This window comes from Candidatus Limimorpha sp., from assembly GCF_056203535.1.
Genome location: NZ_JBADWU010000025.1, coordinates 1 through 54900, shown reverse-complemented (window position 1 = coordinate 54900; position 54900 = coordinate 1). Strand labels below are relative to the sequence as shown.

Sequence of the window (54900 nt, the reverse complement as noted above, 5' to 3'; positions counted from 1 at the left end):
ATGAAGAGATTGCTTCTTGGAATACCGAGAGGAACGCCGCTCAAAAGAGCGTCAATTGGCAGTTTAAGACTGTCGATGCCCGAATCAAACTGAAACATCTCTACCCTATATTGAACTTTTAAGTGTTACAAAATACTAGTGTCGGACTTTTTTCTCGAGAAGTGGAAAATTGGTCCGGCAGGAGGAGCTTTTTTATCGAGAGGCCCAAAAAAAAGAAGAATAAGTCAAAAGTGACAGCTTGGACGGTGGGGCTTTTGGAATGCATAATCGTAGAAGACGACACCGAAACAGGCTTTCTGAATGTCGTTCCGCTTTGGGAATTTGGCCTACTGTATTGAAAAAACCTGCTTTTGCTTCATAATTTTACTATTTTTGCAAATGAATTCAGTAGAAACAAATACATTTCTTCTGAAAAAAAGAAAACTACTAACGACAAACTGATAAGCATACTGTAACAAAATAACGACATAATAACATAACGCATTAGCTATTATTCACATTCAAACAAAAAGCGTCGGAAACTGATTGTTCTGAATAATCGGATAAAGCAAATTCACGGAAGCTGAGACTGACCGTTACTCACATAAATTGTTAATGCTCGCGCGATAAGGCGTGGGCTAATCTATGTGAGTAATTGGGGTTCATCCGACGCTCCCCGTGAATGTGAGTAGAGAGGTTCGCGCCTTTCTTGTTGTCCGATTGAAATGATTGATAGTTGTGCGGAAAACTATCAATCGAAATGAATTTTTACACAGAAAAAAGTATTGAACTGGCAAATCAACGGAATTACCTTGATTTACTTTTTAAAGTTTATCCATTGTGTCCTGACACTTTTAGAGAAATTGACGGAACAAATTGGGATTCAGTAGAAAAACACTACAAAAAAGGAGACAACATTGAATTATTCAAAAGTTTACTGAAATTACCATTATTTCCAGTAAAAGATGGTTATGTCCCTTACTTTAAGCATGATTTAAGTGCAATTGAACGCAATCCGGATACTGTTGACAGAATCTGCGGCAGAGTGAGAGAATTAGGATTGGATAAATTATGGGAAAAATGCACCCAACCCAAAGAGACCAACCGTCAAATGGGTCCTCTGTTCCAAAATTGGTTGAACAAAGGTGTTCTTGGTTCTTATCCTGTTAACGAAAATGAGTTCTTGCTAAAAGACAAAGGTCTTGCCATATTAAATGGAAGAGATTCTGCTTTAGCCGATTTCGCGAATCGTCATTTAGGATATACGAGAAACAAAGGATTGGATTTTATCGCGAGGAAAGGAAACCTCTTCATTATTGGAGAGGCAAAGTTCATTTCCGATGAAGGCGGTCATCAGAATGACCAATTCCTTGATGCAATTACAACTTTAGAAACAGAAACAAATAGGAATGTTTTAAAAGTGGCTGTGCTAGATGGTATACTTTACATCAAAAGTAAAAAGAAAATGTACCAGACAATCACTTCGAAAAATGTTCCCGTTATGAGTGCACTTTTATTAAGAGACTATTTATACTCGCTATGAAAAACATTCTAATTAAAGGAGACAATCTCGTTGGCCTAAATTGGTTGATTGAAAACGGGTATGAAGGAAAAGTTGATTTGGTGTATATAGACCCTCCTTTTGCAACTGGAGGCACTTTCTCCGTTGATGACAATGGTCGTGTTGCAACGATAAGCAAGTCTGAAAAATCCAAAGTTGCCTACGAAGACACTTTGCAAGGTCCTGAATTTATTGATTTTTTACGACAGCGAGCCTTGCTAATTCACGAACTATTGTCAGAACAAGGATCTTTGTATTTGCACATAGACTATAAGATAGGTCATTATGTGAAAGTGATGTTGGACGAAGTTTTTGGGATAGAAAACTTCAGGAATGACATAACACGAATTAAATGTAATCCCAAAAACTTTTCGCGAGTAGGCTATGGTAACATTAAAGATATGATATTGTTCTATACTAAGGGGAAAAATCCTATTTGGAACGAGCCAAGGATTAAACATACAGAAGAAGATCTGAAAAGACTCTACACTAAAATAGATAAAAACGGTCGAAGATATACCACTGTACCAATCCACGCACCAGGAGAAACAAAAGATGGAAAAACAGCACAAGCATTCAAAGGTATATATCCACCTAAAGGAAGACATTGGCGGTGTTCTATTGAAGAGCTCGAAGAACTTGACAGAAAAGGATTGATTGAATGGTCAGAAAAAGGGAATCCGAGAAAAATCAATTATGCGGATGAAATGGCAGGGAAAAAAGTGCAAGATATTTGGGACTTTAAAGATTCAATGTATCCCGATTATCCAACACAAAAAAATCCTGAAATGTTGAATCTAATCGTATCAGCTTCTTCCAATGAAAATTCAATAGTTATGGATTGCTTTTGCGGTTCTGGAGCAACTTTGAAAGCTGCACAAAATTTGGGACGTCATTGGATTGGAATTGATCAATCTGATATTGCAATAGAAACAACAAAGAAATCCATTTCACAAGATTTATCTTTGTTTTTACCAAGTGATAGTTTTGATTATTTAGAATTATAGAAATCAGTCAAATGCTTTGTCGCGAATGTAACCGCCGCAAGTCTTCAAAATGATAGATTTTTGCTACCTTTGCAGCGTCATTCCATTTTGCGGATGACACTAAAAGGTAAAAAAGCGTGGCTAATTTATCGAGAAAATTTTACAACGACGATTCCCGCATAAAAACGCTCATCAATGATTTGCGTGACGGGAATCATTTGCTATGTTCGAATCTCACCGGCTCCTCAAAGGCTTTCATCGTTGAAGAAGTGTTCCGTCAGAAAGGCGGGCAGCACCTTGTCATTTGCTCCGACCGCGAGACGGCGGCCTATTTTTACAACGACTTGGAAAGTGCTTTCGGCGAGCGCGAAATGGATTACAGCAAGAAGCAAATCCTCTTCTACCCCACTTCCTACAAGCGTCCTTACGAGCCTGAGAAAGCCGACAACACTTACATTCTGTCGCGTACCGAAGTGCTACAGCGCGTCAACACATCCGAGCGGCGCACGGTCATTGTCAGCTATCCCGAAGCCCTCAGCGAGAAGGTTTTCACACGCAAACTGCTGGCTAAGAACTCCTTCAAGATAAAAGTTGGCGACAACATCAATCTTGACGACCTGATTGAAAAACTCTATGAGTTCAATTTCGAAAATGTCGATTTCGTTGTCGAGCCTGGTCAGTTTGCCATCCGTGGCGGCCTGATTGACGTGTTTTCGTTTGCCAACGACAATCCTTACCGCATCGAGTTTTTCGGCGATGAAGTCGACTCCATCCGCAGTTTCGACATTGCCAACCAGCTTTCCATCGAGAAACTGAACAACATCGTTTTGGTGCCGAACATGCAGGAAAAGGCTTTCATCGAGGAACGAGAGTCGATTCTGCAATACCTGCCTAACACCACGGCTATCTGGTTGGAAAACATGTCGTTTTTCGCTTCGCAAATCGACCGCGAATACGACCGTGCCGTTGAGAGTTTCCAGAAATTGGACGAAAACCAGAAGCCGATGACGCCCGAACAGCTTTTCTGCAAATCAGAAGAGTTGATAGATAACCTGCTGAAACGCAATACGGTGGAATTTGGTCCAAGCAGCAAACTCAAAGCATCGGAAACCATCGAATTTCACACCCAGCCGCAACCTGTCTTCAACAAGAATTTCAGTCTTTTGATTGAAGACCTTGAAGCGCACAAGCAGGATGGTTACAAAATCATCCTGTTTTCGGAGAGCAACAAGCAACTTGACAGAATCCAAAACATCCTGAACGACATCAACCAGCAGGACGAACTCCACAGCGATTTCCAACGCGAGAACCGCGCCATTCACGCCGGATTCATCGATAACGACTTGAAAATCTGCTGCTATACCGATCACCAAATTTTTGAACGCTACCACCGTTTCCATTTGCGCGACAATTTCGCCTCGAAACAAGCCATCACCCTCAAAGACCTTTACGACCTGAAGCCCGGCGATTATGTCACCCACATCGACTACGGCATCGGACAGTTCGACGGCTTGGAAACCATCGACAACAACGGCAAGACGCAGGAAGCTATCCGTATCATTTATAATAAAGGCGACCTGCTGTATATCAGCATCCATTCCCTGCATTGCATTGCGAAATATTGCAGCAAGGACGGCACCGAACCTACATTAAGCACCTTAGGCTCAAACACTTGGAACAGACTGAAATCGAAGACCAAGAGCAAGGTCAAGGACATTGCACGCGAACTCATCAAACTTTACGCCGAGCGCAAGCAAAGCAAAGGCTTTCAGTTTGCCCCCGACAACTACCTGCAAAACGAACTTGAGGCATCCTTCATTTACGAAGACACGCCCGACCAGCTGAAAGCCACCAATGATGTGAAACGCGACATGGAATCGGAGAACCCGATGGACCGTCTGGTTTGCGGCGATGTCGGTTTCGGCAAGACAGAAGTCGCCATGCGTGCCGCTTTCAAGGCCTGCTGCGACTCAAAGCAAGTGGCCGTTTTGGTGCCTACCACCGTGCTCGCCTTGCAACATTACCACACTTTCAAGGAACGCCTCAACGGATTCCCTGTCAATATCGAATACCTCAACCGCTTCAAGTCAGCCAAAGAGCAAAAAGAGACGCTGAAACAGTTGGAAAGCGGACAAATAGACATCATCATAGGCACACACCGATTGACAGGAAAAGATGTCAAATTCAAGGATTTAGGATTGCTCATCATCGATGAGGAACAGAAATTCGGCGTTGCCGTGAAGGAGAAACTGAAAGAGATGAAGGCCAATGTTGACACTTTAACCCTGACCGCCACGCCTATCCCCCGCACCTTGCAGTTCTCGATGATGGGCGCCCGCGACCTAAGCGTCATCAGTACGCCGCCACCGAACCGCTATCCCGTTCAGACTGAACTACATACTTTCGATGGCGAACTCATCCGCGATGCCATTCAGTTTGAGATGGCCCGCGACGGGCAGGTGTTTTTCATCCACAACCGCATTCAGAACATCGAAGAAGTCAAGAATGTCATCTTGCGCTATGTGCCAGGTGCCAGAGTCGCCGTCGCGCACGGGCAAATGGATGGCGAGAAACTTGAAAAAATCATGCTCGGCTTCATCAACGGCGATTACGATGTGCTGCTTTGTACCACCATTGTGGAATCAGGTCTCGATATTCCGAATGCTAACACCATCATTATCAACGATGCACACCGATACGGCTTGAGCGACTTGCACCAATTGCGCGGTCGCGTAGGCCGTTCCAACAAGAAAGCATTCTGCTACCTGTTGACACCGCCTTACAACACCTTGACCCAAGATGCCCAAAAACGTCTGCGTGCCTTGGAGGAGTTTTCCGATTTGGGCGGCGGCATCAACATTGCCATGCGCGACCTCGACATTCGCGGTGCGGGCAACCTTTTGGGTGCCGAGCAAAGCGGTTTCATCAACGACATCGGTTTTGAGACCTATCATAAAATCCTCGACGAAGCCATCCGCGAACTCAAGACCACCGAGTTCCAAGACCTCTTTGAGCAAGAAGAAGAACAGCAATTTGTCAGCGAATGTGGCATTGAAACCGACATGGAAGTATGTTTCCCAGGCGATTACATTGGTTCCACATCCGAGCGAATCAGTCTCTACACCGAACTTGACCACATAAAAAGCGAAGAAGGCCTGATGAAATTCACCGAGCGGCTCATCGACCGTTTCGGCCCGATTCCGAAGCAAGTCAACGACCTGCTCAACACCGTGCGGCTGCGCTGGCTGGCCCGCGACTGCGGCTTTGAGAAAATCGTCTTGCGCAACAATATCATGACGGCTTATTTCATTAGCAACCAAGCGTCAAAATATTATGAAACAGGAGTTTATAAGGACATCATGCAATACATCATCACGCACCCGAAACGCACGAGCGTAAAGGAAGTGAAGGAAAAACTGCTGCTGCAAATCAAGGAAGTCACGACTGTAACGCAAGCCTTGCTGCTGCTGAGAGAAATGAGTAAAAATGAATAGCGGCTGGCCTTTGGCTGTTGGCTTTTAGCTTCTGGCCGTTAGCTTTTAGCCATTAGCCATTAACTGTTAGAACTGAAATATCATATAAATGAATCAATATACTGAAAACTGATAACTGATAACCGATAACCACTTAACACAGAAAACATGAACGCTGAAAAATACATCGAAAAACTAGGCCTTGAACCGCATCCCGAAGGTGGCTATTTCAAGCAAGTCTATGGCAATGACGAAGGTGGCGAAAAAACTCTTTCAACCATTTATTATTTACTGAAAGACAACGATTTCTCGGCTTTTCACAAGTTGCACGACATGGTCGAAATCTGGTATTATCATGCCGGAGAAAGGCTGAATATTTATGTCATCGACCAGAACGGCGAACTGAAAGTACACCATCTTTTTGCCAACAACGAAATGCAAGTCGTCATTGAACCTGAACAATGGTTTGCCGCCGAAATTTCGACCAAAAACGGGTTCACCCTTGTCGGTTGCGCCGTCGCTCCCGCTTTTCGTTTCGAGAATTTTGAATTAGGGAAAAGAGAAAATTTGCTCAAAGCCTACCCGCAGCACAGCGAAGTGATTGAGCGGCTGACAGTAAGCGATTCCTGATTTTTGAAAAGATTGTATTCTTTACGCATAAAATTCGCGGCGGAAATCAATAATACTCAATCTTGCGTTTGTTCACCCAGCATAATTTGCCATCAAGATAATACGCCTCTGTGATGCAATTCCCCATTTCATCATATTCGTACTCAAAATGGTCGTGGCGATTTCCGTATGAAGATTCCCATATTTTATCAATAACATTATTATGTTCGTCATAAACATAGTCGATAACGCAATATCCGTCACGTTGCTTTTGTCCATTTGGGCTGAAAACGCTGTCCACATCCATCATCTTGACAAGTTCGCCACGTTCTCCATAGATACGATCGGTGACTGACTTATTCCTGACATTCCGTCTTTTCGGACAATCATAATAATCATTGGTCTGTCTCATCAAAATGAGACTGTCTTTTGCTCCATAAATATATTCAGTCAAACTCTCATCGTGAAAGCGCATTCCATAATCGAAAGTCTTTCTAATTGTTAGGTCTTTTATTTCGCGGTTCTTTTCATCATAATCAATATAACTATGGACTCTATTCCAATATAATCTCTTTAAGTTTTTCTCAAAACGATGACTTTCAACCATCCTGTCATTTTTGTCATAGATTTGCTTTTTCGTAACCTTATTATTCATTTCATCAGTATATCGGCCTTTAAAAACCGTTTTGTTTTTATTCCAACTATATTTCCGATGTAATGTAAGCATGCAAATACCTGCATCAGACCTAAATGTATCACGAATCTTTGAACCAAGGCTGTCAAACTCAATAAAATTAGAATAAATTGTAGATGCCAAATCATAAAGGTTCACAGTTCGCCAATCGCAGATTGTATCATGAAAATAAAATGTGATGGAAATGTCACTTTTTACCCTTCCTTTCAGGCCGTGGCTTTCCCAATCAGTCTTTTGGGCAATGGCGTTTGTCGCAATCAAGGACAAAATCAAAAATGCAAATGATGACTTTTTCATAGCAATGAGATTTTTTCGCTACAAATATAAATCATTTTCGGTCTCGTGCTGCAACCAAACGACAATTTTCATAATATTGCAGACGGAAAGAAATGGAAAGTGTAGAAGTGTTAAAGTGGAAAAACTTTCCCATGCGAAAATATCGTAAGGGTTAGGAGATTTCCGCCTTCGCGGAAATGACGCTTTGTTGTTGAGGGAGTCTTGCTGTCCATTCGTTTAAAAGTCTAATTGTCAAATAGTCTAAAGTCAATCTTAAATTTTGAATCTTTAAATTCCTGAATATTAAATCTTTAAATCAATACACATACATGGAAAACGAAAATTTCAAACTGCCCGAGAACGCGCATCGCGAACTGAAACCGGGCGAAGAGTACGAACCCATCTTGTCGAAAGACAAGAAGTATCAGGAAGTTACCGTTTGGTCAGTAGTCATCGGATTACTGATGACCATCCTGTTTTCGGCTGCTGCCGCTTACCTTGGCCTGAAAGTCGGCCAGGTGTTTGAAGCCGCCATCCCGATTGCCATCATCGCCATAGGCTTGTCGGGCGTGGCCAAGAAAAACGACGCACTTTCGCAAAACGTCATCATTCAATCCATCGGCGGCTGCTCGGGCGGCGTAGTGGCTGGTGCCATCTTCACGCTTCCGGCACTTTACATTCTGCAAGGCAAGGGCTACGCCATCGAAATCAATTTCTGGCAGGTGTTCATCAGCTCGCTGCTGGGCGGCATTTTGGGCATCCTGTTCCTCATTCCTTTCCGCAAATATTTCGTCAAGGAACAACACGGCAAATTCCCGTTCCCTGAAGCCACGGCTACAACGCAGGTCTTAGTCAGCGGACAGAAAAAAGGCAAGGATTCCTTATTGCTGGTTGTCAGCGGTTTAATTGGCGGTCTTTACGATTTCATCGTCGCCACTTTCGGCTGGTGGTCGGAGACCATCACCACACGCATGATGGGTTGGGGCGCTGCCTTGGCCGACAAAGCCAAACTGATGTTCAAGGTGAACACAGGCGCTGCCGTGCTCGGTTTGGGTTATATCATCGGACTGAAATATGCCTTCATCATCTGCTGCGGTTCATTGCTGGTCTGGTTCATCATCATTCCTGGTATGAACCTCATTTGGGGCGACCAAATCATCGATCTGATGAATGCTGGCATTACCTCAACCATCGGGCAGATGGCACCTGAAGAAATCTTCAAGAACTACGCCCGTCACATCGGCATCGGCGGCATTGCCATGGCCGGTGTCATCAGCATCATCAAATCGTGGGGCGTCATTAAGTCGTCGGTCGGACTGGCAGCCAACGAATTCAAAGGCAAGAAAGCCAGCAACGAACCCGTCGACCGCACCCAAAGCGACCTTTCCATGAAGACTATCATCATTGGGATCGTGGCCGTGTTGCTCATCACCTTCCTGTTCTTCTGGTTTGGTGTTGTGCATAACGTTGGCCATGCTGCCATCGGCATTTTGGTCGTCGCCGTCATTGCATTTTTGTTCACCACTGTGGCCGCCAACGCCATTGCCATCGTAGGTTCCAATCCTGTCAGCGGCATGACCCTGATGACCTTGATTTTGGCATCCTTGGTTATGGTAGCCGCCGGTTTGAGCGGTGCCGAAGGCATGACTGCCGCATTAATAATAGGTGGCGTGGTCTGCACGGCTTTGGCTGTGGCAGGTGCTTTCATCACCGACCTGAAGGTTGGTTACTGGATTGGCACCACGCCTAAGAAACAAGAGATTTGGAAATTCGTCGGTGTGGCTGTGGCCTCCGCAACCGTGGCTGGCGTCATCATGGTGCTGAACAAAGCCTACGGTTTTGTCGGCGACGGCGCTTTGGTTGCACCTCAAGCCAACGCCATGTCGGCTGTCATCGAACCTATGATGTCGGGCGGCAGCGCACCTTGGCTGCTTTACGGCATTGGTGCTGCCATCGCCTTGATTCTCAATTTCATTAAAGTTCCGGCATTGCCATTTGCCTTGGGCATGTTCATCCCGATTGACCTCAATGTGCCTTTGCTCATTGGCGGCGCCGTGTCGTGGTTTGTCAGCACACGCAGCAAAGACCAGAAACTCAACGATGCACGCTACAACCGCGGCACCCTCATTGCCTCAGGTTTCATTGCCGGCGGTGCCTTGATGGGTGTGGTCAGTGCCATCCTCAAGTTCTGCAATGTCGATGCAGTGGCCAGAACCGCCGATGGCGGATTGTTCAACGAACTCCCGATTGCAGGCCTTATCGCATTAGTCATGTATATTGCCATCATCATTTACATGATTTGGGACAGCAAACGCGCAAAGGTGGAAGAAGAATAATTTTATGATTTGTAAATCAGTAATTTGATATGATCAGATTGGAAATTTGTGCCAACGGCATCAAGTCGTTGAGAAATGCAATGGACGGCTGCGCTCAGTGTGTCGAGCTGTGCGAAGCCTTGAAAGTTGGTGGCGTTACGCCTTCGTTTGGAACTTTGGCGAAAGCCGCCGAAATATCGTTTATCCCGATTCGTGTCTTGATTCGTCCGCGCCCGGGAAATTACATTTATGATGAGGAAGAAACCGAAATCATGAAGACCGACATCATGCTCTGCAAGAAACTTGGTTTCGAGGGCGTTGTAATCGGTGCCCTGAACGATGAAGGCAAACTGGATGTGCCGACCGTCAAGGCCCTGATGGAGGCTGGCGAAGGCCTGAAATTCACTTTCCATCGCGCCATCGATGCTTGCGTCAATCCGTTTGAGGCTATGGAACAGTTGATAGATTTGGGCTTCGACAAGGTGCTGACTTCGGGTGGCAAACCGAAAGCCGAAGAAGGCATCCCGATGATTGCAGAAATGCAGTTGCGCTATGGCGATAAAATCGGCATCATGCCTGGCGGCGGCATCAATCTGGGCAATGTCCAGGATATTGTCAACATGACAGGTGTCAAGCACTGCCATGCTTCGCTGTCGCATTGGGTGCCGCGTTTCAACGAAAAACTTTATCCAAACCAAGTTGACAATACAGGTGCGCAAATGGTTTGGACCGAAGCCAATTATGATCTGATTTACGAAATGGAAAAGATGCTCAATCCGATGTAATCAAGGATTATTTTATGTCAAGAATTAGTGAAATCGAAGATTCGACGTAGTCAATTTAGAGAAATGGACAACATGCTGCTGAAGTTCTGTGCGCAAGCGCACGTTTTGAATTTTAGAATATGTTGATTCTCTTTTTCTTGCGCGAAGCGCATTATTCCCATCGTAGGCGGAAATTCAAGTAGGACTGTGTCCGAAAAAAATTCTCTAATTCTCTAATTCTTGAAAAAGAAACAAATATAAATCGTGATGAAAACAAAACTGATACTTTTTGCAATCTTGATTTTGGCGCTTGCCTCATGTCAGGAAGAGACGAATCCCGTCAAGGAACAAATGCTTTCCGAAGGCTGGACTTTAACCGGCGACACGCTTGGTATCAATCTGAATGTCAGCGTGCCATCTGTGGTGCAGACCGATTTGTTTGATGCAGGAATCATTCCCGACCCATATCTCGGTCAAGTGGAGAACGATTTACTTTGGGTCTCCGACCATCCTTGGAAATACACGCTGCATTTCAATGTCAACAAGGAAATGCTGCAAAGCGAGTTCATCGACTTGATTTTTGAGGGCATCGACACATACGCCGATGTGGTCTTGAACGGGCAGAAACTGTTTCGTGCCGACAATATGTTCCGCTGCTGGTCGGTGCCGTTGCGTACGGTGAAAGGTTCGACCATCGAAGCTGTACGCGATTCCTTCCAAGAGGTTTATCCGCTTCGCGAGATTGACAATGTGCTGGAAATCAGTTTTCCGCGTTATGACAGTACGCTGTTTGCGCTTTACGATAAGGCCATGCCGCGTTTCCCCGAAAAATATGCCATGAGCCGCAAGGCCGCCTATCAGCACGGCTGGGACTGGGCGCCGAAATACAAGAATGTAGGCATCTGGAAACCTGTCAAATTGGTGGGTTATTCGGGTGCGCGTATCGCTACGGCAAATGTGGTCACGAAAAATGTTGTCGATACGAAAGCCGAAATGAAGCTCATGGTTGACTTGCAGTCGCGGTTGAATCATAAAGACAGTCACAAGCAACATTCCGTGACCTTGCAACTGTTTCATCAAGGTGTGCTTTTGCAGGAAAAGAATTTCAGTCTGACTGAAAACAGAAGCGTTGAAATGCCGTTTGTCATTGATTATCCGAAACTTTGGTGGCCTAACGAAATGGGTGCTCAGCCGCTTTACGATTTTGAGGTCTGCCTGAATTACGACGGCAAGATTACCGACAGAAAAATGATTCGCACCGGCATCAAGACCTTCGAGATGATTCAAGAACCCGATGCGAAAGGTTCATCGTTCTATTTCAAGGTGAACGGACAGCCGATGTATGCCAAAGGCGCCAATTACATTCCTCAGGACAATTTCACTTCGTGGATGAATCCGGCTGTCGATTTGGATTTGTTGCAGAAGTCTAAGGAAGCGCATTTCAACATGTTGCGTGTTTGGGGCGGTGGCATTTATCCGTATGATTATTTCTTCGACATCTGTGATTCGTTGGGCATTCTGGTCTGGGAGGATTTCATGTATGCCGGTTCAATGTATCCGTATGATGCTGATTTTCTGAATAATGTCACTATCGAAGCTGAACAGCAGGTGAAACGTTTGGCGTCGCATCCGTCGCTTGCGCTATGGTGTGGCGGCAACGAAATCTCGGAAGGCTATTACAATTGGGGTTGGCAGCAATCCTTGAATTGGTCGGAGGACGATGACAAGGCCATGAAAGCGGGTTACGACACTTTGTTTGAGCAGATTTTGCCTCGCGTGGTGGCTGAGTGCGATGGCACGCGCCCGTATTGGCCGAGTTCGCCATCAAAAGGCTGGGGAAGGCCCGAAAGCCTGACCGAAGGCGATGTGCATTACTGGGGCGTTTGGTGGGGCGAACAGCCTTACGAAATCTACCGCGAGAAGGTAGGCCGCTTCAACAGCGAATATGGCTATCAGTCGTATCCAGACATTACGACTTTGCAGAAATTAGATGCAACCGCCGAATTGTCAGTGGGTTGTGATTTGATAGAAGCGCATCAAAAGCATGGCCGTGGCACCAAATTGATAGATGATTTCATCAGGAAATATTATCCATTGCCAGATGATTTTGCCGATTATGTCTATATGAGTCAGCTTTCGCAGGCTTACGGTATGGAGATTGCGATTGAGGCGCACCGCAAGGCAAAGCCTTACAATATGGGTACTTTGTATTGGCAACTGAACGATTCCTGGCCTGTGGTTTCGTGGTCATCCATCGACCATTACGGCAACAAGAAAGCGTTTCAATATAAGTTGAATTCCTTGTATGCGCCTGTGCTTTTGTCGCTGAATGTGAGCAAGAAAGATTGTTCGGTTTCAGTCACATCCGATTTGCACACGCCGATTTCCGGCAATCTGAAGACTCAGGTTGTGGATTTCAAGGGCAATGTGCTGTTTGAGAAGGAAATGGAAGTGATAATTGCCGATTTTCAGAATGTGAATTACCAAGTCGAAGGACTTCAGAAATTTATGAAGAAAGTTAAGTCGAAAGATGTTTATGTGAAACTTGAACTGGCTGATAATGACAAACTTATTGCGGAGCGTTTTTGCTATTTGGTTTATCCGAAGGATTTGAATCTGCCCAAGGCAAACGTAAAATATGATGTCAAGGAAGAGAATGGCGAGACGATCGTTGAATTGACGACGGATGTCTTTGCCAAGGATGTGCAGATTTACACGCTTTCAGGACAAGGCTCATTCTCCGATAATTTCTTTGATTTGGGCGCTGGCGAAACGAAACGCATTTTCTACAAGACGGATAAGCCGGCTACAGATTTTGCGGTTCGCTGCCTGAATGACTTTTAGCGCGGAAATATCGGATTGATATAAGCGAACACGGATGACACGGATTTAACGGATTGATGTTTTGTAACAAAACAATTCCGTGATAGTCCGTGTTATTTGTGTCTAGTTTAAAATCCTCAAATTACTGAACGAAAAATCCTCAAATTACTGAATAGAATTGCCTCAAATTACTGAATGAAATCGCCTCAAATTACTGAAAAGTTTTTGGAGAATGTTGATTATATGTAATTTATGATAAATTCTATATTGAGTAAGAATATCGACACAACGCGTATGAAAGCCCCGTCATTTTTGATGGTTTTGACTGGCCTTGATGGTTTTGCCTATCAGCGTGAAGATGGTGTTTATGTCGTTCCGATTGGGTGCCTAAGGAATTGAAACGCTGTAGAAATGTAGCGCGCTATATTTCTACTCTTTCCGCTCAAAGCGTTCTTCCCAGCGGTTTTTGGCTTCGTCGAAACTTTCGTCTGCTTTGATGTAAACGGCAACAAGCGCTTGTTCAGACAATTCGATGACTTCGCGCTTGGCGATATGTATTCCGTCGCTGATGATTTCGCCAATGCTTCCATAGCGGCCTTTGCTCAGCCAGCTGATACCTTTGCCAATCAGCGAGGGACGATGATGGTCGTAATATTCGTAATCATCATTTTCGTTCCATTCCTGATTTTGGGCGAGGTAAAAATCGTTCATTGGAAGGAAGAAGACCCTTTCGGGTAGCAAATTGTACTCAATGGCAAAAGTTTTGCTGACTTCAATTTCGGTTGCATTCTTTGGCGTCAAAGAAGCCAATAATTCATGTTCTATGCCAATTTGTTCAGGTCTAATCTCCTGAATTTCTTCCGTTTCGTTCTCGGCGAGAAATTCCGTAGAGACGTTGCGTGTAACGTCTTCATTGTGTGATGCAATTTGTTTTTCCGAAGAGATGTTGCGCACAACGTCTTCATTTGATTGTTGTTGTTTGTCGTCAGAGTCGTAGTGCGCTACGTCTCTACCTTCCTCATCTTGTGAAATAACGCTCTCTTTTCCAGATGGATTTAAGACATTTTCAGATGGTTCAGGTGTCAATTCAACCAACACGGGCTGCTGGTGTGCGTTGTCATCTTCATTTTTGGGCAGCCAGAACAAACCGAATAACACGGCGATGACCGCCGCCACCGCTGCAATTTTTGCGTAAAGTGGAAGAATGACGGCTTTTTTCTTCAAGTTGTCTTTATCCTTGAAGACGATGGTCGTGTCAGGCTCTAATCTGCAATTGCCGTAGGTTCGTAAATCCTTGAGCAAGAATGGATTGTTGTCTGCAAATTCTTCAACTTCGCGTTCTTCTTCGTCGTCAAGAAGCAATTCCTGATAGGCGATGAAACGTTCTTCGTAATTATCTTCGTTGATGTTGCCAAATGGAACGATTTTGTTTTTGAACAGGTATTCCTTTTCATAGAAGGTGTTGTCGGTGCTTTCCAAAACGGGCAAATCTTCGGTGAGTTCCTCGAAATCGATGTGGTTTTGGACGCAGAATGCTTTCAACTGCTGGATTTCAGCGTTGTTCAAGCGGCCATCCATGTAGTCGACGAGATATGCTTCGTAATTGTCTATGCTGATTTTCATGGTTCTACGTCGATTAGGTTGTCAATGCTTTTGAGTTGTTTTTTGAGTGCGGTGCGGCCACGGAAAATGTAGACTTTCACTTGTGATTCGCTCAGTCCCGTAATTTCGCCGATTTCCTGATAGCTGTAGCCTTCGTAGTCGCGGAGCAGAATGACGTTGCGTTGCACTTCGGGCAATGTTGCCAATGCGCTGTGAAGCACTTCCTGAATGTCGCTGTAGCTGTTGCTGATGCTTTCCTGAATGTAGGTCGCATCAAGCGGCTCAGTCTTTTGACAACGTCTGATTTCGTCAATCATAATGTGGTGAGCTGCCGTGAAAAGATAGGGTTTTGCCCGTTCAAATTCCACAGTGTCAACGTGTTCCCAAATGCGGGCGAAGGTTTCCTGCACGACATCCTTTGCCTTGTCTTCGTCGCGGAGACTCGACAAAGCGAAGCGGAAAACCCTGTCGGCATACTGCTCAACACACTTATTGTACTGACTTCTGTTCATACGTTCTTTTGTACTACGAAAATAAGTCAAAAAAGTTACATGTTGGGTGAAAAAAAATGACAATTATGATTCGTTGGTCAAAATGTTGCTTTTGGCTATTGGCCTTTAGCTTTTGGCTCATAAAAATCATCAAAAAAAAGAAGAATAACTTTTGTTTAAAGAGCCATTATGCCAGAAGCTAATAGCCAAAAGCCAGCAGCAAATCTCTTTCTGTTTGGTTTCAAAATAACAATTATTTATGAAATCGGGATTTCTTTTCAGCGGAAAAAGACTAATTTTGCCCCAAAATTGAATTATTATGATTTTAAATTACATCACTTGGAATGCTGACCCTGTGCTGTTTTCCATTGGCAGTTTGCAGGTGCGTTGGTATGGCCTTTTGTGGGCATTGGGTTTCCTTTTCGGTTACATGATCATGAAAAGAATCTATAAGCGTGAAAAAATGACCGATGATTCTTTGGACAAATTGTTGGTTTACATGCTTGTATCGACAATCCTCGGTGCGCGCTTGGGACATTGTCTTTTCTATGAACCCGATTATTATCTGTCGCATCCCATTGAGATTCTGAAGATTTGGGAAGGTGGTCTTGCCAGTCACGGCGGCGCCATTGGCATTTTGATTGGTTTGTTCATTTATTCCCGAAAGGTGGTCAAAAAGCCATACATTTGGATTCTTGACCGAATTGTCATCGTGGTTTGTCTTGTCGGCGCCATGATTCGCGTTGGCAACGTGATGAACCACGAAATCTATGGCACGCCTACATCTTTGCCTTGGGGCTTTGTTTTCATGCGCGGTCAGGAACAATTCTGTGGCTCTTTTGATAATTATTATCCTTGTACGGCAGGCAATTGCTGCTCGCCCGATCAATGGTTGCCTTGTCATCCGACGGGTTTGTACGAGGCTTTCTTCTGCCTTGTGGCCATGGGCATTTTGCTTTGGATGTACTACAAACGCGACCTCGGCAACCGTCAGCCTGGCGTGATGTTCAGCGTCTTTCTGATTATCATTTTCGGTTCGCGCATCTGCATTGAATTCCTGAAGAACGTGCAGGTCGATTTCGAACAGAACATGACTTGGGACATGGGCCAATGGCTAAGCGTCCCGTTTGTCGTGGCGGGTATCGTGATTTGGATACTGAGTGCGGTGAAGAAACGCAAGCAGGTGCAATGAAAAACGAAAAGCGGAAGCCGTAAGACTTCCGCTTTTTTATTGTCAAGTGATGGATTATCATTCAACGACGATGCGCTTCATAGCGATGCCGTTTGCCGTTTCAACCTTCAGCATGTAAATGCCTTTTGTGAATTGCGACATGTTGATGATGCAGTTGTCGTTGTCAACATTGACATTCATGATTTCCTGACCAAAGAGGTTGAAAACGCGGATGTTTTCAATGTTTTCAGCCTTGATGTTGAGAATGTCGTTAGTCGGGTTCGGGAAGATCGAAACATTATCATTATTTTCCTGAATGTCAGTGATGAAAATCTCTATGACATTGCCATCCGATTCAAGCGTTTCGTCCTCTCTTTCATAAACGGCCTTGATGATGTAGGAAACCGAACCAGAGTGAACCGGGTTGAAATATTCATATTCCTCTTGACCTTCAATGGCCGGAACGTTGGCAACCAAGACAAATTCTTTCTCGATTTCTTCTTCACGGTAAATGTTGAAACCGGTCATTTCCCAGCAGTTTACGGGTTCTTCTGGCGTGTTCCATGTAAGATTGGCACCATAGTCATTTTCCATATTCCAGACATATTCGCCCGCAGCATTTCTGACGGGGAAGAGGAAGAGTTCCATGGCATCGCAGGCTTCTTCCGATTGAGCTATGGCCTGGTTGTGAACCGTGGCAACACTGTAGCAGTATTCTTCTTCAGGGCAAGGAACGACATCGGTATCAGTGTAGCTCATGCCTGTTATGTTGCTGGCAATCAGTTCTTCACCGCGATACACATTGAAACTCGTGAAAGGCTGAATGGCTGCCCAATTGATGGTCGGGTGTTCGCCAAAGGTAATGTGGACATTGGTCGGAGCCTTGACCACGGTAACGGTTGCGCTTGCCGTGACGGTCTCGCTGCCGCTGGTAATCGTAACGGTGTAGGTCGTGGTTTGTGTTGGCGTGGCGGTTGGGTCCTGAATGTTGGCATTGTTCAGCGAAGCGGCTGGCGACCAGCTGTAAGTGTAAGTGCCGGTTCCGCCTTGCGGATAAGCTATCAGGGTTGAACTTTCGCCCTCTGCAATCGTTGCCGGACGTGCTGATGCAGTGGCTTGTAAAGGAGCGTTAATGGTAGCCGTTGCCGTGTTCGACTTTGGCGATTCTATTCCGTTGTAAACCGTGGCAACCTGATAGTTGTAAGTGCCTGCACTGAGATTTTGGTCGGTGTAAGTGTTGGCTGTGATGTTTTGGGCAATCATGGTGTTGTTGCGGTAAATCTTATAGCTTTGGGCAGGGTTGGCTGCGGTCCAGTTCAGATTTACGTTGCTGTTGCTGACCACGGTGGCTGTCAGGTTGGCAGGCGGGCAAACCACGGTAATAGTGACTGTGCCTGTGGCTGTCTCTCCACCTGAGGTTACGGTGCAAGTGTAGGTCGTGGTTTGTGTTGGGGCTGCCGTAGGTGATTGAATGTTAGCATTGTTCAAGCCAGTGGCAGGTGTCCAGTGATAAGTGAAACTGCCGTCGCCGCCTGTCGCCATGGCGTTCAGTGTGGCACTGCCGCCGCGGGCTATGATGCTTGGGCTGGCGGAGCAGGTCACGCTGATTGGGTCAGGAGCACCGCCTTGTGTAATGTCAATCGTAGCAATATAGGTTATTTTGTTGTAGCCGAAAACGGTTAATGTGGCGGTGCCAGTCTGACCAGGCGCATTGAAGGTAATGTGGCAACTGCCGTTATTGATGATAGCCGAGCCCATGATTTCGTTGTTACGTGTCAAGGTGGCGCGGGCGCCGTTGCCATTGCTGGCGTTCACGGTGAATGAGGTAGAACCAGTTCCGATGCTGCTGCCGTGGGTCACATTCATGTTCTCAGGTACGGCATTGCGCAGGGTGAGGGTCGGGTCGCCGTAAAGAATCCAAGCCATGTAGGTGCCGAGGCCTTGTCCGCCGCCTTGCCCGTATTGGTCGAGGATTTTCATGTTACCGTTCATCGAAGTGCCGGCAAGGGTGCGCTTTATGTTGTTGCTATAGCTTTCAACAAGGATGTCGACCATTTCGTCCTGACCGTACATTGGAGGAACCCAAGGCTGTGAAATGTAGGAGAACATTCCGCCAATGGCACCTGTAGGTTGCTCTGGGCTGCCGTTGTTGGCGCGGAGCCAAGTCTCGGCAAAGCATGGCTGACTGTAGTCATATTGGCCGTTCAGACAGGCAACCGACCAAATGATGGGCAGCATGTTGACATTGGTCAAGGCATTGACGTATGAGTTGGAATAATAAGGACTGTGAGATTGCCATGCTGTTTGGTTGCCGTGGTTGCAATAGTTGATGATACTCACGCCACTGTTCACCCTGTTGCTGATTTGCTGTGTGGTAGATGAGTAACCGGGTGTGGCATAATATTCCTGATAGACCGTTTCGTAATGATAATTCATCAAATCTGTGCGGATGTTGTTGATGTGCTGCCAGTCGTCTTCGCCGAAGTGACCGCCGCCGCCAGCGGAAGCAGCAACGCCTAAACCGTTGATGAGCCAGGTGTCGGAAGCGTTGATGTCTCTTTCGTAATGGATGACCTTGTTGACCTGATTGGTGACATGGTCGGTATTTTCAGCGGAAAAACGGCCAATGAAAATGTCGTTATAATAGTCGCTGCCAACGATTTGACCATACCAGTTGTCGGACTTGCCGCCGTAGCCAGGAGTGGAAAAACTGTGGCCTGGAATTTGGGTAACATCGCCGACGAGAAGGACATACATAAGGTTGGGGTTGGCATTGTATTGGGCTTCAATGTAACTGTGAATGGCTTGGTCGGTGGTACCGGCGGTGCTGGTGCCAACCATGGTTGTCGGGCGACCAATCTGTTTTTTCCAGTTGACGAATGGCGTCATGGCATCCATGAAAGCATCGTGGCAGATGATGAGCAGGTCGCCTTCTTCATCGATGACGGTGTATTTGGCAGTCGATTCGTTGTAGTTGATGAACTGATTGGCATACAGGGCTTTCATTTCGGAATCCATTTTGATGCTGCTTGACTTGCGGGTCAGTTGGTTCTCGCCGCCCATGCCTTCGCTAAACATTTCGACGGTCAGGTCGTAATAGACGCGCAAAGTTTGTGTGGCAGGGTTGAAGGCAAAAGGATAGATGACCATGTTCTGCCCACGGAAATCGCGCAAAATGTAAGGCTCATACAAACCAATCTGTTGGGCAGGGAAAAAAGCATCCTGATTGTAGGCTTCACCGTAGGTGTAAGGCACATCATCGGGATTGATGCTGCGTGGAAAATCGCCTTTTGAAGGAGCCACGTTTATTTCAAAATCAGCATATTGTGCATTGATGATGCGGATGCCGTAACGTTGTGCATCACCGATGATGGCGGGAATGGCAATCATGGGTAGGTTGGGTTCGCCTGCGCCAAAGGTGCTGACGGTTTTCGGAACCGAAATTACATTGGCTTCGCCGCGTGGTGTCGTGACCGTATTGGCATAAAAGCCAGGAACTTGCACATTGACCTTAATGCTGCTTTCCGATGAGGAAATCAGTTGTGCCTTGATGGTTGATGGATTGCTGCTCATGATGCCTGTCCATTGCTGCGCAAAAACGGCAGCCGACATGATGGCGAGCAGGAGTGTGAAAAATGCTTTTTTCATAGTTGTTGAATTGTGATTATTGCTGCAAAAATAGTGTTTTTTCGATAATTATAACTCGCAACATTGCAACCTGTTGATATTTTGTAAGATGTGTGCATTCAACAGGAAAACAACGGCTAATGTTTAGATGTGTTACAACTTATTTTTTTAGCATTACTTAATCAGAAAATGATGTTTTTTAGGAATTCTTCATCGGGAATTTTGCTAGACAGGACTGCATCTCGCATGGCTTCCTCCACCAAATCGGCGGCGAGGGTGCCCGCTACGTTCACGTTGGCAGCGACTTTGTCCTTGCCAACCGAAACGGCATAAATGGTGTCGCCATCTGCCATGGTGAAGACGGGGCGGATGGCTCTGGCAAAACCAGCAGAACTCATGTTGGCGATTTTCTTGAGCGCAGCCGTGTCGAAATCGCCATTGGTAAAAACGGCTACAAGCGAAGTGTTGCCTGTGAATAAATTGTGCGGTTGCGTTGCGAACAAGGCATCGGCAACATCTTGAAATTCAAAACGTTCATTATCGGTCATGCCAGCGATTTTTTCTCCATGATAATAAATGTCACCGTAAGCATTGACCACGGCAGCCACGCCTACCATCAAATCGCCGATTTGTGCCGCAGCATAGCCGATGCCGCTTTTCTGCGATTGCTTCATGCCTTCGGCTTTGCCAACGGTTGCGCCGGTACCAACGCCGACATTGCCGCTTTCGGCATGGCTTGCCCTCAATGCGTTTTCGCAGGCTTCGTAACCCATAGCCATGTCGGGACGCACATTGGCTTTGCCATACGACAAATCGTAAATATCGCTTTGACAGACAATTGGAACCAATGCAAAACCCGTATCAAAACCTATTCCTGCTTCTTCAAGACATTTCATCACGCCGTGCGAAGCCTCCAAACCAAAAGCAGATCCTCCGCCAAAAACCAAAGCATTGATAGGTGTGTTGCTGCGTTCGGAATCCAACAAGGGCGTTTCGCGCGAAGCAGGACCTCCGCCCAAAACTTTGACGGCGGCGCATGCCGTATAAGGAAAATAGAAAACCGTGACGCCAGTCTTGGCCTCGTTGTTTTGGGCGTTGCCGACGCTGATGCCTTTCAAATCGGAAAATGGAATGTGCTTTACGGCGGATCGGGAGTTGGATGATGAAACCATTATGAAAAACAGATGATTAGAATTGATATACGGATTGAATGTGAATTTATTTATCGAACACGGATTTTACGGATTATTCGGTCAAACTTTTCTGTGTCAATCCGTGAAACCCGTGTTCGTTTTAAATCTTTGTTTTATTCAACAACAACTTTCTTAGTGACGACTTTACCGCCAATCAGGTTGACGAAGTACAGGCCTGCCGGCAGATCGCTCATGTCGATGGTGGCGGATTCCTTCATGTTGAAACCTTTCACTTCAACACCTTGAGCATTCAAGATATGCACGCTGATGCGGCCCATGGTGTAGTCTGTCAAGATAGTCATGTTGCCCTTCACCGGGTTAGGCGTAATGCTGACCGTGAATGGGTCTTCATCAACATCTGGGTGAGATGGAACACTTAACACGATGTCGCTGTTGTTGCTGTAGGTCACGAACTTGCCCGAAACTCTGAGAATCGGGTTGTCGGAATCCTGGCAATTCTGGCAGTTGTTCTGTCCGGTTACGCAGTCAGGGAAGTTCGGGTGACATTCGTCGATGTAGGTCGGGTCGAATTCATACACCAAATCGCATGAGCCGTTGGTGATGTAATCGTCGAGGCTGAAATCCCAAACCATGCCGAAACTGCCTGGGCACCAGCCGCTTCTGTTATATGTCCAAGTGCCGTTTTGAGGCTGGCAGCCTGCCGGATTCGGATTGCAGGTTCTCCACAGATGTTGCGTGTAGACCGTTGCACCATTAATATTAATATTATGCGTGGCTTCGTAGAACTCAGCGGCATTGCCCGTGTTGTAGTTTCCGTTGGTGCCGCTGCTCCAATTATGACCGGTGGTCGTCAGTTTCAGACTGGCTTTCTGAACGCCTGGTGCAAATTCGACGGTGCGTGCTGGTACTGGGCAACGGTTTTCGTAGTCGCCGAAATCGTAGCCGCCAAACCAAAGTTCATTGATGTCGACGTATGGATATTCGGGAGCGCCTTTGGTGTATTCGAAGGTGGCGACAGGATTGTAGCCATCGCCGGTCCAAGTCTGACAATACAATTCAAATTCAACGAGACCTTGCAACAAGGTGGTGAAATCAGTCACGTCCAAATCATCCTGACATTCCACGCCGAATGGGGTGATGTAACGGTACAGTTCAACCCAATCACCACGGTAGTTCTTCACACGGCAGTAACCCACACGGTCGTAAGGGTCGCAGTTGCCGTTCACGCAATGATGGTCATAGTGCAAGTTGATGGCATTGAAAGCGTTGACGTGGGTTGGGAAGACATATTCGCCAAAGCTGTTCTGCACGCCAGGCTTAACAATCAAATCGCCATTGAAAGCGGTCACGTTCATGTCTTCATAATCGGTCGTCACTTCAAAAGTGTTGGAAACGGTCGTAACCTTGCCGCCCGACTGCTTGATGCTGGCAGTCATATTATAAGTACCTGCTGCCGTCGGCTGCCAGGTCGTGTACCAGTAGCCGTTGGATGGTTTGTCGGGATAGTCAGTCTTCAAAATGAAGTCTTCGCCATCGATGGTGCATTTCACTTCTTCAAACTTGATGGCATCGCCATGATCGATGTAGGCACTCAAAACCAGCATCACAGGATGATTGAAATCAGGCATGTAGACCTTCGTGCCCTCGTAAGGACGGCGAATGGTGATTTCAGGAGCATAGTTTTCAGGGTCAACCACATAGAATGACTGCGTCACGGCTGGAGCGGCTTGCCATTGCGTGCCGTCGCCGTTTTGGCTGGCGCGGACTTTCACAAGGCCTTCTTCGCCGGTCAAAGTGAGGATGTTGCCATCCAAGGTTGCAGGACCTTCCACAATTTCAAATGTCACAGGCAGACCTGATGAAGCCGTGGCTTGAAGAGTGATTGGATCGTTGTAAACCAACTGGTCAGAAATAGCGGCAAAGTCGATGAACTGGGCAGCCAGACCTCCAGGAGTGTGACGGACGGTGAAGTTGTCGAACCCACCGTAACCGCTATTCAGCATGAAAATGCCGTTCCATGCAGCTGGGTCGAATTTGTCGCCGCTGCCTGGGGTGAGACCGATAGGCAGACCTTGGCAACCTGGAACAGGTTCGAACTCGCCATTCGGCACCTCACGCATCATGAATAAGGTGACGGCGCCTGCGCCATCATTGGCATCCAAGTCGATGGAAATCTTCCAGCGGTACCATTTCTGATGAGGTTCGAAATCGAAATCGAAAGCCATCGTGTTGTTCGGCAGGATGATGCCGTTCATGAAACCGTCAGGGTTTTCTTCGTTGATGCCGGTGGTCAGCATGTAAATGCCGCCATCGGGACTTGTGCCGTTTGGATTCGGGCGGATAGGCTCGTAGTTGCCGAGGATAGGAGGCAGCACCACACCGTCGCCATCGCCATCGAAACCGATGCCAAAGAAGTCGCCCCACCATTCGCGCCACATGTCACATTCAACCTCGATGACACCGCCGGTTGAAAAATCGAAGCCGTAATCACTGAGGCTGTGCGTGGCAATGTCGCCATAACTTGTGCCGGAGCAGACCGAGAAAACGCCAATGGTCTCGTCGGGCGTCATCATGCCGCGAGGTCCTAAGAAGCCGGTGTAAAGCGGCTTGCCGCCATTACCTGCGCTGTGCGGACGTGCCACCCAGCCTTGCTGGCCGTTGATGTTGGCATCTTCGGTGAAATCGTTGAAATCGATGTGTATTGTAGTCTGACCGAACGACCAAACCACTGACAACATCAGCATTAGAATTAGAGATAATCTTTTCATAGGTATAGATATTTAATGTGTTTGTGTTCAGTTGTGCAAAATTATGAAATTATGAAACAACTTATTTCCGATTTTTATGTTATTTTTGCCGAATCAACAAAAACAATAAACATAACTTTATGGAAATTTAGACAGATGCAAATTCCCGATACGTTTATTATGAACAATTTGTGAGGGTTTGCGTTTGAAAAAAGGAGGAAAGAAATTATGGAAATTTTATCATTATCGGAAAATGCAAAGGCTGAATATTGCGCTTCGGTCGTGAGAATCGGCGAACTGAAACCTGTTGAAAACTCTGATTTCCTGTGCCAGACCATTGTCGACGGCTACTCGATGGTTGTGCGCAAGGACGAAGTGAAGGAAGGCGACCTGATGGTTTACTGCTGCAACGAGACGCAGCTGAACAAGGAGTTTCTTTCGGTCAACAATCTGTTTGAACTGTCGAGCCGCGAACTCAATGCCAATTATCAGGAAGTTGAGGCTCTGTTGGCCGAAGGCAAAGAGGACGAAGCCAAACGCAAGGTGGGTTTCTTCAACAAGCACGGGCGTGTCAAGATGATTCGCCTGAGAGGTTGCCCTTCGATGGGTTTTCTGGTCAGCCAGAAGGCCATCGCACGTTGGAAGCCTGAATTTGCAACGCTGAATCTTGAGGATTGTGTCGGCAAGGATTTCGACACCATCTGCGGCGATTTGTTCATCAAGGTTTATGTGCCATTCGTCCAGCCGAAACGCGAGCAGCGCAGCCCTCGTTGGGATAAGCGTCTGAAACGTTACGACAGAATGATTGAGGGCGAATTTCATTTCCATTACGAAACCGATCCGCTGAACAAGAATATCGGCCTTTTCAAGCCAAACGACATTGTTACAATCACTTGCAAACAACATGGCACTTCTTTTGTCATTGCAAACGTGCTGGTGAAATATCCTAAGACGCTGAAAACGAACATCAAATGGCTGAAAAACATTTTCGACAAACTATATGCAAAACTGCCCGAGAAATGGCAGAAGTATACCATTGATTATGGCAATGTCTATTCGTCGCGCACCGTCATCAAGAATCAATTCCTCAGCTTTGGTGTTGATTCACAGAGCTTTTACGACATTGACATTTGGGGCGAATACAATACTTTACTTGAAGATTATGTCGAAAAAGGCATGAGCATCTATGGCGAGATTTGCGGTTATCTGACGGGCGTGCAGCAGATGATTCAGAAGGAATATGATTACGGCTGTCAGGAAGGCGAAAATTTCGTCATGATTTACCGCATCACCTCGAAAGACGAAAATGGTCGCGTCCGCGAGTGGAACGTGTTGGATGTGAAGCAGTGGACGGAAAACCTCGTTGCGGCTCATCCAGAACTGACCAAGCGCGTCAAGCCTATCAACGTGCTGTATCACGGTGCTTTGAAGGATTTGTATCCCGATTTGATCATTGATGACCATTGGCACGAGAATCTTTTGGAGCGCATGAAAACCGACACGGCAAATTTCGGCATGGAACAGAACGATCCGCTTTGCAGAAAGAAAGTGCCACGCGAAGGCATCTGTATCCGCATCGACGATGACAGCATTTCGGAATGTTTCAAACTGAAATGTGTGAAATTCCTTGAAAAAGAGCGTTCGCTGATTGACAAGGGCGAAGTCGACATTGAAACGGCCTCCGCTTACGGCGATGTGAATTGATGACGCCATTTCCATTGCTTTTTGAACTTGAAAAACAGTCTTTCCTTCAAAAATTTCATGTTTTGAAAGCATGAATTTTGAAAAAAAATGACAAGCACCGTTAATGGAAAGATAAAATCCCTATCTTTGTTCCTTATTTCAGGCTATGAGAAAAGTAGTGACAATATCTGACATTAAGAGCGCACTCGGAATGAAAGGCTTCTTCGGGTCTTGTGTCGCTAGTGCTGCCTATGGTGTCTGCGGGTTGGGAAAAATCAATAAGGTTTTTGATTCAGCCGCTGATTATCAGGGTCGTGAGTTCGCTGAACAAGTCCTCAAGACATTGAATATTACTTGCAACATTGAACAAAGCCAATTGGATTGTATTCCAAAGGTGGGTGGTTTTGTAGTGGTGAGCAATCATCCTTTTGGAGCTATCGAGGGCGTGATGTTGTATGCTGCCATTGCAAAAGTGCGTCCCGATTTCAAGGTGATGGCCAATTTCCTGTTGTCCCGTATTCCAAATTTGAAAGATGCATTTTTCTCAGTCAATCCTTTCACTGAAAATCCTGAGTGGAAAAGCAGCGTTGGCGGTGTAAAAGGAGCTATCAACCATTTGGCAGAAGGAAAAGGCTTGGGTGTGTTTCCCGCAGGTGAAGTTTCTCGCTATCATGGCCATGACTATCCGGAGGATTTGCCTTGGAGTAAGTCTATCGCTCGGATTATCAAGAATGCGGGTGTGCCGGTCATTCCGGTTTTCTGGGAAGGCCAAAACTCGCGTGTGTTCTATTTCCTTGATAGAATCAACGAAATGTTGGGCACGGCCCGACTCCCACGAGAGCTTCTGAACAAGCACGATAAGCATATTACGCTCCAGATAGGTAAACCTGTCACTGTGGCCGAAATCGCTGATTTTGACGGTAATGCAGAGTTGGCGGCTTATTTGCGTTGCCGCTGCTACGCCCTCGAAGCCAACATCATCAAAGAACCGAAGAAATGCCTTTTCCAAAAGCCGAAGGCAGTTTCCAAGCCAAAGGATAATTCAGTTCTAATTCAGGAATTGGAGAAAATCCGCGAAAAGTCATACTTATTCTCTGCCTCGACGTATGATTGCTATTTTGCTGATTATGATGATATTCCAAACTTTATGTTTGAAATTGCGCGTCAACGCGAACTGGCTTTCCGCGCCATTGGTGAGGGAACAGGCAATAGCATCGACACTGATGAATTCGACAAACATTACAAGCATCTGATTCTTTGGGATAATGCCAAACAGCAGCTGGCTGGCAGTTACCGTTTTGGCTTTGGCAACGAAATCATGGAACGTTACGGACAGAAAGGATTCTATATCAGTACTTTATTTAATATTGATTCCTCTTTTGATAATGTTTTGAGAAAGACAATCGAATTAGGCCGATCTTTCGTTTCCGTTGATTATCAGAAGGAAATGCTGCCCCTTATGTTACTCCTGAAAGGTCTTTCAGTTGTCGTGATTCGGAATAAGGACATGGATTATTTCATAGGACCGGTGAGCATTAGTTCTTGGTATCCGAAATTCTATCAGAGTATGATTGTGCATTATGTCACTGAAAAACATCGTGCTGCTGATAATATGGCCAATGCCATTACATCAAAGACACCTTTCGTTCCTGATTTCTTGAAAGTTGATAAGAATGTGCTGTTTGCGCAAGGCATGGACTCAGTTGAGAAATTCGACAAATACATGTTCCGTCTCAGCAATGGCAATTTCCGAATGCCAACCTTGTTTAAAAAGTATTTGAAGCTGAATTCCAAATTGTTGTGCTTCAATGTCGACCCTGATTTCAATGATACTTTGGACGGGTTGTTGTTATTGACTTTCAAGGAGTTCCCCGAAGAAGAAATCCTGCCATTTTTCAAGGATAGTACCGAGGAAGAAAGACAAGAGGCTATTGATAGATTTGGCTATCGTTAATCAATCTTCATCTTCCGTTTCTTCGATGGTTTGTGCAAAGAAAGTGAAATTCACTTTTCCGTAATGCCTTTGTTCCATGAAGTGTGGATGTTCCTCGAAATTGATGCGTTTGCTGTGTTCCAGCACGAACATGCCGTTTTCTCTCAACAGGTTGTTTTCAAAAATCGCCTCCACAAGTTGCTCGTAGTCAACGTTATCGTAAGGCGGGTCGGCGAAAATCAAGTCGTATTGCGCCTTGTTGCTGGCAACGAAACGATACACGTCGGAGCGTACTGCAAGCAGTTCTTTCATCTCAAGTTTGCTGGCGGTTTCACGAATGAACTTCACGCAACCAGGGTCGATGTCGACGGAGACCACCTTCGGGCAGCCTCGGGAAACGAGTTCGTAGGAAATGTTGCCTGTGCCGGCAAACAGGTCTAAGGCCTCAATTTCCTCAAAATCATAATAGTTCTCTAAAATATTGAACAGGCTTTCCTTGGCCATGTCGGTCGTCGGACGCACCGGCAGGTTGGTCGGCGCAACGATTTGTCTTCTCTGGTATTTTCCTCTTATGATTCGCATTGCAAAACTTGGTATGGAATGTAATAGTATTGGCTTGGTATCTCTTTCAATGCCTCGCTCACTTTGATTGTATCGCCATTTTTGATGAAACGTATGTCCTTAATGTATCTTTCGCAGAGTTTCATAATTTCCGAACTGCCTAAAATCATGCCAGAAACGCAGACAGAAGTTTCATCGGCTGACATTTTCTGTTGCTCAATGGCAAACATTAGGAAATACAGGAAATCATCTTTCGTGTTGAATTTGAAGCTGTTAAAGAATGAAAGATTCCCGTTTTTGAAAACGGCCATATCGAAACTGCGGTTCTTGACGTATAAATAGATGCGTGTTATGGCATTGAATTTGGCTACGTTGGAAACCTGTCTGAGAAAAACGCTGCTTTCATGGACGATTTTTGCATCGGGCCAAATCCCTTTGATTTTTTCAATCAGATAATTCGGAACCGAATAAATGCCATGACATTCATTTTCAGACAGATTGTCGTTCAAGATGAGGGTATTTTGTGGAATCGTATGAAGAAATCCCAAATACTTGGATGATTCTTTTTCGTCAAACAGTTCGTTTGGAATCAAGGCGTAGTTTCGGTTTCCGATAATACAAGTTACGGATTGGAACTTTTTGCCGTTTAACTTGTTGAGGGCGAGTGCTTTTTCAAATGTGCTGAAAATGTCTTTTTCGTCCGTCAAGTCATCCGACAAATAGGATTCCATGGCTATGATGGCTTTTGTGCCGGCATCCATAATGAGATACGAAAAGCCACCCAATGTGAATTGGATGGCTATTCTGTATTCTTGTGTCTTGCCGACATCAAAACCCTCATCAAACTTGCTGATATAAGGATGTAATGACGTCGTCATTCAAACCATCATTAGAGTTGGTCCCAGTTGCCTTCCGTTGAGGCTTCTTCCAATGAACCGACCTTCATGCCGGCATATCTGTTGATGGCTTCCTTTTCGGCCTTTGCGTTGCGGACTCTCTGTTCGTCAAGACCTTTCAGATAGACTTCGTAAGGAGTCTGGGCTTGGAACACAGGGACGTTGATTCCGCTGCGCTGGATGGTTGTAGCTTCAAGTTCAAATTCTTGGGTAGGTTCGCTGAATGGAACAGTGCGAATTTCGGCAATATTGAAGCCGTTGCGCTTTCCAAAGAGTGAGTCGATGACTTTCACGAAACCTAAGGTATCGTTAATGGTCTTGGTGAAAGTGGTGTCTTCAGGGTCAGGAATAATGTTCACAATCGGAATTTCAGCGGTTTGGCAGAATCTGATTAACGTGTCAAAACTTCCTGTGTAGCAGTTGTTTGTCTGCTTGTACTGGACTTCAAGGTCACGGATGTCTTTCAAACGTTGAATGACTTGCTCTTCACGGGCTTTCTGTGCCTTACCGAATTTGATAGGAGCCTGAATGCTCTGGACGACCTTAATGGCTAAAAAGACTACAACAGCGAAAAGAACGATGTTGATGAGTACGTTTGTTCCTTTTTTCATATTACAATTATTTGATATTTGCTTTATACAATAAGTGGCTGCAAATTTATTGATTTTTCGTTTATGTTGGTCAAAAAAATGCGCTTTGTTTTAAAAATGAATTTTATGGTAATCTAAATATTTGTCGTCTAAATACTTACGTATTTTATCGGCAATGATAATGAAAATGCCAAGTTCCTTTTTTTGGAACCAATCGAGTGCATCTTCGTAATTATTTATGGCGCGTGACAACAAAAGAAGCAGTTCGAAATGGTTTTTTTGCAACCATTCCTGAGCTGGTTTTTCTTCGTCGATGGCGCAGTCCAAGGCCGCAAACTGCGGATAGCCGTTGTTGAGCAACCAGTCTTTGGCACCCGAATCGCCTTGAATGGCATGGCTTAGAGCGCCCAATTCGGGATAACCGTTGCGCATGAGCCACTCGAAAAATTCCTCTCCGCCCGGGTCAAAAGTGCAGGCGAAAGCCATGAGTATTTTCACAGGATAATTTTCCATTATGCGTAGATTTCAGTTTCGATGCCTAATGATTTCACTTTTTCAGCAATGGTTTCCATTTCCGCTTTGCTGATTTTTTCAAGGTTTTCTTCTGGCGTTGCACGTTCGATGACATACATCATGACACGTTTCGGACGGATTGCTTTCAGATGTTCAATCCATTGATTCACTTCGTTTTCCGTTGTGTTGTCAATCACTTTTCCGTTGTGCTCGCCGCGAAGGAAAAGCGTCTGAATGGTCAGATTGCCGTTGAAGCATTTCAGTTGCTCAATGTATTTTTCCAGGTCAAATTTAAAGTTTGGCAGGTTGATGGCTTCGACACATTCCTTGGTGCCGCCATCGAGTTTCACAATGTTGTTCTCAATTTTGTTTAAAGCGTTGAAAACCTTATCATTGCCAATCATTGTGCCGTTGGTCAGCACGCTGATGACGGCTTTCGGGCAGTACAAATCCCTCAGCCTGATGACCATATCGACGATTTCGGCAAACTGCGGATGCAAAGTCGGTTCGCCGTTACCTGAAAATGTTATGCTTTCTGGCTCTATTGCTGTGCCTTTCAGCTCTTTAAGTTTGCGCTCCAAGGCTTCTTCGATGGCTTCCTTTTTAGGCTTGATAAGGCGTGCGGCTTTTTCGTCATCATTCCAGCCGCATTCGCAATAGATGCAATTGAAGGAGCAGATTTTGCCTGCCTTTGGCATTAGATTGACACCGAGTGAAATGCCTAACCGTCTGCTTTTCAGCGGACCAAAGACCAAATCATTGAATAAAATCCCCATTTTTCCTAAAATTTCGGCAAAGATACAACCTATTGCGGTATTTGCTGGATAATATTTGCTAAAAAGTTGCTATTTTTGCCGAAAAGTTTGATAATGAAAACAAAAAAGGAAATTGTTGAAAATTGGCTTCCGCGCTATACGGGCTTGCCGTTGGAAAAGTTCGGAAAATACATCCTTCTGACTAATTTTCAGAATTATGTGGACATGTTTGCCGATTGGCAAGGCATTGAGGTGGTAGGTCGCGACAAGTCGATGCCATGTGCTTCGGATGGCGAAATCACGATTATCAATTTCAGCATGGGCAGTGCCAACGCAGCTACAATCATGGACTTGCTGAGTGCCATCAATCCGAAAGCCGTTCTTTTTCTTGGAAAATGCGGCGGCGTGAAACGCAAAAACCGTGTCGGAGACTTGATTCTTCCTATCGCTGCCATTCGCGGTGAAGGTACTTCAAACGACTATTTTCCACCAGAGGTTCCGGCCTTGCCTGCTTTCAGCCTCGAAAAGGCAATCTCCACAACCATAAGGGATTATGGCCGTGATTATTGGACGGGGACGGTCTACACGACCAACCGCCGCGTTTGGGAACATGATGATGATTTCAAGGATTATCTGCGCAAAATCCGCTGCATGGCGGTCGATATGGAGACGGCGACTATCTTTTCGGTCGGTTTTTATAATGAAATTCCGACTGGCGCCTTGCTGTTGGTTTCTGACCAGCCGATGACGCCTGAAGGTGTCAAGACGGAAGAGAGCGACAAGCGCGTCAGCAAGAATTTCGTTGGCGAGCATTTGCGTATCGGCATTGATTCGTTGCGTCAGTTAATCAACAATGGAACGACGGTCAAACACTTGAAATACTGATAGTTGAAATTCAATATTTCTAAAAAATGACGTATCAGGAGATAATTTCCGACATTCGCAAGAAGAAGTTTGCACCTATTTATTTTTTAATGGGTGAGGAGCCTTATTTTATTGATTTGATTTCCGATATCATTGAAGATGAGGCACTTGATGAGGCTGATAAGGCTTTCAACCAAATTGTTGTGTATGGCCGCGATGTGGATGTGGAGACGGTTGCAAACCATGCCCGCAGTTTCCCGATGATGGGCGACAAAATGGTCGTCATCGTCAAGGAAGCGCAGGATTTGAAGAATATCGAGGATTTCGAAAAGTATCTGGATTCCATTCCCGAAACGACGGTTTTGGTTTTCGGCTACAAATATAAAAAGTTGGACAAGCGCAAGTCGTTTGCCAAGCAGGTTGACAAACGTGGCGTTTTGTTTGAGTCTAAAAAGCTGTATGACAACAACATACCATCTTGGATTCGTGAACGTTTGAAGGAATCGGGTTACACCATTTCACCGAAAGCGGAACAGATGCTGGCCGATTTTTTGGGTACGGATTTGCATAAAATCAACAACGAACTGACCAAACTGACCATTGCCGTTCCCAAAGGAAAACGCATTGAAGACATTGACATTGAACGGAATATCGGCATCTCCAAAGATTTCAATGTGTTTGAGCTGCAAAATGCCATTGGAACTCGTGATGTATTGAAAGCCAATCAGATAGTGAATTATTTCGGTGATAATGCCAAGGATAATCCGCTATTGGTGACGGCCATCACATTGTATGGCTATTTCACGAAATTGCTCAAGGGCCATTATGCCACCGACAGGTCGAGAAACGGTTTGGCAACGGCTTTGGGCGTGAATCCTTTTTTCCTCAATGATTACATGACCGCCATGAGCAATTATTCCATTGCCGATTGTGTGCGCTGCATTACCATTTTGCGTGAATTTGACTTGAAGGCAGTCGGCTACAACAATGGCGATGTCAACGAGAAGGATTTGTATAGGGAAATGATTTTCAGAATATTACATAATTGTTGAGGCACTGGGTAAAGAAAGATTGAAAAAAATGGTTCAAAAAGTTCAAGAATTGGACGCGCAAAGCGCATTTTAAACAATTTTGAACATATTTAAAAAATACTGAAAATGAGAATTGTAGCGCAAAGGGTTTCAAGAGCATCGGTTACGATTGGCGGAAAACTGAAATCCGAAATAGGGAAGGGAATGATGATTTTGCTCGGCATTGAAGATGCTGACAATGAGGAAGATGTGGAATGGCTTTGCACCAAGTTGTCGAAGATGCGCATTTTCGACGATGAAAACGATGCCATGAATTTAGACATTAATCAGATTGAAGGTTCGTTTTTGGTTGTGAGCCAGTTTACGCTCCACGCCATGACGAAAAAAGGCAACCGCCCGAGTTTCATCCGTGCGGCCCGTCCCGAAAAGGCAATCCCGCTTTATGAATTGTTTTTGAGCAAGTTGGCTGTAATTTCAGGTCGCGAAGTGCAATGTGGCGAGTTTGGCGCCATGATGGATGTGGAACTGATTAACGATGGACCGGTTACGATTATCATGGATTCCAAGAACCGCGAATGATGGATTTTGTTACTTTTGCATCGTATATGGTTCTCAGTTATCGGTTTACAGTTTTCAGTAATCGGTAAACCGAAAACTGAGAACTGAAAACCGATAACCAATAGTTTAAGTCTTTGAATTTTAAATAATTAAATCTTTAAATTATACCTATATGGACGGAAAAAGATTAGAAAAAGTAAATAAACTGATATTGAAGGAATTGAGCGATATTTTTCAAAAGGAATTGCGTCCGGCCGTTCCTTCTTTGATGATGACGGTGACGAATGTCAATGTGACTTCCGATTTGTCGTATGCCAAGGTTTATCTGAGCATTTTCGGCGTTGACGACAAGCAGAAAGTCGTTGATGAAGTCGGTCAGAATGCAAAAGCCATTCGTGGCTTGCTGGGTAACCGCATCCGTCATCAGATGCGCGTGATTCCCGAACTGCGTTTCTATCTCGACGATTCTTTGGATTACATTGAAAACATTGACAATCTGCTTCATCCGAAGAAATGAAGACACCGCTTTTTATAGCGACCCGTTATTTGCTGGCGAAAAAAAGTCACAACCTTATTAATATCATCACTTGGATTTCCATCATTGGTATTAGTGTGGCATCTTTTGCCTTGATTGTTGTGCTTTCGGTTTTCAATGGTCTGGAAGATGTCATTTCTTCATTGAACAACCGCCTGACACCTGACATCCAGATTTCGTCTTCCGTTGGAAAAACGATTGATTTGCAAAGTTTTCCGAGCGAAAGACTGTTATCTATTCAAGGTGTTGATTATGTCGTGCCAACTCTTACTGAAGATGCGCTTTTCCGTGCCAACGACAAGCAGCATATCGGTCAAGTGAAGGGCGTTGGTGCTGATTATGAGAAGATTGAACGAATGAAAGAGGTCGTTTTCAATCAGGATACCTTGTTGCTTTCTGATGGAGATTATGATTTTGCGGTACCTGGTGCTGGCGTGGCTTGGTATTTGGGCATCAATGCCTACGATCCTTATTCGGTTGTGCGGGTTTATGTTCCCAAACGTGGTAATGCATCTTCAATGAGCCTTGAAAACAGTTTTAATTCGGGTGTTTTGAGCGTTCAAAGTGTTTTTGCCACCGAGCAGGAAATGGATGAAAAAATCGTTTTGGTTCCTTTTCAATGGTTGTCGGAATTGCTTGAATATGAGGATAAAGCGACGGAGATGGAACTCTTTTTGTCTCAAAATGCCGATGTGCGTAAGGTGAAAAAGGAAGTGAAATCGATGCTTGGCGATGGCTTTGTCATCAAGGATCAACAGGAGCAGCAAGAGACTTTATATCGCATCATGCATTCCGAAAAATGGGCGGTTTATGCCATTCTCACTTTCATTCTAATCCTTGCCACTTTCAATGTTGTCGGTTCGCTTTCCATGCTGATGATTGACAAGCGAAAGGACTCGGAAATTCTGAAAGCCATGGGCGCAGACAGGAATTTCCTTCAACGTGTCTTTATGAACGAAGGGCTTCTGATTTCTGTTGTCGGCGGCATTATTGGCTTGGTTATAGGCATTTTAGCCGTCCTTTTGCAACAACATTTCGGCTTCATAAAATTCGGTTCAGGCGGCGGAAATTATATTGTGGATGCCTATCCGGTTCTGCTGAAAATGAAGGATGTCTTCATTATTTTTGCCACAATTCTTGTCGTTGGCTGCACTTCGGCTTTCCTGACTGTCCGTCATGCCATGAAAAAGGAAGGCTTCTCCCTGAAGGCAAAATGATGAAAAAACGGAGTTGTACTCCGTTTTTTATTGAAATTTATGGAGTGGAAGTCCGTTTTTTACTCATTATTCCTGAAGATTTTTCCGGCCCAAAGTTGTTCAAGGAATTGTTTTGCAGGCCAAATTTCAACTCTGTTGAAAAGTCTTGGATTAGCATCTAATGAAACGACAATAAGCCGTGCTTCGGGATGTTCCTCATTGAATGCTTTCAGTCCGCGAAGATGCCTCGACTGCACTTCTTCACTCGATTTGATTTCGATGGCGACTTGTGCGTCACCTAAGACTGCATCCACTTCGTAATCGTTGTAAGTGTGCCAATAGGATAAGGCGTTGTCGATGTTGTGATAACCCATATAAGCGATGATTTCCTGAATGATAAGATGCTCGAAGGCGTGCCCGAAATCGGCAGAACCGGGTTGCATGGCCCGTCGCGATAGCAGGTAATTCGGAATGGCAACATCGAAATAATAGAAGCGCGGCGATTGACGCAGTTTCCTTTTCACAGTCTTGCTGTAAGCTGGCACCATATAGCCGATTAAGGTCTCTTCCAAAATGGCAAAATACTCTTTTACGGTCTTTGCATCAATGCCGCAGTCTTGTGCTATGTTGTTGTAATTCACCATTTCGCCATCGGTCAGGGCGGCTACTTCCAAAAATCGGTTGAAAGTCGATAAGTTTCTGACCAATGATTCTGCCTTGATTTCTTCCTTTAAATACACTGAAACGTAGGCTTGAATCATTGCCCAGTATTTGTCGTTGCGGGCGAGATAATGCCGTGGCAACATGCCTTGGTTCACCGCTTTGTTAAGGTCGAAATCAGGCAGTTCGGCACTGACGAAAGGGTATAAGAAGTTGAGCGTAGCGCGTCCGCCAAGCATATTGGCTCCGCTTCGGCGCAGTTTGCGTGCGCTTGAACCGCTCATAATGAAATGTAGGTTCTTTCTGACGATAAGCCATTGGATTTCATTCAATAAGGCAGGAATCAGCTGGACTTCATCAATGATGACCAAAGTGCCTTCCTCACACATTTCCAAATCTTGTCTCAGCAGCGAAGGGTTGCGCTGCAAACGCTCGTAAGTGTTGTTTTCCAACAAATCGTAGAACTTCGCTTCAGGAAATAGTTCTAACAGCAGCGATGTTTTTCCCGTTTGCCTTGCGCCAAACAGAAACATGTTTTCATCCGAAAAGTACGTCCTGTCCAATATTCTTTTTACCATAGCCATTTTATTTTGCGGCAAAAATATGAAAAAAACGGAGTTGTACTCCGTTTTTTATTGAAATTTATGGAGTGGAAGTCCGTTTTTTATGATTATTTATTGCCCTTGCTACGGTTGTGTGTCTTGCAAAGCATTTCGCAGTTGCTTATGTCGGTTGCTCCGCCGCGACTCCATGCTGTTACATGGTCGGCATCCATTTCGCTGTATTTCCAGATTTTTGTCCGGTTGGCATTGCTGCCACACGCACACAACGGACAGTTTGAAATGCCTTTTTCCTCGGCTTCTTTCTTTTGCTGTGCATATTTGGCTTTCTTTACCGGTTCTTCGAACAAACGAATCTCAAGCAGACGCTTGTCTTGCTCACCGCCAAGAACATACTCAAACACGCCGCTGCGTTTCACAAACACATCGGCATAGAGGGCACGAACACGGCTCTGAACTTCATCGGGATTGTAGGCCCGTGTGTGATAGGTTTCGTACAAACGCCCCCATTCCAAGCCGCGCATTTCGTTTTCCACATCGTTAAACACGCTGCTAATCCAATCGATTACGCTGGTAAAGTATGCCTTTAGTTCGTTTATGTTCGTGTCGTGACGGTGCTCGCTCATATAGTTGTCGATGGTTTTGCCTTGTGCTGCCGACACCCAATCTAAAGCGCACTCCAATATCTCTTGCCTGATGGTCGTGCCTTTAATGTAAGCGCTCCATTTCTGCACGTTGGCGTTTTGGCTGTTGCTGAATTCGGCCTTGGCAAGCGTGACAAATTCTCCGCTGAAAATGGCATTGCGCAATTCCTGCTGGTTGAGCGGAACGCCTGCAATGTTGATGGTCTTGAACCAGTCTTTTATCTCCTTTTCCTCGCCTTGGCAAATGTAGATGGTAAGCGGAGTTTGCAGTATCTTTTCCTGTTGGTCTTTTGCCAAACCGCTGAAATACTGCTCCATGCCGTCAATCTTAATGGCGAACTTGCCCGTAACGTAGCGTCCAAATGAGGTTATGCGCTGCTGGCCGTCAAGAACTTCGTATTTGCTTTCGGCTGGCTCGTTGAAATAGATAAGCCCCAACGGATAGCCGGCAAGTATCGATTCTATCACGGCCACATCGCGCCTGCCGTCGGCGTAAATGTAGTTGCGTTGGTATTCAGGCTGAATGGTTAGCGAGCCTGAAAGCCCGAACAGCCCTTTGCCCTCCAATTCGTTGTATACAAAGCCTTTGCAAATGTCGGCTATTGTAATGTCGGTTCTTAGTGTTGTCTTCATTTGTTATTGTTTTTTGCGGATTAATATGCGTCGATATGGTAATTCTATAATTCCTTCTTTTGTTATATAATACAAATCTCCATCTCGTAATCCCTTATTAATCTGTTTCAATTTTCTGTCATATGGTTTCAGCCCAAGTTTGACACCCGCGTCTCCGTGAGGATGTCCAATTATTTCAAATTGCTCTGGACAATATTTATCCATAAAACTAATTGGAACTCCCATAATTCCAGTATAATCTGAAGGTATAGCGTCAACATAGGGAACGTCTATTGCATCAAAATTATCATAATGCATATATCCTTTTCCTTTAATTTCTTTGTGCTTACTGAACTTTATATTGTCTGCCTGCGTCATAAGCGAAAGTGGTTGGTGGCGGCGTCCGTGGTCAATATTTGTAAACCAGCAGGTGTTTCCCATTTTTTGTTTTTCTCCATTTGGTGTGCAGTATTCTTTTGCTCCAAATTCCTTACCCAACCAAATTTGGTTTCCTTTTAGTAAAGGGAAAATTTCTTTCATACTAATGGCATTCATATTGCCAATAATCACAAACTGTTTGTCGGCCTCAACAATCCAAGCCAAAAACTCGCGGAACAATGAAAATGCCGGATTGGTAACAATAATGTCAGCCTCATTGCGCAAGGCCTTGACTTCGTTGCTGCGGAAGTCGCCATCGCCTTCAAGGTAGTGCCATTCAAGGTCGTTTATGTCTATGCGTCCGCTGTTGTTCGTATCGTGGTCGAGCACGAATATTTTGCCGTTTTTGCGCGTCTTGTTCTCGTCAAAGTTCGGACTTTGTTCTTCGAACAGCGTCAGTTGATAGCCTTCTTTATACTGCTTGCTTTCTACCGCATAGCTGGTGCTGATAAGCTTTTTAAGGCCAAGCGTTTCAAAGTTTTGGGCAAAATATTTGGTGAAGTTGCTCCATTCGGGGGCGTCGCAAGGCAAAAGCACCGTCTTGCCACGGAACACATTGGGATTGTATTCAATGTATGCGTTTATTTCCTTTTCTATGTCGGCGTATTGTGTGTAGAACTCATCGTTTTTTGCCGATTTTGCTGCGCCGAGATTGCTGTTTCCTGCCATAGTGATTGATAGTTTTGCGGCTATCAAATCACGCAAACGTGCAAAAGAAAGGCGTGAGCCTCTTGCACGTTCACCAAGGCAGCCCAGGAATGGAGCCTTTGCCGATTTCAAGAAAACTCACGCCGAAGCGCGAGCATTTCTATCATAAATCGGCAAGGTCAATTCCACGGAGAATTGCCTCAAATCGTTTCTGTTTGTTCTATTCCAAATAAGTTTCCTGGGCTTTTCGGGTGAACGTGAAACGATAGCGAATGCTTTATGTTTTAATTATGTTGTGTTATAACTCTCTTTTTTGTTTAGATATGTTTTGTGTTATTTCTGTGCAAAATTACTATTTTCCCCAATCAGATTCGTCAAATCGATGAATTCTTTCACCGAAAGCTGTTCGGGACGTTTGTTGAAGATTTCGTTATCGATGATTTCTGGGCTTAGCAGCGAGCGGAGCGAGTTGCGCATGGTCTTGCGTCGCTGGTTAAAGGCTTGCTTCACAATAGTCACGAATAATTTTTCATCGCAACCTAAGTCGGTGGTGGTGTTGCGCCTCATCTTTATGACTGCCGATTTCACCTTTGGTGGCGGGTTGAACACGTTTTCGTGAACGGTAAACAGATAGTCGATGTCGTACCAGGCCTGCATCAGCACGCTCAAAATGCCGTAGGTCTTGCTGCCTTCCTTGGACGCCATGCGTTCGGCCATTTCCTTCTGCACCATCCCGACGACTTCAACGACCAAATCCTTGTGTTTCAGTACCTGAAAGAAAATCTGGCTGCTGATGTTGTAGGGGAAATTGCCAATGATGCCCATATTCTGTTTGCCATATTGGTTGAGGTCGGCACGGAGGAAATCGCCATGAATGAGATGATTGCCTAACATCGGGAAATTCTCTTTCAGATAGTCGATGGATTCGGTGTCAATCTCAATCACATAGAACTTGTCCATGATTTCGTTGACCATGTATTGCGTGAGCACACCAGTTCCAGCACCGACTTCAATCACTGATTCCAAATCGGGAGATAACTGTTCCACAATGCGTTGCGCAATGCTTTGGTCGGTCAAAAAATGTTGCCCTAGGCTTTTCTTGGGTCTTACTTCGTTCATTGTTTGTTCTATTTGTACGTCAGGAGACGCGATGAATCGCGTCTCTACTGGATTTTCCGATAATTTTTCTTCGCTTGAGCGGTATAGATGCTTGTCGGGTATTCGTCAATCAGTTTTTCGTAATGTTGTGCTGCTGATGCTTTGTCTTTCAGGTTGTTTTGCTCAATCAATGCGGCTTGCATCAGCGCGGCATCGGCCATGTAGCTGTAGGCATAGCGTTCAACGATGCTCATGTAAATGTTTTTCGCCGATTCGTAATCCTTGTTTTTCTCAGTGATTTGCGCCTTGCGGAATAGGGCATGTGGAATGCTTGTTTCGTTGCCGTTACTGATGATGTCGTCGAGAAGGGTCAAGGCTTCATCGTCTTTATGTTGGAAAATGCGGTAATCGGCTTTTGCCAAACGGCAAAGCTCTATTCCGGTGGTGTCGGACTCCAGGTTGTCTTTGATGATGAGTGTCAGGGTCATGGCATCGTTGGCAATGAGTTTGGAAGTGGCGGCTTTCAATACATCGAGTTGCACCTGCGCCCAGGCAAATTCGCCGATGAAATAGCGCAATTGTGCGTTTTTGAAACGCGCTTCATGTCCCAACGGCTCTTCTTTCATGCTTTTGTCAACCTGACTGTAAAGCAATGTGGCTTCCCAAACTTCGTCTTCGTGAAGGTAGATGTCGGCTAATTTTAGTTTCAGCCGAGCCTGCTCAATCTTTCCCGTGGTTTGTTCCAAAGTGCTTTCTATCAAAGAAATGGCTTCGTCTTGCTGACCAAGTTGATAGGCCATGATGTCGCTTTGTGTCACAACCAGATTGGCGTATTCGTTTGCCCCGACTTCTTCGTAGGCTTCCGAAATGCGATTGGCAAGTGTTTCGTACGACTTTTTGTCGGTTACGTTTTCTGCTTTAAATTTCTGATAATCAGAATTGATGAGACCGATTAAAGCATCGGCATACAGCGGGTGGCTTTTGCCTTTTTTCCTTATGTAGTCGAAACCGTCGTGAGCGACATCGTATTGCCGGTTGTCCAAACAGATGTTGGAAAGACTGATGATCTGTGCTTCCTGATCGTTGCCGCGTCGGTCGATGCTTTTGCATTGTTCAAGGGCGATGTCGTAGTCTTCTTCCTGCAAGGCTAACCATACCAAAAGCTCTGCAAATTGCACGTTATCAGGTTTTTCTTGCGTCTTTTTCAGCAATGCGATGCGCAATTCATCTGTAATGCTTTTGTTCACATCGTAGAACAGCATCGATTGGAGCCGCATCTTGATGGACTTGTATTGGTCGGGATTGTCTTCAAGTTCAAGGAAATAGTAATGGAAGGCTTCCTGATAGTTGGCCATGGCCTGATAAATGTAGGCTCGGTCCAGGTTGAATGTCCGTCCTTCGTTGTTGATTTTGGCACCTTTCTCAAGGACAGCCAGAGCCTGTTCGTTTAAGTTTCTGGAACGCAATGTGTTGACGTAACTCTGAATGACGTTTGCGTTTTCGGGCAAGTCTTTCATAATCTCATTGAAAAGCTTCTCGGCCTTGTCTTTTTTGTCATTCAAAAGGTAAACGTAAATCAGGTCAACTTTGCTTTTTACTTGATTCGGATTGTCTTTAGTGAAGGATTTGAGCTTCTTTTCGGCTTCGTCAAGGTCTTTTAGCCGAATCAGACATTCGATGTATTGGTTGAAATAGTTAATCTGCTGATAGTCTTTGTATAGTTTCGCGTAGATTTCCTTCGCCTTTTCATAGTCCTGGTTCATGAAGCATTGGCTCGCCATTTGGTCATCGATTTGGCGTTGCTCGTTTTTTGGCGACTGCCTTTTCTTTGCCGATTCTTTGGCGGAAGAAGAGATTTGGGCATTTGCCGAAATGGCCAGAAATAGAAAAAACAATATGGTGGCAAAACGGTTTTTCATCACTGTTTCATGGCTTTTCTGAGCGAGTTCAGTTCGTTTTTCTGTGCGCTCAAGCGGTCGCTGAAATAGAGGACCTGTTCATGCAAGGTGTCGGCAACTTTCTGTTCGTCTGAAAGATAAATGTTTGCCAACGAGTCGTTGACATAGTTTGTCGCAATGTCGTCCTGAAGGTTTTCCAACTGCTGTTGCAGGTAGTCGAATTTCCGTTCCATGACAGGCTTCACTTCTTGGAACTGAATAAGGTAGGCTTGGGCGAGGTTGAGGGTGTTGAAATATTCCTCCAGTTTCTCTTTTGGCACGAACTGCAACATTGAATCGCAGAAATGATAGTCTTCATTGGCTTCTGCATAATATTCTTTTTCAATGTGTTGCATTGCCTTTATGTCGGCTTTCGCCTGTCTCTGCAACTTAAGGATTTCGGTAGTTGCCGATTGTTCTTGGCAGGCGCAAAATGCCAAGCTGATGAAGAATGTGAGGGCGATTTTGACTTTGTTTTTCATAGGATTTCTGATTAATCAAATGTAAGTTGCAAAGATACTGCTTTTAGATTAATTGTGATGGAAATGGCAACAAAAAAACCCGATGGGTCGGGGAGACCTATCGGGTAAAAATGTATGTTATGAATAAAATTATTATTCAGTGATTTGTCCTTCGACTGGGAGGACTGAAACGAATGACTTGTTGTCTCTTTTCTTCACGAATTCGACAATGCCGTCACATTTTGCATACAAGGTGTGATCCTTGCCAATGCCTACGTTCTTGCCAGGATAGTGTTTTGTACCACGCTGACGAACAATGATGTTACCTGCTACTGCAGCTTGTCCACCGAAAAGTTTAATGCCGAGTCGCTTACTAGCGGACTCACGACCGTTCTCGGAACTACCAACGCCTTTTTTGTGTGCCATATCTTTCTGATTTTTCGGGTTTTTTACTCTGTAATGTTATCAATTACGACCTTGCTCAGATACTGACGGTGACCGTTAGATGTCTGATAGCCTTTTCTTCTTTTCTTCTTGAAAACGATAACTTTGTTGCCTTTGCAGTGCTGCATGATAGTGGCTTCGACATTGGCGCCGGCTACCGTCGGGGCTCCTACTTTCGTCGAACCTTCGTTTTCAATTAATAATACTTTGTCGAAAGAAACTTTACTTCCTTCTTCTCCTTGCAGTCTGTTGACGAATAATTGTTGTCCTTTCGTCACTTTGAACTGTTGTCCTGCGATTTCTACTATTGCGTACATTTCTCGATATCTTTTAGATACTGATTCCTATTCTTTTTTTCGGACTGCAAAAATACACAATTTTTCGATTGAACAAATGTTTCTTTCATTTTTTATCATTAATTTTCAGTCCTTTGATTTGTTCGCTATTCGTAAATATCAATGAATCATTATTTTATGATGAATAATCTGACTATTAATTCGTTGCTTGATTAATGCTTTTTTCGGTTTTTGGCATTATTAATCCTTCTTTGAGTGTAAAAAAAGATTATTTTTGCCGCACTTTTCCCCTTAATAAAATAAGGTAATGACAGAAAACGAGTTGCAAATCATTGTTGAAAACGTAAAGTCGGGCGACAGGGAGGCTTTCAATAAACTTTTCCGCCAGTTTTACGCGCCTTTGTCGCGTTTTTGCATTCGCTTTGTGGCCGATGAGGATGTGGCCGATGAGGTCGTGCAGGAATTTTTCGTCAGATTGTGGACTAATCACGAGAGCCTTTCCATTAATTCTTCGTTTAATTCCTACATGATGCAGTCGGTGCGCAATTTGTCCCTTACCTATATTAATAAGGAGCGTTCCCATGCCGAAGCCAATCTTTCGGTTTATTCTGAGGAAGGTGAGGCTTTCGATGCCTCTGAGGAACTTCAAGGTCAGAATCTTGAAGATGCTTATCGTAAAATCGTGGCCGGAATGCCTGAAAAGCGTCGTGAGGTTTTCATGCTGAGTCGTTTCGATGGATTGAAATATGTCGAGATTGCTGAAAAGTTGAATCTTTCGCAAAAGACGGTCGAAGCTCACATGAGTGCGGCCATAAAACAGCTCAAGGAAGGCTTGAAAGATTATATTTGATTTTTTTTTTGAAAAAAATGCGTTTTCGACTAAGGGTAAAACGCGAGTTATTAGTCTTATAAGTGAATAAAGAAACAAAATGAGTAAGGTAAATCAATATGATGAGTTGATAATGAGCTATTTGGATGGGCTTTGCACTTCCGAAGATGCTCAGATTCTGCTTTCATGGATTGCCGAAAGCGATGAAAATCGTCTTCATTTTGAGTCTTTGAAGACCGTTTGGGAACTCACGGCTTTTGAAATGCCTGAAAACATTGATGTTGAGGCCGCTTTGGATAAAGTGAATTCGCGCATTGATGAGATTGAGGCTGAAAAAGCGAAAGAAGTTGCACCAACGGTGAAATTATCCTGGTATCAGAAGAATTACAAATATGTCTCCGGCGTTGCCGCTGCGGTTGTGGTTGCTCTGATAGTCAGTTTCTTCGTGGCGAAACCTTTCAGCACCAAGACGGTTCTGGCTTCAAGTGATTTCGGCGCCAATATGTCATGCGAGCTTCCTGATGGCACTACGGTGACTTTCGCTTCCGAATCGGAATTGACCTATGGAAAATCGTTTGGCAAGACTTTGCGTCAAGTCGATTTTGAAGGTGTCGCCTCGTTTGATGTGGCCAAGGATGCTTCAAAACCTTTCATTATCCGTTGCGACAATATGCAGATTGAAGTCCTCGGCACTTCATTCATGTTGAATGCTGACGATCAGGTTCTTGACTTGTATTCTGGCAAAGTGAAAATGAGTGCAGTTGATAAGAAAGGTCATGAAATCAGTTCTATAGAGGTCCTTCCTGGTGAACGTGGTATGTTCAACGAAGCCAACGAATTGGTGCTCGTTTCTGCCATGGATGTGAAGAAGGACGAACTGATGAAAAATCACGAGCTTGTCTTCAATGATGAGACATTGCGCGTGATAATCGAAACCGTGGAATACATTTACAACGTAAATATCAATCTTGCTGAGGCTCAGGCCGAAAGAAAGATTACGGTGCGTTTCACCGACGACCCAATCAACGATGTCCTTGAAACCATTGCCGCCGTCGCCAATCTCGAATTGGTGAAATCGGGTTCTACTTTCGAACTTCGCTAAACAATCTTTTTCCTTCATGTTTTTGTCTTTTTGACATTCATTTTGTCTGTTGATTTAGGTTTTTTGTAAATTAGCAGCCAATTTTGAAGTCAAAAAAAGAGGTTTGTGTATGGGATTTCTCTCAAAACATGTTGATAATCAAATGGATAAAAAAATACATATTGCGCTGGCAGGTGTATTCCTTTTCCTGTTTTTCAGTCTGATGATGCCTCGGCAATCGTTTTCACAGGTGATTGACCCCGTGATTTCGTTTTCCGTTGAGTCGTGTTCGCTTGATGTGGCTTTGGAAAAACTTTTTGCCGAATATGATGTCAATGTGGCGTTTAGCAAGGCCGAACTTTCGCAGGTTCACATTCAGGCTTATTCGTGTTCCTACAAGCCCATCGACGAGGTGCTGCGCGATTTGCTGAAAGGCACCGACTATGGCTTCAAGAAAATCGGACGGCAATATGTGATCAAGAAAATGCCAGCTTTTGTGCCCGTATATCCTGAAAATCACACCAATGACCCAGCCGTTCCTTCGGTGGTCGAAAATCATAAGGTTGACACGGTTTTGAACCGTCAAGCCGACACATTGCGGATTTTCGATACCTTGTTTGTGACGAGGATCCTGATTCAACGCGATACGGTTGTGAAGCAAAAGACTGTTGTTGAGCATGATACCACTTTCATTCGGAAACGGAACCCGATAGCGTTCAATTGGCCTTCGTTCCGTGATAATGGCTGGTTCGCCAATCTTTCCTACGATTATGCTTGGGGAGATTTGAAACAAAGTCTGAACGACCCTGATTTTGAGGAACTTTATAACCTTTATAATCAGTCGGTTGATTTGTCGCATGTTGCCACGAATGGCGTTACGGCAGAGGCTGGTTATAAGCAGAACCGTTTGAGTTATGGCATGACTTTGTCGTACCGATCCTTGCATTATCGTTTTGCCATGGATAGGACTGTGACGGAAGGCAATTATTTTGTGAACGATACTTTGGACACTTATTATGTTGTCAATCAGGTGTCTGGCGATACGTCTTTCTGTTATGTGCTCGATTCGGTGTATGTTCCGTTGGAATCGCATGACTTTTCGTGCCGCGAAGATAATCGCCTGAATTATTTGGGCGTTGGCGTTTTCTGCTCCTACGACTTGTTTGCGGCTGAATATTTCAGGTTGTTTGTAAAGGCAGAAATTTCAATAGACTTTTTATTGAATGCGCATGGTTCCATGTTTTCAATGGATAAACCGTTTTATACCAATGATTTAGATAAGTATGCTGAAACGGCGAAATACAATTATTCGTTGGGATTTGGAGCTGCCTTGAAGGTCGGAGAGCGATTGGAACTGGTGCCGGAATTGGATTACCGCCGCCATGTCGGTTCGCTTTACAAAACGGATTATCTGATTAATTTGAAGATGCAATCCGCTGTGTTGAAATTAGGTTTGACTTATTATTTCTAAGCAATGAACCGATTCGGATTGATAGGGCTGTTTTTGACGATGCTTTCTTTCTTTGGATTGACTTATCAGTCTGAGGCTCAGTGCTATGTCCCGATTGACGGAACGGTTTCAACAAGTCTTATTTTGCCGAAAATGGGTCAGGATTCGGTGTATTTTGTTGCGCAGTCGTTGCTGGTCGCCGACAACGGTTCGCTTTGCATTGAGCCTGGCGTGAAGATACTGTTTGGTCAGTCGGCGTTTTTGCGTATCGATGGTGGCAGCCTGGTTATCGAAGGCAAGGCTAACGATTCCGTTTATCTGCTGCCATACGAGTTATCGCATGATTGGAATGGCGTTCAGTTGAAAAATATCAGTTCAGAATCGATGTCGAGTATTGCATTTGCGGAAATGCGTGGTTCTCAGGTTGCTATCGTGGCTTCCAATTGTGAGGATGTCATTATTAAAAGGTGCGGTTTCCATAATTATTATGCAGGAAAAGGCTTGGATTTGACTGATTGCGACCGTTTTTTGGTCGACAGTTGCCTGTTTTCGCAATGCGTCTCAGGCGTTGAACTGAAATCGCAGGCACGCAATTGTGTCGGGAATGTCTTTTCGCACAATAATTTCGATCAGGGACAAATCAACTTGACGTTTTCAAATACTTCGTATGGCTGGAAATGTCGCGATAACTACGTCATTTCCAATTGTTTCCAAAAAGCATCAACGGCGCTTTATTTCGATAGGCAAGTCGGTGTGATGACCGAAAGCGGGAAAAATTATGTGATGAACAACGTGATTTCTTCCGGTTTGCCTTCGGGTAATATCGGTTATTCGTCGTATGGCATTCGTGCGGGTATGGATTCGCTTATCATTCGGAACAATATTTTCTGGAAAAACGATGAGGCGCTCAATATGTTGAATAACTGTCAGTTGGTCGTTGAACAGAATACTTTTTACGACAATGGGCAGACCATAACGGATTTGCGACCGAATGGAACGACTTGTTTTTCGGGCAATGTTTTTAGCGAAATGAATTCCACTTTGGCATCGTTCACTTCGACGGGCAATGAATGGCACTTCAACAATTTCCTCCATCACGAAAATGTCGTGCTGTTTGAAAACAATTCGGCAAATACGGTCAATATGGAGAAAAACTATTGGCATCGGACTTCGAATCAAGAAATAGGAAGATGTGTTTTTGACCAGCATGATAATCCAGAACTTGGTGAAATTGTGTATGATGACTTTTTGCTGGAATGTGATACGACGGCTCCGATTTCACCTCCGGCACATGTGAAGAAGCAGTTTATTAATGGCAATTGGAAGATTTCGTGGGATGAAAATCCAGAGACCGATTTCAGTCATTACATTTTGTATTATGGCGATTTTGATTTCTACAAGTTCAACCATCACAGCGAACCTGTTTATGGAAATTCCTATATTTTGCCGACTTATTTGGCTGAAAATGTTGCCGTTGTGGCTTGCGATAGGACATGCGACGTAAATGGTTTCATGGCGGCAGGCAGAAGTGCCTACGCTTTCGCTGATTTTTATCCATACGCGGGCGAAGATGCCACGATGTGCGCTCCGTCAAGTGGCTTTACGATTAGAGACGCCAGCATCCCTTATTCCTATAATAGTTTTCTTTGGCGCACATCCGGAACGGGAAATTTCTCTGATCCATTGGCACTTACGACTACATACTTTCCCTCTGCCGAAGATTATGAAGCGGGCGAGGTAATCCTTTCCATCCGCGTTACATCGGGCGATGATGTGAAGACTGCTTCGATGAAATTGCGGCTGTTTGGGCAGCTTATGGTCTATGCGGGTGCCGATTCCTATTCGGGAGTTGATAGGCCTATTCTGCTCGATGATGCTGATGCCCAGCACTATGATTCGATTTGTTGGAAAACTTGTGGCGATGGCTTCTTCATCAATCCTGCTGATTTACATTCGGTTTATTATCCTGGTGAGATTGAAAAGGAAAATAGAAAAGTGAAGCTTGCGCTTGATGCCTGGTCGTATTGCGGGCACGTTTCCGATACGGTCGTTTATGAATTGTATGAGGAATTTGCCTTGTCAGGAAGAGTTTGGCGCGGAGATTTTCCTTATCCGAATGCACAGGTTCTGGCAGTCGCCGTCGGTGATGAAAATAATTTTGTATCAGGATTTTACAGAACAGTTTCTGATGAAAATGGTGAGTTTGAATTTGGTACTTTGCTGGCCGATACCTACACCGTTTATGCTTTTCCTGATACCTTGGACTTGAGTTGTGGCGGTTCGTATTATTTGAATGATTTGCTATGGAACGAATCGAATTTGATAAAGGTGAATGGCAATGTGTATGACGTTGACATCAAATTGCCTGAGATACAGACAGCGTTTTCTTCGGGTAATGGCTTGATTAGCGGTGTCTTCGATTATCCGGAAATGGATTTCAAGGCTGGTGATTTCTATTGTCAGTCGTGGCTGCGCGATGGCACTGCTGCTTCTTTTTGTGTTGATGGCTTGTCAAATGCCTGCATTACTTTGCTCAATTCCACGAAGGAGCGTGTTCTGGGCTTTACCATTACCGATGAACGTGGACGTTTCTCGCTGCGCAATCTGTTGTTTGGCTCTTATTATGTCATGGCCGATTTGCCGCGTTATGGCCGAGGGCTTTGCGAAGCGGTCACTATTTCTCCCGATGAGTCTCAAATAACTGATTTGCATTTGTTTGTCAATCGTGAAAGCAGCGTCGCTATGCACCGTGGAAATCAAAATGATTTGAAATCGGTTTCGGTTTTTCCCAATCCTGCCGCTGATGAATTGATGGTTTCGGGTTTGGTGAAAGCGGAAAAATATCAGTTGATGGTTGTGAATATTTTAGGCGAAATCCTTGTTTCGGAAACGTGTTTTTCTGATGCTTCCGGAAATATTATGCTGTCAGTCAGTGATTTGCCGAAGGGGATTTTTGTCCTGCATTTGCAAAATGATGGTTCGGAAACTTGTGTTAGGTTTGTAAAATAGATGGTATGAAAAATAGGTTGTCATTGTTGTTTGCCGTTGTGTTTCAACTTGTTATCGGTTCCCATGCTTTTGCTGACGGAACGGTGACAGGTTCGGTGGTAGAACAGGATGGCTCTACACCTATTGTAAATGCTGCTGTGATATTCAATAGAGTTGATTTTCAAGGTGATACAGTTTCATATAGTTTTCTTTCCGATTCGACAGGCTGTTTTTATGGTGCGATGAATGTTGGTGTTTATCAGGTAGTTGCGTCAGCAAATGGTTATGCTGATTGTATGTTTCCTGATTCAATTGTAGTGGTTGATTCTTTGTTGATTGACCATATCGATTTCGTTTTGCATGAGTTGTATAGTCCTGTTCAGTATGTCATGGCGCGGCCTTTTGCCAATTCGATGGTGAAGGTCAACTGGGCGAAAAGCAATTCGGCTTTGGTCGAGGATTTCGAAACGGGCGATTTCTCGAAATTGGATTGGAACAATGGCATTTCGGAGTATCCTTGGGCAATTACGGAGACCAATCCCTATCAAGGCTCATATTGCATGAAGTCTTCGTGCGAATGCATTGGGTCAGGCGTTTCGGAAATCGAAGTTGTTGTTAATCTCCTCGTTGACAGTAGAATAAGTTTCTATGAAAGGATTTCTTCCGAAAGTCCTTGGGATTGTGGAAGTTTTTATATTGATGATGTGAAAATGGGTGAATATTCGGGCGAAAGCGATTGGCAGGAAGTTTCTTTCGATGTTGACGAAGGTCCTCATGTTTTCCGTTGGAGTTATGTGAAGGATGCTTCTTTTGATGTTGGCGAGGATTGCTTTTATATTGATAACATTCGCTTTTTCAATGCTTTGGCTAAATCTGAAACGGATAATCGTTCATTCCAATATTATCAGCTCTACCGCCGTCGTTTCAATGAATCGCCTATGCTTTTGGCTTCGCATTTGACGGATTCTTCATTTGTAGATGTGGGCTGGAACAATTTGCCTTGGGGACAATATTATTATGGTGTGAGCTGCATTTACGAAGGCAATCGCGGTGAATCGGAAATCGTTTGGTCGAATGGACTTGATAAGGACTTAACGACTGAATTTGAGGTGTTTGCCACGACAAATTCCGGCTTGATTCCTACTGGAGCAAACGTTTCCTTGGTTTCGTCCGACACTTTGGGCACCAATTATCATGCAACGCTCGACGAAGTGGGGCACTGCCTGATTAGTGAGGTTGTGCGTGGCGATTATTGGGTCACAGTTAGTCTGGCTGGTTATGAGGAATTTGTTTCGGATTCTTTGGTAAATGTTTCAGAACATGTTGATTATCAAGTTGAACTGATGGAAAAGAAATACGAATTGGATAGCCTTTATGTGTCGTCGACGGGTTGGGCTATATGGTCGATGCCGGATTCGTTGCTGCCTTCGGTTCAGTGTTTTGAAATCATGTTGGACACTGTACCTGTCTGCACGACTTCTGATCTGCATTATCAGTTGGCTGTGGATGATTTTGTTTCGGGCGAGACTTATTTGTTAAAGGTGCGTCCTGTCTATTTGTCGGGCGCTGGCAATTGGGTGGAGGCATTTTTCACCTATCGTTCCTGCTCTGATTTTCCTCCGACTTTGGATGGCTTGTCTGCTGAACGTATTCCTGAAGGTACCAGAATCTATTGGAATAATCCTCTGGCTGACAGTTTAATAGGTGCCGTTTGCTATCGTAATGAGCAATTTGTTGGTTTCACGACTGACGCGTTTTTCATAGATGAAGAACCATTGCCATACGGCGAGACTTGGTGGCAAGTGCGTTTGGTTTACGACGGTCAATTGCCTGAGGCTTACTATTCTATGTCATGCTTTGAGTCGGTGAGTGTTTACAATCCTTTGCTTTGCAATCCGCCGCAAAATCTGGAAGGCGAGAATTATTTTGACGATGAGAACGATTTCGGAGCCTTGATTTCGTGGGGAATCCGTCCCGAACCGATTGCGGAATGGCTTTATTATGATAATGGATTGTACGACACGGCATTAGGCGCCGACGGCATGATCTATTGGGGCATAAAGTTCGATGCCGCGGATTTGGCGGCCTATTCGGGGGCGGTTTTGTCGAAAGTCTCGTTGTTCGATATTGCCGCAGGCGCGTATCAGATTTGGATTTATTTTGGCGAAGAAATCACGCCACATACTTTGGTGCATTATCAGAACATGAGCCTTGATGGTTGCAACGATTGGCATACCGAAACGTTGACGACGAATTTGAATTTGCCTGAAAACGAGTCGGTTTGGGTGGTGATTGGTCAACATGGCATCACTTATCCTGCGGCTGCTTGCGCTGCAACGGGCAACCCGAATGGTTCTTGGGTATCGATGGATGGCATTGCATGGAACGAATTGTCGTATTACAACTTGGATTACACATGGATGCTTCGTGCTTTTGTGACCAATCAGTTCTCAAAAGCGGAAAATGATAACCTGTTGAAATACAATGTCTATCGCTCGTATGACAATCAGAATTATTCATTGATTGCATCGGTTTCGTATGACGAAAATGTCGGTTTTTACCAATATAAGGATGTGCTTGTCGGTGATGTTCACAGTGTTTTCTACTATCAGGTGAGGGCTGAATATGAATCTGGTTGCGAATCGGAACCGGCAGCATCTTTGCATAATCCGGCACAAGATTTCGTTGTAGTTGACGATGCCTGGGATTTGAATGAATACAGCCTTTCGCAAAATGTTTATCCGAATCCGACGGATGGAAAGATCATGATTTCGGGACAAAATATTAACCAAGTCGCTGTTTTTGATGCTTTTGGCAGAAATGTTTTCGTTTCCGATTGCAATGCCGATGAAATTCAAATTGATTTGTCGCATTGTGCCGATGGCTTGTATTTGCTTCGCGTCGTATCGCAAAATGGTACGGAAACTCACCGCGTGATGCTTGCGCATTGATTTTGTCGCGTCTAAAATCACTATCTTTGCCGCTCAAATTGGTAAAATATGATTTCTGTTCAGAACCTCAGTATGCACTTCACGGGTGAAGACCTTTTCACCGACATTTCCTTTTTGATTCGCGAAAAAGACCGTATCGGTCTGGTAGGCAAAAACGGCGCGGGAAAAACCACGCTTCTGAAATTGATTTGCGGTATCGAACAGCCATCGAAGGGCGATGTGATTATCCCCCAGGGCGTTACGATTGGTTATTTGCCGCAAGAGAAAAATGTCAATAGCGAAAAGAATGTCTTGGACGAGGCCTTGACGGCTTTCGATGAATATCATCAGTTGGAGCGCGATGCCGAAAGGTTGCAGCAGGAATTGACGGAAAGGACGGACTATGAAAGTGCGCAATATCAGAAGCTTATTGATAAGCTTACCAATTTGAACGATAGAATAGCAATGTTGGGCGGCAACTCCATCGAAGGCGAAGCGGAACGCATTTTGGTTGGCTTGGGGTTCGGTCACGATGATATGTTTCGACCGATGAAGGAGTTTAGCAATGGCTGGCAGATGCGCGTGGAACTGGCAAAGATCTTGCTGAAAAAGCCGAATCTCTTGCTTTTGGACGAACCGACCAACCACTTGGACATTGAATCAATTCAGTGGTTGGAGACTTTCCTGAAATCGTATTATGGTGCCATTCTGATGGTTTCGCACGACCGCGCTTTTTTGGATAACATCACTGTTCGTACGGTTGAAATATCCAATGGCAAGATTTACGATTACAAGGCTTCTTATTCCGATTATGTCGCTTTGCGTGAAGAACGTGTTGATATGCAGCGTTCTGCGTATGAAAACCAGCAGCGCGAAATAAAAAACATTGAGGCTTTCATTGAGCGTTTCCGCTATAAGGCGACCAAGGCAAAGCAGGTGCAGAGCCGTGTGAAGCAGTTGGAAAGAATGGAGGAAATCGAGATTGATGACATCGACAGCACGGCCATTCATTTCAAGTTTCCGCCTGCGCCACATTCGGGCAAGGTCAGCTTAGAACTGAACCATGTTTCAAAGGCATACGGTGAAAAACAGATTCTGAAAGATGTCAACTTATTGATTCCGAGAGGGGAGAAGATAGCTTTTGTCGGGCGCAATGGCGAAGGCAAATCCACTTTGTCGAAAATAATTTGTGGCGTTCTTGATTATGAAGGCGAGGTGAAATTGGGCCACGAAGTGAAGATTGGCTATTATGCACAGAACCAGCAGGATATGTTGGATATGAATAAGACTGTCTTTGAAACTTTGGACGATGTGGCTGTTGGCGAAATGCGCCTGAAAGTCAAGACCTTGTTGGGCTCTTTCCTTTTCCGTGGCGATGACATCGACAAGAAGGTGAAGGTGCTTTCGGGTGGTGAGAAGGCGCGTCTTTCCTTGGCGAAGATGCTGCTTTTCCCGACCAATCTGCTTGTCCTCGACGAACCGACCAACCACTTGGACATGCTTTCGAAAGACATTCTGAAAAACGCTCTGATTCAGTATGATGGCACCTTGATTATCGTTTCGCACGACCGTGATTTCCTGCAAGGCCTGACGAATAAGGTTTATGAATTCCGCAAGCCGAACATTAAGGAATACATTGGCGACATTTACGATTTTTTGGAGCAGAAGAACCTCACGCATTTGAAGGAGTTGGAGGCAGCAGCCAAGCAAGCGCCTAAGGCCGCTGAACCGGTTCCGCAATCGCAAAACAAGCAGAACTACGAACGCAAGAAGCAGTTTGATGCGCGTTTCCGAAAAATCGACAAGGAAATCCAGCGTTTGGAGGATGCCATAGGCAAAATGGAAGCGGAAATCGCTGAACTTGATGCAATTATGGCCAATCCTGATGCGCATCCCGAGCATAAGGTTGACAACGATTTCTATTGGACTTACGGCAAGAAGAAAGAGGAATTGCAGGCTTTGATTGACGAATGGGGCGAAAAACAGATTGAACGTGAGGATTTGGAGGCCGAATTTAAGGCGGGAGAGTAGACTTAAAAATTGATTTTCAAAGTCTTGTGTTACCATGTCTTTACTTGCATGAAAAATAAAAGCCGTTTTTGGCCTGTTGCAATAAATTCTTTTCTTATTTTTGTGCGGTTCTTTATCGCATTCATTGTTGGGTGCGGTGATGATTAAAGTATTGAAAAGCGTTTACTTACGCTCTGTTTGTGATGGATTGAAACTTCGCAAATTTCAGTCAAAGTCGTGGACATGGCAACTGTAGATGCCTTTCGAAATGTGTATATTCCTCATGTTCCTGACTTTGACTATGCGTCACCCTTGCGCTCATACGCGCACGCGAGGGCATCGACCAGCGACTTCACGGCCTTGTGCTGGGCAGATGTGTAGAGCGTCCTGAAGCACACCTTGCCATTTGGAAGTCTTATCTTGATAG

Annotated in this window: 41 protein-coding genes and 1 pseudogene; 23 read left to right on the top strand and 19 right to left on the bottom strand. The window is 44.8% G+C overall.

The genetic code is table 11. From position 1 onward, the window contains the following. Positions 1 to 739: 739 nt before the first annotated feature. The 4 genes from AC06MN_RS03160 to AC06MN_RS03145 all read left to right on the top strand — a co-directional run bounded on the left by AC06MN_RS03160 (position 740) and on the right by AC06MN_RS03145 (position 6629). The gene (locus AC06MN_RS03160) at positions 740 to 1522 is read left to right on the top strand and encodes a restriction endonuclease (protein WP_475670902.1); all 783 of its coding nucleotides are present in this window, start codon (positions 740 to 742) and stop codon (positions 1520 to 1522) included. Then, the gene (locus tag AC06MN_RS03155; protein ID WP_475670901.1) at positions 1519 to 2547 is read left to right on the top strand and encodes a site-specific DNA-methyltransferase; all 1029 of its coding nucleotides are present in this window, start codon (positions 1519 to 1521) and stop codon (positions 2545 to 2547) included. Before AC06MN_RS03160 ends, AC06MN_RS03155 begins: the two co-directional genes overlap by 4 nt. A 116-nt stretch (positions 2548 to 2663) precedes the next feature. Beyond that, positions 2664 to 6020 carry a transcription-repair coupling factor gene (gene mfd, locus AC06MN_RS03150; RefSeq protein ID WP_475670900.1) on the top strand — a complete coding sequence of 1119 codons (3357 nt, stop codon included), beginning with the start codon at positions 2664 to 2666 and terminating at the stop codon, positions 6018 to 6020. Between the two features lie 147 nt (positions 6021 to 6167). Next, positions 6168 to 6629: a cupin domain-containing protein gene (locus tag AC06MN_RS03145; RefSeq protein ID WP_475670899.1), complete on the top strand. Its 462-nt coding sequence runs from the start codon at positions 6168 to 6170 to the stop codon at positions 6627 to 6629. 46 nt (positions 6630 to 6675) lie between these two features. Here AC06MN_RS03145 and AC06MN_RS03140 read toward each other — a convergent pair whose 3' ends face one another. Further along, complete coding sequence (locus AC06MN_RS03140) at positions 6676 to 7599, bottom strand: hypothetical protein (protein WP_475670898.1); 924 nt, start codon at positions 7597 to 7599, stop codon at positions 6676 to 6678. 308 nt (positions 7600 to 7907) lie between these two features. On the opposite strand from AC06MN_RS03140, the gene AC06MN_RS03135 reads away from it, so the two are divergent. The 4 genes and pseudogenes from AC06MN_RS03135 to AC06MN_RS03120 form a co-directional block, all read left to right on the top strand. After that, complete coding sequence (locus AC06MN_RS03135; RefSeq protein ID WP_475670897.1) at positions 7908 to 9914, top strand: OPT family oligopeptide transporter; 2007 nt, start codon at positions 7908 to 7910, stop codon at positions 9912 to 9914. 29 nt (positions 9915 to 9943) lie between these two features. Next, positions 9944 to 10678, top strand: coding sequence for a copper homeostasis protein CutC (locus tag AC06MN_RS03130; protein ID WP_475670896.1), 735 nt, complete (start codon positions 9944 to 9946; stop codon positions 10676 to 10678). A gap of 246 nt (positions 10679 to 10924) precedes the next feature. After that, on the top strand, positions 10925 to 13501 hold the full coding sequence (locus AC06MN_RS03125; RefSeq protein WP_475670895.1) for a beta-mannosidase: 2577 nt from the start codon (positions 10925 to 10927) through the stop codon (positions 13499 to 13501). 246 nt (positions 13502 to 13747) lie between these two features. Continuing rightward, positions 13748 to 13879: pseudogene (locus tag AC06MN_RS03120) on the top strand (AAA family ATPase); the annotation flags it as partial. A gap of 30 nt (positions 13880 to 13909) precedes the next feature. Here AC06MN_RS03120 and AC06MN_RS03115 read toward each other — a convergent pair. After that, entirely contained in the window at positions 13910 to 15103 is a 1194-nt protein-coding gene (locus AC06MN_RS03115; RefSeq protein ID WP_475670894.1) for a hypothetical protein, read from the bottom strand. After that, a complete protein-coding gene (locus AC06MN_RS03110; RefSeq protein ID WP_475670893.1) occupies positions 15100 to 15594 on the bottom strand; it encodes an RNA polymerase sigma factor in 495 nt (164 codons plus the stop codon). The genes AC06MN_RS03115 and AC06MN_RS03110 overlap by 4 nt, the downstream gene beginning before the upstream one ends. 301 nt (positions 15595 to 15895) lie before the next feature. Between AC06MN_RS03110 and lgt the strand changes: the two genes are divergently transcribed. Beyond that, positions 15896 to 16765: a prolipoprotein diacylglyceryl transferase gene (gene lgt / locus AC06MN_RS03105; RefSeq protein WP_475670903.1), complete on the top strand. Its 870-nt coding sequence runs from the start codon at positions 15896 to 15898 to the stop codon at positions 16763 to 16765. A 57-nt stretch (positions 16766 to 16822) separates the two neighbouring features. On the opposite strand, the gene AC06MN_RS03100 is transcribed toward lgt, so the two are convergent. From AC06MN_RS03100 to AC06MN_RS03090, 3 genes are all read right to left on the bottom strand, one after another. Beyond that, positions 16823 to 20392, bottom strand: coding sequence for a C25 family cysteine peptidase (locus AC06MN_RS03100; protein ID WP_475670892.1), 3570 nt, complete (start codon positions 20390 to 20392; stop codon positions 16823 to 16825). Between the two features lie 161 nt (positions 20393 to 20553). Then, the gene (locus AC06MN_RS03095; protein ID WP_475670891.1) at positions 20554 to 21543 is read right to left on the bottom strand and encodes a P1 family peptidase; all 990 of its coding nucleotides are present in this window, start codon (positions 21541 to 21543) and stop codon (positions 20554 to 20556) included. A 134-nt stretch (positions 21544 to 21677) separates the two neighbouring features. Next, positions 21678 to 24293: a T9SS type A sorting domain-containing protein gene (locus AC06MN_RS03090; RefSeq protein ID WP_475670890.1), complete on the bottom strand. Its 2616-nt coding sequence runs from the start codon at positions 24291 to 24293 to the stop codon at positions 21678 to 21680. A gap of 207 nt (positions 24294 to 24500) precedes the next feature. On the opposite strand from AC06MN_RS03090, the gene AC06MN_RS03085 reads away from it, so the two are divergent. Together AC06MN_RS03085 and AC06MN_RS03080 are read left to right on the top strand one after the other, a co-directional pair. Then, a complete protein-coding gene (locus AC06MN_RS03085; RefSeq protein ID WP_475670889.1) occupies positions 24501 to 25976 on the top strand; it encodes a hypothetical protein in 1476 nt (491 codons plus the stop codon). Positions 25977 to 26166: 190 nt separating this feature from the next. Further along, on the top strand, positions 26167 to 27909 hold the full coding sequence (locus tag AC06MN_RS03080; RefSeq protein WP_475670888.1) for a lysophospholipid acyltransferase family protein: 1743 nt from the start codon (positions 26167 to 26169) through the stop codon (positions 27907 to 27909). Here AC06MN_RS03080 and rsmD read toward each other — a convergent pair whose 3' ends face one another. The 5 genes from rsmD to AC06MN_RS03055 form a co-directional block, all read right to left on the bottom strand. Then, positions 27910 to 28470 carry a 16S rRNA (guanine(966)-N(2))-methyltransferase RsmD gene (rsmD, locus tag AC06MN_RS03075; RefSeq protein ID WP_475670887.1) on the bottom strand — a complete coding sequence of 187 codons (561 nt, stop codon included), beginning with the start codon at positions 28468 to 28470 and terminating at the stop codon, positions 27910 to 27912. Next, a complete protein-coding gene (locus AC06MN_RS03070) occupies positions 28458 to 29327 on the bottom strand; it encodes a DUF3822 family protein (RefSeq protein WP_475670886.1) in 870 nt (289 codons plus the stop codon). The genes rsmD and AC06MN_RS03070 overlap by 13 nt, the downstream gene beginning before the upstream one ends. Positions 29328 to 29338: 11 nt before the next feature. Beyond that, the gene (locus tag AC06MN_RS03065) at positions 29339 to 29956 is read right to left on the bottom strand and encodes a hypothetical protein (protein ID WP_475670885.1); all 618 of its coding nucleotides are present in this window, start codon (positions 29954 to 29956) and stop codon (positions 29339 to 29341) included. A gap of 90 nt (positions 29957 to 30046) precedes the next feature. After that, the gene (locus tag AC06MN_RS03060; RefSeq protein ID WP_475670884.1) at positions 30047 to 30448 is read right to left on the bottom strand and encodes a hypothetical protein; all 402 of its coding nucleotides are present in this window, start codon (positions 30446 to 30448) and stop codon (positions 30047 to 30049) included. Continuing rightward, positions 30448 to 31224 (bottom strand): radical SAM protein, encoded by a 777-nt coding sequence (locus AC06MN_RS03055; protein WP_475670883.1) that lies wholly within the window; start codon positions 31222 to 31224, stop codon positions 30448 to 30450. The genes AC06MN_RS03060 and AC06MN_RS03055 overlap by 1 nt, the downstream gene beginning before the upstream one ends. Positions 31225 to 31317: 93 nt before the next feature. Between AC06MN_RS03055 and AC06MN_RS03050 the strand changes: the two genes are divergently transcribed. From AC06MN_RS03050 to AC06MN_RS03030, 5 genes are all read left to right on the top strand, one after another. After that, a complete protein-coding gene (locus AC06MN_RS03050) occupies positions 31318 to 32088 on the top strand; it encodes an AMP nucleosidase (RefSeq protein ID WP_475670882.1) in 771 nt (256 codons plus the stop codon). Between the two features lie 26 nt (positions 32089 to 32114). Further along, a complete protein-coding gene (holA, locus tag AC06MN_RS03045; protein ID WP_475670881.1) occupies positions 32115 to 33119 on the top strand; it encodes a DNA polymerase III subunit delta in 1005 nt (334 codons plus the stop codon). A gap of 105 nt (positions 33120 to 33224) precedes the next feature. Beyond that, positions 33225 to 33677: a D-aminoacyl-tRNA deacylase gene (gene dtd, locus AC06MN_RS03040; RefSeq protein ID WP_475670880.1), complete on the top strand. Its 453-nt coding sequence runs from the start codon at positions 33225 to 33227 to the stop codon at positions 33675 to 33677. 151 nt (positions 33678 to 33828) lie between these two features. Next, positions 33829 to 34173: a 30S ribosome-binding factor RbfA gene (rbfA, locus tag AC06MN_RS03035; protein ID WP_475670879.1), complete on the top strand. Its 345-nt coding sequence runs from the start codon at positions 33829 to 33831 to the stop codon at positions 34171 to 34173. Next, positions 34170 to 35408, top strand: a complete 1239-nt coding sequence (locus AC06MN_RS03030; RefSeq protein ID WP_475670878.1) for an FtsX-like permease family protein — start codon at positions 34170 to 34172, stop codon at positions 35406 to 35408. Before rbfA ends, AC06MN_RS03030 begins: the two co-directional genes overlap by 4 nt. 59 nt (positions 35409 to 35467) lie before the next feature. Here the strand turns inward: AC06MN_RS03030 and AC06MN_RS03025 are convergent, their stop codons facing one another. From AC06MN_RS03025 to AC06MN_RS03015, 3 genes are all read right to left on the bottom strand, one after another. Continuing rightward, positions 35468 to 36625 (bottom strand): ATP-binding protein, encoded by a 1158-nt coding sequence (locus tag AC06MN_RS03025; protein ID WP_475670877.1) that lies wholly within the window; start codon positions 36623 to 36625, stop codon positions 35468 to 35470. 92 nt (positions 36626 to 36717) lie between these two features. After that, positions 36718 to 37884 carry an HNH endonuclease family protein gene (locus AC06MN_RS03020; RefSeq protein WP_475670876.1) on the bottom strand — a complete coding sequence of 389 codons (1167 nt, stop codon included), beginning with the start codon at positions 37882 to 37884 and terminating at the stop codon, positions 36718 to 36720. A gap of 3 nt (positions 37885 to 37887) precedes the next feature. Continuing rightward, positions 37888 to 38970, bottom strand: coding sequence for an adenine-specific methyltransferase EcoRI family protein (locus AC06MN_RS03015; protein ID WP_475670875.1), 1083 nt, complete (start codon positions 38968 to 38970; stop codon positions 37888 to 37890). 38 nt (positions 38971 to 39008) lie between these two features. Between AC06MN_RS03015 and AC06MN_RS03010 the strand changes: the two genes are divergently transcribed. After that, positions 39009 to 39182, top strand: a complete 174-nt coding sequence (locus AC06MN_RS03010) for a hypothetical protein (protein ID WP_475670874.1) — start codon at positions 39009 to 39011, stop codon at positions 39180 to 39182. Between the two features lie 100 nt (positions 39183 to 39282). Here the strand turns inward: AC06MN_RS03010 and rsmA are convergent, their stop codons facing one another. The 5 genes from rsmA to rplU all read right to left on the bottom strand — a co-directional run bounded on the left by rsmA (position 39283) and on the right by rplU (position 43206). Then, positions 39283 to 40068 carry a 16S rRNA (adenine(1518)-N(6)/adenine(1519)-N(6))-dimethyltransferase RsmA gene (gene rsmA, locus AC06MN_RS03005; protein ID WP_475670873.1) on the bottom strand — a complete coding sequence of 262 codons (786 nt, stop codon included), beginning with the start codon at positions 40066 to 40068 and terminating at the stop codon, positions 39283 to 39285. Between the two features lie 44 nt (positions 40069 to 40112). Beyond that, positions 40113 to 41966 (bottom strand): tetratricopeptide repeat protein, encoded by a 1854-nt coding sequence (locus AC06MN_RS03000; protein ID WP_475670872.1) that lies wholly within the window; start codon positions 41964 to 41966, stop codon positions 40113 to 40115. Further along, on the bottom strand, positions 41966 to 42466 hold the full coding sequence (locus tag AC06MN_RS02995) for a hypothetical protein (protein ID WP_475670871.1): 501 nt from the start codon (positions 42464 to 42466) through the stop codon (positions 41966 to 41968). Before AC06MN_RS02995 ends, AC06MN_RS03000 begins: the two co-directional genes overlap by 1 nt. A 132-nt stretch (positions 42467 to 42598) precedes the next feature. Next, entirely contained in the window at positions 42599 to 42871 is a 273-nt protein-coding gene (gene rpmA, locus AC06MN_RS02990; protein ID WP_475670870.1) for a 50S ribosomal protein L27, read from the bottom strand. Positions 42872 to 42894: 23 nt separating this feature from the next. Continuing rightward, positions 42895 to 43206 (bottom strand): 50S ribosomal protein L21, encoded by a 312-nt coding sequence (gene rplU, locus AC06MN_RS02985; protein WP_475670869.1) that lies wholly within the window; start codon positions 43204 to 43206, stop codon positions 42895 to 42897. A 286-nt stretch (positions 43207 to 43492) separates the two neighbouring features. Between rplU and AC06MN_RS02980 the strand changes: the two genes are divergently transcribed. From AC06MN_RS02980 to AC06MN_RS02955, 6 genes are all read left to right on the top strand, one after another. Further along, on the top strand, positions 43493 to 44035 hold the full coding sequence (locus AC06MN_RS02980; protein ID WP_475670868.1) for an RNA polymerase sigma-70 factor: 543 nt from the start codon (positions 43493 to 43495) through the stop codon (positions 44033 to 44035). Between the two features lie 79 nt (positions 44036 to 44114). Next, a complete protein-coding gene (locus AC06MN_RS02975; RefSeq protein ID WP_475670867.1) occupies positions 44115 to 45116 on the top strand; it encodes a FecR family protein in 1002 nt (333 codons plus the stop codon). Positions 45117 to 45258: 142 nt separating this feature from the next. Then, complete coding sequence (locus AC06MN_RS02970) at positions 45259 to 46566, top strand: outer membrane beta-barrel protein (RefSeq protein WP_475670866.1); 1308 nt, start codon at positions 45259 to 45261, stop codon at positions 46564 to 46566. A 3-nt stretch (positions 46567 to 46569) separates the two neighbouring features. Further along, positions 46570 to 49554, top strand: a complete 2985-nt coding sequence (locus tag AC06MN_RS02965) for a T9SS type A sorting domain-containing protein (RefSeq protein WP_475670865.1) — start codon at positions 46570 to 46572, stop codon at positions 49552 to 49554. Between the two features lie 5 nt (positions 49555 to 49559). Beyond that, positions 49560 to 52484, top strand: a complete 2925-nt coding sequence (locus AC06MN_RS02960) for a T9SS type A sorting domain-containing protein (protein ID WP_475670864.1) — start codon at positions 49560 to 49562, stop codon at positions 52482 to 52484. A 48-nt stretch (positions 52485 to 52532) separates the two neighbouring features. After that, positions 52533 to 54494, top strand: coding sequence for an ABC-F family ATP-binding cassette domain-containing protein (locus AC06MN_RS02955; RefSeq protein WP_475670863.1), 1962 nt, complete (start codon positions 52533 to 52535; stop codon positions 54492 to 54494). Positions 54495 to 54900: the final 406 nt, after the last annotated feature.

Bases quoted from the DNA above. Each gene is read 5' to 3' on its own strand.
- AC06MN_RS03160 (WP_475670902.1), top strand. From the start codon at position 740: ATGAATTTTTACACAGAAAAAAGTATTGAACTGGCAAATCAACGGAAT.
- AC06MN_RS03155 (WP_475670901.1), top strand. From the start codon at position 1,519: ATGAAAAACATTCTAATTAAAGGAGACAATCTCGTTGGCCTAAATTGG.
- AC06MN_RS03145 (WP_475670899.1), top strand. From the start codon at position 6,168: ATGAACGCTGAAAAATACATCGAAAAACTAGGCCTTGAACCGCATCCC.
- AC06MN_RS03140 (WP_475670898.1), bottom strand. From the start codon at position 7,599: ATGAAAAAGTCATCATTTGCATTTTTGATTTTGTCCTTGATTGCGACA.
- AC06MN_RS03135 (WP_475670897.1), top strand. From the start codon at position 7,908: ATGGAAAACGAAAATTTCAAACTGCCCGAGAACGCGCATCGCGAACTG.
- AC06MN_RS03130 (WP_475670896.1), top strand. From the start codon at position 9,944: ATGATCAGATTGGAAATTTGTGCCAACGGCATCAAGTCGTTGAGAAAT.
- AC06MN_RS03125 (WP_475670895.1), top strand. From the start codon at position 10,925: ATGAAAACAAAACTGATACTTTTTGCAATCTTGATTTTGGCGCTTGCC.
- AC06MN_RS03115 (WP_475670894.1), bottom strand. From the start codon at position 15,103: ATGAAAATCAGCATAGACAATTACGAAGCATATCTCGTCGACTACATG.
- AC06MN_RS03110 (WP_475670893.1), bottom strand. From the start codon at position 15,594: ATGAACAGAAGTCAGTACAATAAGTGTGTTGAGCAGTATGCCGACAGG.
- AC06MN_RS03100 (WP_475670892.1), bottom strand. From the start codon at position 20,392: ATGAAAAAAGCATTTTTCACACTCCTGCTCGCCATCATGTCGGCTGCC.
- AC06MN_RS03095 (WP_475670891.1), bottom strand. From the start codon at position 21,543: ATGGTTTCATCATCCAACTCCCGATCCGCCGTAAAGCACATTCCATTT.
- AC06MN_RS03090 (WP_475670890.1), bottom strand. From the start codon at position 24,293: ATGAAAAGATTATCTCTAATTCTAATGCTGATGTTGTCAGTGGTTTGG.
- AC06MN_RS03085 (WP_475670889.1), top strand. From the start codon at position 24,501: ATGGAAATTTTATCATTATCGGAAAATGCAAAGGCTGAATATTGCGCT.
- AC06MN_RS03080 (WP_475670888.1), top strand. From the start codon at position 26,167: ATGAAAGGCTTCTTCGGGTCTTGTGTCGCTAGTGCTGCCTATGGTGTC.
- rsmD (WP_475670887.1), bottom strand. From the start codon at position 28,470: ATGCGAATCATAAGAGGAAAATACCAGAGAAGACAAATCGTTGCGCCG.
- AC06MN_RS03070 (WP_475670886.1), bottom strand. From the start codon at position 29,327: ATGACGACGTCATTACATCCTTATATCAGCAAGTTTGATGAGGGTTTT.
- AC06MN_RS03065 (WP_475670885.1), bottom strand. From the start codon at position 29,956: ATGAAAAAAGGAACAAACGTACTCATCAACATCGTTCTTTTCGCTGTT.
- AC06MN_RS03060 (WP_475670884.1), bottom strand. From the start codon at position 30,448: ATGGAAAATTATCCTGTGAAAATACTCATGGCTTTCGCCTGCACTTTT.
- AC06MN_RS03055 (WP_475670883.1), bottom strand. From the start codon at position 31,224: ATGGGGATTTTATTCAATGATTTGGTCTTTGGTCCGCTGAAAAGCAGA.
- AC06MN_RS03050 (WP_475670882.1), top strand. From the start codon at position 31,318: ATGAAAACAAAAAAGGAAATTGTTGAAAATTGGCTTCCGCGCTATACG.
- holA (WP_475670881.1), top strand. From the start codon at position 32,115: ATGACGTATCAGGAGATAATTTCCGACATTCGCAAGAAGAAGTTTGCA.
- dtd (WP_475670880.1), top strand. From the start codon at position 33,225: ATGAGAATTGTAGCGCAAAGGGTTTCAAGAGCATCGGTTACGATTGGC.
- rbfA (WP_475670879.1), top strand. From the start codon at position 33,829: ATGGACGGAAAAAGATTAGAAAAAGTAAATAAACTGATATTGAAGGAA.
- AC06MN_RS03030 (WP_475670878.1), top strand. From the start codon at position 34,170: ATGAAGACACCGCTTTTTATAGCGACCCGTTATTTGCTGGCGAAAAAA.
- AC06MN_RS03025 (WP_475670877.1), bottom strand. From the start codon at position 36,625: ATGGTAAAAAGAATATTGGACAGGACGTACTTTTCGGATGAAAACATG.
- AC06MN_RS03020 (WP_475670876.1), bottom strand. From the start codon at position 37,884: ATGAAGACAACACTAAGAACCGACATTACAATAGCCGACATTTGCAAA.
- AC06MN_RS03015 (WP_475670875.1), bottom strand. From the start codon at position 38,970: ATGGCAGGAAACAGCAATCTCGGCGCAGCAAAATCGGCAAAAAACGAT.
- rsmA (WP_475670873.1), bottom strand. From the start codon at position 40,068: ATGAACGAAGTAAGACCCAAGAAAAGCCTAGGGCAACATTTTTTGACC.
- AC06MN_RS03000 (WP_475670872.1), bottom strand. From the start codon at position 41,966: ATGAAAAACCGTTTTGCCACCATATTGTTTTTTCTATTTCTGGCCATT.
- AC06MN_RS02995 (WP_475670871.1), bottom strand. From the start codon at position 42,466: ATGAAAAACAAAGTCAAAATCGCCCTCACATTCTTCATCAGCTTGGCA.
- rpmA (WP_475670870.1), bottom strand. From the start codon at position 42,871: ATGGCACACAAAAAAGGCGTTGGTAGTTCCGAGAACGGTCGTGAGTCC.
- rplU (WP_475670869.1), bottom strand. From the start codon at position 43,206: ATGTACGCAATAGTAGAAATCGCAGGACAACAGTTCAAAGTGACGAAA.
- AC06MN_RS02980 (WP_475670868.1), top strand. From the start codon at position 43,493: ATGACAGAAAACGAGTTGCAAATCATTGTTGAAAACGTAAAGTCGGGC.
- AC06MN_RS02975 (WP_475670867.1), top strand. From the start codon at position 44,115: ATGAGTAAGGTAAATCAATATGATGAGTTGATAATGAGCTATTTGGAT.
- AC06MN_RS02970 (WP_475670866.1), top strand. From the start codon at position 45,259: ATGGATAAAAAAATACATATTGCGCTGGCAGGTGTATTCCTTTTCCTG.
- AC06MN_RS02965 (WP_475670865.1), top strand. From the start codon at position 46,570: ATGAACCGATTCGGATTGATAGGGCTGTTTTTGACGATGCTTTCTTTC.
- AC06MN_RS02960 (WP_475670864.1), top strand. From the start codon at position 49,560: ATGAAAAATAGGTTGTCATTGTTGTTTGCCGTTGTGTTTCAACTTGTT.
- AC06MN_RS02955 (WP_475670863.1), top strand. From the start codon at position 52,533: ATGATTTCTGTTCAGAACCTCAGTATGCACTTCACGGGTGAAGACCTT.